General features: G+C 62.1%; 62 protein-coding genes (1 of these 62 cut by a window edge). 24 read left to right on the top strand and 38 right to left on the bottom strand.

The window, feature by feature from the left end:
• Positions 1-486 precede the first annotated feature (486 nt).
• Positions 487-1,392 (bottom strand): hypothetical protein, encoded by a 906-nt coding sequence (locus VFB05_RS12590; protein WP_325012730.1) that lies wholly within the window; start codon positions 1,390-1,392, stop codon positions 487-489.
• Between the two features lie 58 nt (positions 1,393-1,450).
• Positions 1,451-1,894, bottom strand: coding sequence for a DUF2380 domain-containing protein (locus VFB05_RS12585; protein ID WP_325012728.1), 444 nt, complete (start codon positions 1,892-1,894; stop codon positions 1,451-1,453).
• On the opposite strand from VFB05_RS12585, the gene VFB05_RS32155 reads away from it, so the two are divergent.
• Entirely contained in the window at positions 1,884-2,399 is a 516-nt protein-coding gene (locus VFB05_RS32155) for a hypothetical protein (RefSeq protein WP_414643187.1), read from the top strand. The genes VFB05_RS12585 and VFB05_RS32155 overlap by 11 nt on opposite strands.
• Positions 2,400-2,601: 202 nt before the next feature.
• On the top strand, positions 2,602-3,417 hold the full coding sequence (locus tag VFB05_RS12575) for an arylamine N-acetyltransferase (protein WP_325012726.1): 816 nt from the start codon (positions 2,602-2,604) through the stop codon (positions 3,415-3,417).
• A gap of 9 nt (positions 3,418-3,426) precedes the next feature.
• Here VFB05_RS12575 and VFB05_RS12570 read toward each other — a convergent pair whose 3' ends face one another.
• Positions 3,427-3,861, bottom strand: a complete 435-nt coding sequence (locus VFB05_RS12570; RefSeq protein ID WP_325012725.1) for a hypothetical protein — start codon at positions 3,859-3,861, stop codon at positions 3,427-3,429.
• A gap of 156 nt (positions 3,862-4,017) precedes the next feature.
• Here VFB05_RS12570 and VFB05_RS12565 point away from each other — a divergent pair, with 156 nt between their 5' ends.
• Positions 4,018-4,440, top strand: coding sequence for a YeeE/YedE family protein (locus VFB05_RS12565; RefSeq protein ID WP_325012723.1), 423 nt, complete (start codon positions 4,018-4,020; stop codon positions 4,438-4,440).
• 4 nt (positions 4,441-4,444) lie between these two features.
• Complete coding sequence (locus VFB05_RS12560) at positions 4,445-4,912, top strand: DUF6691 family protein (RefSeq protein ID WP_325012721.1); 468 nt, start codon at positions 4,445-4,447, stop codon at positions 4,910-4,912.
• A gap of 6 nt (positions 4,913-4,918) precedes the next feature.
• Here VFB05_RS12560 and VFB05_RS12555 read toward each other — a convergent pair whose 3' ends face one another.
• The gene (locus VFB05_RS12555; RefSeq protein ID WP_325012719.1) at positions 4,919-5,338 is read right to left on the bottom strand and encodes a hypothetical protein; all 420 of its coding nucleotides are present in this window, start codon (positions 5,336-5,338) and stop codon (positions 4,919-4,921) included.
• Between the two features lie 250 nt (positions 5,339-5,588).
• Between VFB05_RS12555 and VFB05_RS12550 the strand changes: the two genes are divergently transcribed.
• Positions 5,589-5,843 carry a hypothetical protein gene (locus VFB05_RS12550; protein ID WP_325012717.1) on the top strand — a complete coding sequence of 85 codons (255 nt, stop codon included), beginning with the start codon at positions 5,589-5,591 and terminating at the stop codon, positions 5,841-5,843.
• A gap of 90 nt (positions 5,844-5,933) precedes the next feature.
• Positions 5,934-6,287, top strand: coding sequence for a hypothetical protein (locus tag VFB05_RS12545; RefSeq protein WP_325012714.1), 354 nt, complete (start codon positions 5,934-5,936; stop codon positions 6,285-6,287).
• Between the two features lie 174 nt (positions 6,288-6,461).
• Here VFB05_RS12545 and VFB05_RS12540 read toward each other — a convergent pair whose 3' ends face one another.
• Positions 6,462-6,950 carry a J domain-containing protein gene (locus VFB05_RS12540; protein WP_325012713.1) on the bottom strand — a complete coding sequence of 163 codons (489 nt, stop codon included), beginning with the start codon at positions 6,948-6,950 and terminating at the stop codon, positions 6,462-6,464.
• Between the two features lie 146 nt (positions 6,951-7,096).
• Here VFB05_RS12540 and VFB05_RS12535 point away from each other — a divergent pair, with 146 nt between their 5' ends.
• Entirely contained in the window at positions 7,097-7,867 is a 771-nt protein-coding gene (locus tag VFB05_RS12535; protein WP_325012711.1) for an SDR family NAD(P)-dependent oxidoreductase, read from the top strand.
• Between the two features lie 7 nt (positions 7,868-7,874).
• On the opposite strand, the gene VFB05_RS12530 is transcribed toward VFB05_RS12535, so the two are convergent.
• Complete coding sequence (locus VFB05_RS12530; RefSeq protein WP_325012709.1) at positions 7,875-8,159, bottom strand: hypothetical protein; 285 nt, start codon at positions 8,157-8,159, stop codon at positions 7,875-7,877.
• A gap of 310 nt (positions 8,160-8,469) precedes the next feature.
• On the opposite strand from VFB05_RS12530, the gene VFB05_RS12525 reads away from it, so the two are divergent.
• Complete coding sequence (locus tag VFB05_RS12525) at positions 8,470-8,940, top strand: collagen-like protein (protein WP_325012707.1); 471 nt, start codon at positions 8,470-8,472, stop codon at positions 8,938-8,940.
• Positions 8,941-9,029: 89 nt separating this feature from the next.
• Here the strand turns inward: VFB05_RS12525 and VFB05_RS12520 are convergent, their stop codons facing one another.
• Complete coding sequence (locus VFB05_RS12520; RefSeq protein WP_325012705.1) at positions 9,030-9,296, bottom strand: DUF2277 domain-containing protein; 267 nt, start codon at positions 9,294-9,296, stop codon at positions 9,030-9,032.
• Between the two features lie 74 nt (positions 9,297-9,370).
• On the opposite strand from VFB05_RS12520, the gene VFB05_RS12515 reads away from it, so the two are divergent.
• Both VFB05_RS12515 and VFB05_RS12510 read left to right on the top strand, forming a co-directional pair.
• Positions 9,371-10,417 carry an alpha/beta fold hydrolase gene (locus tag VFB05_RS12515; protein WP_325012703.1) on the top strand — a complete coding sequence of 349 codons (1,047 nt, stop codon included), beginning with the start codon at positions 9,371-9,373 and terminating at the stop codon, positions 10,415-10,417.
• Positions 10,418-10,459: 42 nt separating this feature from the next.
• Positions 10,460-11,065 (top strand): pyridoxamine 5'-phosphate oxidase family protein, encoded by a 606-nt coding sequence (locus VFB05_RS12510; protein ID WP_325012701.1) that lies wholly within the window; start codon positions 10,460-10,462, stop codon positions 11,063-11,065.
• A 217-nt stretch (positions 11,066-11,282) separates the two neighbouring features.
• Here the strand turns inward: VFB05_RS12510 and bfr are convergent, their stop codons facing one another.
• Positions 11,283-11,771, bottom strand: coding sequence for a bacterioferritin (gene bfr / locus VFB05_RS12505; protein ID WP_325012699.1), 489 nt, complete (start codon positions 11,769-11,771; stop codon positions 11,283-11,285).
• A gap of 143 nt (positions 11,772-11,914) precedes the next feature.
• Positions 11,915-12,181, bottom strand: a complete 267-nt coding sequence (locus VFB05_RS12500) for a (2Fe-2S)-binding protein (RefSeq protein ID WP_325012783.1) — start codon at positions 12,179-12,181, stop codon at positions 11,915-11,917.
• Between the two features lie 416 nt (positions 12,182-12,597).
• Here VFB05_RS12500 and VFB05_RS12495 point away from each other — a divergent pair, with 416 nt between their 5' ends.
• Together VFB05_RS12495 and VFB05_RS12490 are read left to right on the top strand one after the other, a co-directional pair.
• Positions 12,598-12,903 carry a hypothetical protein gene (locus VFB05_RS12495; RefSeq protein ID WP_325012696.1) on the top strand — a complete coding sequence of 102 codons (306 nt, stop codon included), beginning with the start codon at positions 12,598-12,600 and terminating at the stop codon, positions 12,901-12,903.
• A gap of 255 nt (positions 12,904-13,158) precedes the next feature.
• Positions 13,159-13,419, top strand: a complete 261-nt coding sequence (locus tag VFB05_RS12490) for a hypothetical protein (RefSeq protein ID WP_325012694.1) — start codon at positions 13,159-13,161, stop codon at positions 13,417-13,419.
• Positions 13,420-13,541: 122 nt separating this feature from the next.
• Here VFB05_RS12490 and VFB05_RS12485 read toward each other — a convergent pair whose 3' ends face one another.
• Both VFB05_RS12485 and ettA read right to left on the bottom strand, forming a co-directional pair.
• Positions 13,542-14,741, bottom strand: coding sequence for a lytic murein transglycosylase (locus VFB05_RS12485; protein WP_325012692.1), 1,200 nt, complete (start codon positions 14,739-14,741; stop codon positions 13,542-13,544).
• Positions 14,742-14,859: 118 nt separating this feature from the next.
• On the bottom strand, positions 14,860-16,512 hold the full coding sequence (gene ettA / locus VFB05_RS12480) for an energy-dependent translational throttle protein EttA (RefSeq protein WP_325012690.1): 1,653 nt from the start codon (positions 16,510-16,512) through the stop codon (positions 14,860-14,862).
• A 306-nt stretch (positions 16,513-16,818) separates the two neighbouring features.
• Between ettA and VFB05_RS12475 the strand changes: the two genes are divergently transcribed.
• On the top strand, positions 16,819-17,022 hold the full coding sequence (locus VFB05_RS12475; RefSeq protein WP_325012688.1) for a hypothetical protein: 204 nt from the start codon (positions 16,819-16,821) through the stop codon (positions 17,020-17,022).
• A gap of 323 nt (positions 17,023-17,345) precedes the next feature.
• A complete protein-coding gene (locus VFB05_RS12470) occupies positions 17,346-18,305 on the top strand; it encodes a D-2-hydroxyacid dehydrogenase family protein (RefSeq protein WP_325012686.1) in 960 nt (319 codons plus the stop codon).
• A 7-nt stretch (positions 18,306-18,312) separates the two neighbouring features.
• Here VFB05_RS12470 and VFB05_RS12465 read toward each other — a convergent pair whose 3' ends face one another.
• Both VFB05_RS12465 and VFB05_RS12460 read right to left on the bottom strand, forming a co-directional pair.
• Positions 18,313-19,065 (bottom strand): DUF4336 domain-containing protein, encoded by a 753-nt coding sequence (locus VFB05_RS12465; RefSeq protein ID WP_325012684.1) that lies wholly within the window; start codon positions 19,063-19,065, stop codon positions 18,313-18,315.
• Between the two features lie 166 nt (positions 19,066-19,231).
• On the bottom strand, positions 19,232-20,587 hold the full coding sequence (locus tag VFB05_RS12460) for a L,D-transpeptidase (RefSeq protein ID WP_325012682.1): 1,356 nt from the start codon (positions 20,585-20,587) through the stop codon (positions 19,232-19,234).
• Between the two features lie 458 nt (positions 20,588-21,045).
• On the opposite strand from VFB05_RS12460, the gene VFB05_RS12455 reads away from it, so the two are divergent.
• A complete protein-coding gene (locus VFB05_RS12455; protein WP_325012680.1) occupies positions 21,046-21,984 on the top strand; it encodes a hypothetical protein in 939 nt (312 codons plus the stop codon).
• An 8-nt stretch (positions 21,985-21,992) separates the two neighbouring features.
• On the opposite strand, the gene sseA is transcribed toward VFB05_RS12455, so the two are convergent.
• From sseA to VFB05_RS12440, 3 genes are all read right to left on the bottom strand, one after another.
• The gene (gene sseA / locus VFB05_RS12450; protein ID WP_325012678.1) at positions 21,993-22,850 is read right to left on the bottom strand and encodes a 3-mercaptopyruvate sulfurtransferase; all 858 of its coding nucleotides are present in this window, start codon (positions 22,848-22,850) and stop codon (positions 21,993-21,995) included.
• A gap of 121 nt (positions 22,851-22,971) precedes the next feature.
• Positions 22,972-23,385: a rhodanese-like domain-containing protein gene (locus VFB05_RS12445; protein WP_325012676.1), complete on the bottom strand. Its 414-nt coding sequence runs from the start codon at positions 23,383-23,385 to the stop codon at positions 22,972-22,974.
• Between the two features lie 68 nt (positions 23,386-23,453).
• Positions 23,454-24,629 carry a VWA domain-containing protein gene (locus VFB05_RS12440; protein WP_325012779.1) on the bottom strand — a complete coding sequence of 392 codons (1,176 nt, stop codon included), beginning with the start codon at positions 24,627-24,629 and terminating at the stop codon, positions 23,454-23,456.
• 193 nt (positions 24,630-24,822) lie between these two features.
• On the opposite strand from VFB05_RS12440, the gene VFB05_RS12435 reads away from it, so the two are divergent.
• Complete coding sequence (locus VFB05_RS12435) at positions 24,823-25,665, top strand: MoxR family ATPase (RefSeq protein ID WP_325012674.1); 843 nt, start codon at positions 24,823-24,825, stop codon at positions 25,663-25,665.
• 243 nt (positions 25,666-25,908) lie between these two features.
• Positions 25,909-26,085, top strand: coding sequence for a hypothetical protein (locus VFB05_RS12430; protein ID WP_325012672.1), 177 nt, complete (start codon positions 25,909-25,911; stop codon positions 26,083-26,085).
• A gap of 203 nt (positions 26,086-26,288) precedes the next feature.
• On the opposite strand, the gene VFB05_RS12425 is transcribed toward VFB05_RS12430, so the two are convergent.
• The 5 genes from VFB05_RS12425 to VFB05_RS12405 all read right to left on the bottom strand — a co-directional run bounded on the left by VFB05_RS12425 (position 26,289) and on the right by VFB05_RS12405 (position 30,986).
• A complete protein-coding gene (locus tag VFB05_RS12425; protein ID WP_325012670.1) occupies positions 26,289-27,926 on the bottom strand; it encodes a GMC family oxidoreductase in 1,638 nt (545 codons plus the stop codon).
• Between the two features lie 3 nt (positions 27,927-27,929).
• On the bottom strand, positions 27,930-28,523 hold the full coding sequence (locus VFB05_RS12420; protein WP_325012668.1) for a GNAT family protein: 594 nt from the start codon (positions 28,521-28,523) through the stop codon (positions 27,930-27,932).
• A gap of 118 nt (positions 28,524-28,641) precedes the next feature.
• On the bottom strand, positions 28,642-29,568 hold the full coding sequence (locus tag VFB05_RS12415; protein ID WP_325012666.1) for an SMP-30/gluconolactonase/LRE family protein: 927 nt from the start codon (positions 29,566-29,568) through the stop codon (positions 28,642-28,644).
• Positions 29,569-29,676: 108 nt separating this feature from the next.
• Positions 29,677-30,510, bottom strand: a complete 834-nt coding sequence (locus VFB05_RS12410) for an AraC family transcriptional regulator (RefSeq protein ID WP_325012663.1) — start codon at positions 30,508-30,510, stop codon at positions 29,677-29,679.
• A gap of 74 nt (positions 30,511-30,584) precedes the next feature.
• The gene (locus VFB05_RS12405) at positions 30,585-30,986 is read right to left on the bottom strand and encodes a hypothetical protein (protein ID WP_325012661.1); all 402 of its coding nucleotides are present in this window, start codon (positions 30,984-30,986) and stop codon (positions 30,585-30,587) included.
• Positions 30,987-31,130: 144 nt separating this feature from the next.
• On the opposite strand from VFB05_RS12405, the gene VFB05_RS12400 reads away from it, so the two are divergent.
• Positions 31,131-31,340 carry a hypothetical protein gene (locus VFB05_RS12400; RefSeq protein ID WP_325012659.1) on the top strand — a complete coding sequence of 70 codons (210 nt, stop codon included), beginning with the start codon at positions 31,131-31,133 and terminating at the stop codon, positions 31,338-31,340.
• A gap of 389 nt (positions 31,341-31,729) precedes the next feature.
• Here VFB05_RS12400 and VFB05_RS12395 read toward each other — a convergent pair whose 3' ends face one another.
• The gene (locus VFB05_RS12395; protein ID WP_325012657.1) at positions 31,730-32,383 is read right to left on the bottom strand and encodes a glutathione S-transferase family protein; all 654 of its coding nucleotides are present in this window, start codon (positions 32,381-32,383) and stop codon (positions 31,730-31,732) included.
• Positions 32,384-32,530: 147 nt separating this feature from the next.
• On the opposite strand from VFB05_RS12395, the gene VFB05_RS12390 reads away from it, so the two are divergent.
• Positions 32,531-33,754 carry a polyhydroxyalkanoate depolymerase gene (locus VFB05_RS12390; RefSeq protein ID WP_325012655.1) on the top strand — a complete coding sequence of 408 codons (1,224 nt, stop codon included), beginning with the start codon at positions 32,531-32,533 and terminating at the stop codon, positions 33,752-33,754.
• Positions 33,755-33,937: 183 nt separating this feature from the next.
• The gene (locus VFB05_RS12385) at positions 33,938-34,732 is read left to right on the top strand and encodes a substrate-binding domain-containing protein (protein ID WP_325012654.1); all 795 of its coding nucleotides are present in this window, start codon (positions 33,938-33,940) and stop codon (positions 34,730-34,732) included.
• On the opposite strand, the gene VFB05_RS12380 is transcribed toward VFB05_RS12385, so the two are convergent.
• The 4 genes from VFB05_RS12380 to VFB05_RS12365 all read right to left on the bottom strand — a co-directional run bounded on the left by VFB05_RS12380 (position 34,729) and on the right by VFB05_RS12365 (position 38,193).
• Entirely contained in the window at positions 34,729-35,640 is a 912-nt protein-coding gene (locus VFB05_RS12380) for a hypothetical protein (protein WP_325012652.1), read from the bottom strand. The genes VFB05_RS12385 and VFB05_RS12380 overlap by 4 nt on opposite strands.
• Before the next feature lie 39 nt (positions 35,641-35,679).
• A complete protein-coding gene (locus VFB05_RS12375) occupies positions 35,680-36,429 on the bottom strand; it encodes a transporter substrate-binding domain-containing protein (RefSeq protein ID WP_325012777.1) in 750 nt (249 codons plus the stop codon).
• Between the two features lie 151 nt (positions 36,430-36,580).
• Positions 36,581-37,732 (bottom strand): alanine racemase, encoded by a 1,152-nt coding sequence (locus tag VFB05_RS12370; RefSeq protein ID WP_325012650.1) that lies wholly within the window; start codon positions 37,730-37,732, stop codon positions 36,581-36,583.
• A complete protein-coding gene (locus VFB05_RS12365) occupies positions 37,729-38,193 on the bottom strand; it encodes a hypothetical protein (protein WP_325012647.1) in 465 nt (154 codons plus the stop codon). Before VFB05_RS12365 ends, VFB05_RS12370 begins: the two co-directional genes overlap by 4 nt.
• A gap of 95 nt (positions 38,194-38,288) precedes the next feature.
• Here VFB05_RS12365 and VFB05_RS12360 point away from each other — a divergent pair, with 95 nt between their 5' ends.
• Complete coding sequence (locus VFB05_RS12360; protein ID WP_325012645.1) at positions 38,289-39,239, top strand: GlxA family transcriptional regulator; 951 nt, start codon at positions 38,289-38,291, stop codon at positions 39,237-39,239.
• A gap of 113 nt (positions 39,240-39,352) precedes the next feature.
• Here VFB05_RS12360 and VFB05_RS12355 read toward each other — a convergent pair whose 3' ends face one another.
• Positions 39,353-39,766: a cupin domain-containing protein gene (locus VFB05_RS12355; RefSeq protein ID WP_325012643.1), complete on the bottom strand. Its 414-nt coding sequence runs from the start codon at positions 39,764-39,766 to the stop codon at positions 39,353-39,355.
• A 118-nt stretch (positions 39,767-39,884) separates the two neighbouring features.
• Between VFB05_RS12355 and VFB05_RS12350 the strand changes: the two genes are divergently transcribed.
• Positions 39,885-40,754 carry a LysR substrate-binding domain-containing protein gene (locus VFB05_RS12350; protein ID WP_325012641.1) on the top strand — a complete coding sequence of 290 codons (870 nt, stop codon included), beginning with the start codon at positions 39,885-39,887 and terminating at the stop codon, positions 40,752-40,754.
• Between the two features lie 6 nt (positions 40,755-40,760).
• Here VFB05_RS12350 and VFB05_RS12345 read toward each other — a convergent pair whose 3' ends face one another.
• From VFB05_RS12345 to VFB05_RS12335, 3 genes are all read right to left on the bottom strand, one after another.
• Entirely contained in the window at positions 40,761-41,399 is a 639-nt protein-coding gene (locus VFB05_RS12345; protein ID WP_325012639.1) for a DJ-1/PfpI family protein, read from the bottom strand.
• A gap of 6 nt (positions 41,400-41,405) precedes the next feature.
• Complete coding sequence (locus tag VFB05_RS12340; RefSeq protein WP_325012637.1) at positions 41,406-42,713, bottom strand: MFS transporter; 1,308 nt, start codon at positions 42,711-42,713, stop codon at positions 41,406-41,408.
• A gap of 143 nt (positions 42,714-42,856) precedes the next feature.
• A complete protein-coding gene (locus VFB05_RS12335) occupies positions 42,857-44,047 on the bottom strand; it encodes an MFS transporter (protein WP_325012635.1) in 1,191 nt (396 codons plus the stop codon).
• A 63-nt stretch (positions 44,048-44,110) separates the two neighbouring features.
• On the opposite strand from VFB05_RS12335, the gene VFB05_RS12330 reads away from it, so the two are divergent.
• Both VFB05_RS12330 and VFB05_RS12325 read left to right on the top strand, forming a co-directional pair.
• Positions 44,111-44,911 carry a helix-turn-helix transcriptional regulator gene (locus VFB05_RS12330; protein ID WP_325012633.1) on the top strand — a complete coding sequence of 267 codons (801 nt, stop codon included), beginning with the start codon at positions 44,111-44,113 and terminating at the stop codon, positions 44,909-44,911.
• 111 nt (positions 44,912-45,022) lie between these two features.
• Positions 45,023-46,417 (top strand): malonyl-CoA decarboxylase, encoded by a 1,395-nt coding sequence (locus VFB05_RS12325; protein ID WP_325012631.1) that lies wholly within the window; start codon positions 45,023-45,025, stop codon positions 46,415-46,417.
• 232 nt (positions 46,418-46,649) lie between these two features.
• Here the strand turns inward: VFB05_RS12325 and VFB05_RS12320 are convergent, their stop codons facing one another.
• From VFB05_RS12320 to VFB05_RS12285, 8 genes are all read right to left on the bottom strand, one after another.
• Complete coding sequence (locus VFB05_RS12320; protein ID WP_325012629.1) at positions 46,650-47,339, bottom strand: Fe2+-dependent dioxygenase; 690 nt, start codon at positions 47,337-47,339, stop codon at positions 46,650-46,652.
• Between the two features lie 4 nt (positions 47,340-47,343).
• Positions 47,344-49,929 carry a TonB-dependent receptor gene (locus tag VFB05_RS12315; protein WP_325012626.1) on the bottom strand — a complete coding sequence of 862 codons (2,586 nt, stop codon included), beginning with the start codon at positions 49,927-49,929 and terminating at the stop codon, positions 47,344-47,346.
• Between the two features lie 189 nt (positions 49,930-50,118).
• The gene (locus VFB05_RS12310; protein WP_325012624.1) at positions 50,119-50,373 is read right to left on the bottom strand and encodes a hypothetical protein; all 255 of its coding nucleotides are present in this window, start codon (positions 50,371-50,373) and stop codon (positions 50,119-50,121) included.
• 230 nt (positions 50,374-50,603) lie between these two features.
• Positions 50,604-50,861 (bottom strand): DUF3297 family protein, encoded by a 258-nt coding sequence (locus VFB05_RS12305; RefSeq protein ID WP_325012622.1) that lies wholly within the window; start codon positions 50,859-50,861, stop codon positions 50,604-50,606.
• On the bottom strand, positions 50,858-51,334 hold the full coding sequence (locus tag VFB05_RS12300; protein ID WP_325012621.1) for a glutathione peroxidase: 477 nt from the start codon (positions 51,332-51,334) through the stop codon (positions 50,858-50,860). Before VFB05_RS12300 ends, VFB05_RS12305 begins: the two co-directional genes overlap by 4 nt.
• A 4-nt stretch (positions 51,335-51,338) precedes the next feature.
• A complete protein-coding gene (locus VFB05_RS12295; protein ID WP_325012619.1) occupies positions 51,339-52,742 on the bottom strand; it encodes an amidase family protein in 1,404 nt (467 codons plus the stop codon).
• A gap of 26 nt (positions 52,743-52,768) precedes the next feature.
• Entirely contained in the window at positions 52,769-53,302 is a 534-nt protein-coding gene (locus VFB05_RS12290; RefSeq protein WP_325012617.1) for a c-type cytochrome, read from the bottom strand.
• 119 nt (positions 53,303-53,421) lie between these two features.
• Positions 53,422-53,583, bottom strand: partial view of a PQQ-dependent sugar dehydrogenase gene (locus VFB05_RS12285; protein ID WP_325012615.1) — the 3' portion only. 1,086 nt of this gene lie beyond the right edge of the window; 162 of the gene's 1,248 nt are visible here — the last part of the coding sequence; its start codon lies off the right edge, out of view — the gene reads right to left on this strand; the stop codon is at positions 53,422-53,424.

Genomic DNA, 53,583 nt, shown 5'->3' with positions numbered 1-53,583 from the left:
AGGGAGATCACGAAGGAAACCGTTAAAACCATTGCGCAGGGAGTGCCGGAACGTTCCGGTGGACCTGTGGTGGACTTACTCGTGTGCTTTCCTTTTCTGCGCACGAGGCTGCGGGTGCACTGAGGCACCGGCATTCCCTGCGCCCTCTTTTATCCGGGGCGACATGTTCGTGCATCACCCGGGCGCATTCCGTGCCGCGGCAATGCGGGCGTGTGTTGTCATTCCGGGGCGCGACAGCGAACCCGGAATCTCGAGATTCCGGGTCTGGTCCTTCGGACCATCCCGGAATGACTCCAAAACTTGCTGTTTGACATGTGAATCTGAAAGCCCGCGAGACGCGTCGCTATCAACGATTCTCCTCCGGACAAGGCGGAGTGACAGACGTCATGTCCGGGCTTGTGTGCCCGCTGTAGCCCTTGGCGAAGGCGGGACCCGGGCATCCATCAAAACGAAAAGGCCGGATGTAAGCCCGGCTTTTTCATGGTCTCAAACGGCTTCGCCAAACGCGGCCGCAATGACCCTGTAGGCTGGATCATCCTCGGGATACCAGACAGAGGCAATCTGGGCAACGAAGCGATCCGGCTCATTCGGCAATCCTGCGATAGCGACCGCACCGGCCTGCGCCTTCAAGACCTTCGCGAGTGCTTCTCTATCGTAGACATAAAGTGCTCCGCTTTTGATGCAACATGCGTCGGAATCAAATTGTGCCGCGGCGAGACCGCGAGCCCTCGCTTCGTTTGCGACCGCTTCGACAGATAGGGTCGTAAAATTCCTGATTGTATCGAGTGGGAGATAGCCAACGGGCTTCGCGGGACCGACTTCAGCCAGACTACGCAACGACCTGTCACCCTCAAGCGCCGCCAGCTCACGCGCGAGGTTGTCGCGTGCCGTCTTATCAAGAGCGCGTGCAAAAGCGGCATCGGGAAAGATCACCGGCCGTGCCGCGAAGCGCCGGAGCACATCGGACCGGCCCGCGCGATAGGCCGCGTCCGGCACGTGGGCAAATTCCTTGCGGATGGCCGCAGCATAGGCATCGTAGCGCGAGGGCTCCGCGCCCAGGATCGAGAGATCGATCGAGATCAGGATCGCGCCCAGTTTATCGCTGGGTTCGACCTGATGCGTCCTGGTCAAGCGGATGAGCCGGCCGACCTCTCGGGCGATCTTCGCATCAAGATGCTGCTCGGCGAGCTGCGCGCTGAGCTCCTCATTATCCGATCGCCTGGGATCATAGACAACGTCGTGCCACCAGATGGCCGTCTCGAGAACCTCGCGCTCCGCAGCCGACAGGCCATCCACGCGGGCGAGCTGATCAAGACAATCCCTGATATGCGCCAGATTATGATAATGCCGGTTCGGCGCCGCATAGGCGGCGATCAGGTCCTCAGGAGTCATGGGGTTTCCTGCGCGTCACCTGCGGAGGTGAAGTCCCGCCAACCATTCAAGGCCGCCCTCACCTCTTCTCCATCGCCTCCTTGACGGCGTCGCTGACGAAGACGGCGGCGCGGCGGAAGGCCTCGTCGGTATCGCCGCGAAACGTCACGGTGCGCTTGAACAGCAGCTTGTCCGTCTCGAGATCGAGCAACTCGACATCGCCATTCTGTATCAGCGTGCTCATCTTGTGAATGCCGCCATAGACGACGAAGCGCGCGCCGGAGCGGTGGCTTGCGTCGATAAACTTTTGCGGCTGCATGTTGATCGGCGTACAGGGCGGCTCCGCGCACTCGATCGGTATGACCTGAAACTGGCCATCGGCGCTGAGCTTGGCGCGCAGCAATTCGGCGAACTTCGCCACGCGCGCCTCATGCTCCGCCTTCTGGTTCTTCACCTCGCCCGAGGTGTCGATGTAGTCGAAATCGGCCACCGCGACCGTGGGCGGAGCCGCGATGAGCCGCATCGGGCATGACATGGCGGCAAAAGCGCCCGCCGCTGCGATCACCACCGCGGCTCGATTTGTCCTGCGCATCCCTGGTCCTCCCGGCGTGCCCGCCACTTTCGGCGTGGCCACAATAGCGCATCTTCCGACGATCGCCAGCAATCACGCGCTTGCTACTGGCGCGCGCCACCCTTTTGCCGCACCAGAGTCGGTCGGCGCCACCGAATGGCGCCTGGGGACCCATCATCCAAGGAGTGACTTCATGCGTCGCGTTACCGCTTTCTGTGCTGCTGCCGCTTTCGTCCTTTCTGCGGCCGCCATCGCCCGCCCGATGCCGCAGCAGTCCGGCTACTACGTGATCCGCTGGGACAACACCGGCGTCTGCCAGATCTGGAACACGGATTTGCAGGAGAAGCCGGTCAAGTTCCTGTCCGACTACAAGGTCGTCAGCAAGCCGGTGCCGACGTTTACCGAGGCCGCCGCGATCCAGGAAAACATGCGGATGAGCCGTCACTGCACGCTGTGAGCGGCTGTATCAGGGACAGGCCTCATGGTGAGGAGCGTAGCGTCTCGAACCATGAGGCTGCCGTCATCCTTCGAGACGTATCGCGGTCCGCGATGCTCCTCAGGATGAGGCAAAGTGGAATACGAAGGCCCGGCGATTGCCCGGCCTTCTGGTTTTGATGCCGTCCTCATGGTAGTAGCGCCAGCACACAGGGCCGCCCATCATGGATAGCGAATTTCGGCTGCAAAACTATCTGGCGCGGATCGGATACAGCGGTCCGCTGAAAGCCGATCTCGCAACGCTGCAGGCGCTGCAACGCGCCCATCTCGATGCGATCCCGTTCGAGGCACTTGATCCCCTGCTGCGCCGCCCGGTCAAACTCGACCTCGCCTCGATTCAGGCCAAGCTCGTGGATGGAGGCCGCGGCGGATATTGCTATGAGCATAACCTGCTGCTCCGGGCCGCACTTGCCGCGATCGGCTTTGAGGTCACCGGGCTTGCCGGGCGGGTCCGCTGGATGTCGCCGCCCGACAGCCCGCTCGGGGCGAAGACGCACATGTTGCTGAAGGTCGATCTCGCCGACGGCGCTTATCTCGCCGACGCCGGCTTCGGCGCCTGCCTGCTCGATGCGCCGTTGCAGATGAAGACTGACATCGAGCAATCCACCGCGATGGGGACGTACCGGCTCACGCAATCCAACGGCCTGCTCTGGCTGAATGCAAAGCGGCAGGGCGGCTGGCGCACGCTGTATGTGTTCGACCTGCAGCCGCAGCTGCAGTCCGACTACGAACTCGGCAACTGGTTCACGTCGACCAACCCGAACATCCCGCTCACCACCCGCCTGATCATGGAGCGGCTCTCGGGGGAGCGGCGTTATCGGCTGGTCGATCGCACGCTGTCGACGGAAGCGCGCGACGGCGAGGTGACGGCTGAGCGCACGCTGCAAAACGCCGATCAGCTGGGCGAGGTGTTGCGTGACACCTTTGGGATCACGCCGCCGGTAACGCCCGCCGAAATCTTCGAGCGCGCCGGCGGCTAGATCCAGCTTCTAGTGCAGCGAGATCGCCAAGCCGCTCAGATCGGCATTCGCCATCAAGCCGACCTGGGTCCCTGCGAGTTCGAGCACGACGCCCCTTGCATTGGTGAGCGCGATGCCGCGCACGCCGCCGCCGACCACAATGCCCGCGCCGCCCGCCGCATAGACGCCGGCGATATCCTGCGGCCGCCAGATGTTGTGAACGCGGCCACGCAGCACGGCGCGCGATCCTCCGAACACCAGGCCGTAGTCGATGCCGCCGATCCCGAGCGAATAGCGACGTCCGTGGAAGTCCAGCACACCGCCGCCGCCGTTGCCGCCGATGATCCATCCGCCCTTGTAGATCGTGAGCTGCACGTAGCCTTCGTCGGCGCCTGCGGAGGCCGAAAGGCCCACGAAGGCAACGAGCGCAAGGACGATGACGCGGAAGGCGGATGACAATTTCATAGGTTCCCCCGGGGTTGGCGCTTTTTCAAAGCTGTCGAATCTCAAGCGGGGCGGACTTTAGCCGATCGAACAAGCCGAGAAAAAGGCATTGGCGCCAACCAAACCAGCTCCTATCGTGGCAATTCGGGAGCCGCAGGCCCACGGGAGAGTCAGAAAATGCATCATTTTACACCCCTGAGCGGACTGATCGGCGGCGCGTTGATCGGGCTTGCCTCCGCGCTGTTGATGTTATCGGCCGGACGCCTGGCTGGCGTTTCCGGCATGCTCGGCGGATCATTGACCGCAAACAGCGACCGCGGCTGGCGGCTTGCCTTCATCGCCGGGCTGATCGCGGCGGCGCTGATCGGCCCGCTGTTCGGCACGCCGGGCGCCGCGCGGCTGTCGTCGTCAAATCTGGTGCTCTACGCCGCCGCGGGGCTTCTGGTCGGGTTCGGCAGCCGGATGGGCAATGGCTGCACGTCGGGCCACGGCGTCTGCGGCTTCGCGCGCATCTCAACCCGCTCGATCGTGGCGACGCTGGTGTTCATGGGCGTCGCGTTCATCACGGTCGCGGTCGTTCGCCACGGTGTTGGAGGCTGATATCATGGCGCTCATCCTCGCGAGTTTTGGTTGCGGTCTTGTCTTCGGACTGGGACTTTTGATCTCCGGCATGACCGAACCGGAAAAAGTGCTCGGCTTCCTCGACGTCTTCGGCGCGTGGGACGCCACGCTGGCCTTTGTGATGGCGGGCGCGGTCGCCGTTACCAGCATAGGCTTTGTGCTGGCGCGGCGTCGGAATGCGCCGCTGTTGGCGCAGCGCTTTGCCTGGCCCTCGCGCAGCGATGTCGATGCGCCGCTTGTGATCGGTTCGGCGCTGTTTGGCGTCGGCTGGGGTCTTGTCGGCATCTGTCCGGGTCCGGCGCTGGTCAATCTCGAAGGCCTGAGCGCGCCGATCGTCGCTTTCGTCGCGGCAATGGTTGTCGGCATGTTCGGCTTTGAAGCATGGCAGCGACGGAGTGTCGCGAGCGATGGCGCTCAAACCGTTGCCGTCGCTACGCCATCGGACGGGTGACAGCCCTTACGCCTTCTCTGCCGCTTCCAGGCGGTTGAATTCGGCCTTGACCAGTTCGTGGAAGACGTCCTTGTCGAGCACACCGGATTTGCGGAAGGGCGCAGCCGCCAGCGCATTGACGACGGCGTCGTGAATTTCGAGGCCGCCCTCGGAGTGCTTGACCATGCCCCACTTGATCAGCTTCCTGTCGCTGACGACTTCGGTGAAATGCTTGAGGCGGACGCTCAGGCTTTGAAACTCCGCTGCGTCGGGAAATTCGCGCTGCACGGCGCGCAAGCCGCGGAGGCTGTCCGGTCTATCGGCCGGGCTTGAGGCGTCTGCGCCGTCGTCCGCCGGCTTTTCAACAAGCGCCATCTGGTAAACGCCGAGCGCCTGATGCAGCCGCTCCGGCTTGACCGGATTAACCTTCTCTTCGCTGGCACTCATCAACATGACCTCGCTTCTGCCCGCCCCATGCGCCAGCGGAAGCCGCTTGTGCGCCAACGGAAGAAGGTTTGCAACCTCGACGACATCATTTTGAAACCGTTTTGAAATCCTTCCGGATTGAACCGGTTCCATGGCTCGCGACACTCATGACCATTCGGGCCGATCCCTTAAGGTCCGGAAGACACACCCCCGCGAAAGACCTCCATTAGCAGGTCCAGCGGATCACCAACGATTACTTTAGGAGATAACTGTGCATCACATCCGAACCCTTGCCGCTGCCGCTGTCGTCGCTGCCACCGCGTTCGTCGCGACGAGCCCGGCGCAAGCCGCGCCCTACCACGTGATCAAGTACGCCGACACCGGCTTCTGCCAGGTCTGGGACAACGGCATCCCGACCACGCCGTGGCCGGTGCACTACACCGTCATGACCCATCGCCAGGCGACCTTCGAGCGCGCTGTCGCGGTCAAGGGCTGGCTGCTGCACAAGGGCTACTGCGCTCTGTAATACCGAATCGATCGGCGGAACGGTGGGCACGGAAGCGCGTTGATGCTTCGTGCCCATCTTCGCGTCTTCAGGGGCCTTCGGGAGTACTTGATGCTGCATCAATTCTCCGCAACCGACATCACCTTCATCGGCGAACAGGATGGCGCGCATGAGCGGCGGCTGAAGGAAGCCATCACCGTGCTGCTCGATCTCAATGCCGGCGTGGCGCGTGCCTATCTTGCGCGCGTGCGTTACGATGACGGCACCACCGGCGGCGTCCTGCTCGGTCTTTTGACACGCGACAGACAAGAGAACGGCACGCTCGCGCTTCAGATGGACCGCGCCTTTGGCGCCCTGTTCAACACCGAGGCGCATCTCGACGTCGTCTTCCTCGACGACGCGGGCGACGCCAGGATCGGCAAGAGCTGCCCGCCCTTCTACAGCTATACCGCGCGCTATCACTGACGTGGACCAGCTCGCCTGGTGTGGCGGTTCAGAAGTCCGCATCATTGGTGCGCAGGGTTCGCCATGCGGACTTCTGAACCAAAGCCACACTGGATCAACAGGTTTCTAGTGTCCCTTCGATTCCGAAGTTCGAAACGTGGCTCCGATAATGCGACGAACTTCGGAATCGGGACACTAGCGGCGCGGCGCACGCCGCTCCCTCATCAGGGCATCATGCGCCGCCGTGATCCGCAGGAACGCTTCCTCGCTGCCGCCGGCATCCGGATGAGCGCGCTTGGCGAGCAGCTTGTAGGCGCGATGAATTTCACTCTCGGAGAGGCGACAGCCGAACGGCAATCCCAGAAGCTCGCGGGAACGCTCTTCTATCGTCAACATTTTGGGCAAGGCTTGTCGCCGCCCGAATTGCGGGGTGGTGAGCGCAACCAGCACCTCGTGCATGACGCCGAGCCGCCGCCGCGCGGCAACGCAGGTTGCGTGATCGGCGCCGGCCTGTGCGGCAGACCGCAGAATAGGCAGCGCCTGGGAAGCGGCCTGACGCAGCGCTTCGTCCTCGCTGAGCGTTGCGATGCGGTGTGCAAGCTCCACCGCATCACCATAGTCAGGCGCATGCGCCGACCAGATGCGGTCGAGCTCGAGCTTCCATTGCGTGATGCGTTGATCCATGGCGAACCACCCGCGCAATTAAGCACTACATAAAGATAAAATTTTCCGTTGCGGTTGCCGCCAATTTGAGCCGAATTGTCGAGAAAGCGCTGTGGCGATTGCGACAGAGTTGTTAAGCTCTCGCGAAAAATCGAGTGGAGGAAACGATGCCTGGACTTCTCGAAAACCATATCGCCGTCGTCACGGGAGCAGCCTCCGGCATCGGCCTCGCCATCGCGTCAGGTTACGCCAAAGAAGGCGCGCAGGTCGTCCTCCTCGATATCAATGCGCAGGCGGCGGAGGAAGCTGCGGAAGATATTCGTCGCTCGGGTGGCCGGGCTTCCAGTTACCGGCTCGACGTCACGAAGCGCGACGACTGCGTTGATATCGCGAAGCTCGTCGGCGAACAGGTCGGGCAGGTCTCGATCCTCGTCAACAATGCCGGCATCAATCGCCGCAACGCCTTTGCCGGCGAGGCTTCGGCCGTCATCAAGGACTGGGAAGACATCATCTCGATCAATCTCAACGGCGTGTTCAACGTGACGCATGCCTTCCTCGAGCCCCTGCGCGCTAGCAAAGGGCGCATCGTCAACATCGCGTCCATCCAGTCGTTCGTGCATGTGCGCACGCCGAACTCACCGGCCTACACCACCTCCAAGCATGGCGTGCTAGGCTTCACCCGCGCGCTTGCTGCCGAACTCGGCAAGTACGGCGTGCGCGTTAATGCGATCGGCCCGGGCCTGATCGAGACTCCGCTCAATGCCGCCGTGCGCGCCAACAATCCGGAGCTGGTAAAGATCTTCATGGATCACACGCCGCTCGGGCGCGCAGGCAAGCCGAAGGACATCGTCGGGCCCGCGATCTTTCTCGCCTCCGACCTGTCGTCCTACGTGACGGGATCGATCGTGATGGCGGACGGCGGCTATCGCGCGATCTGATGCAGCGCTACTTTTCGATGAAGCGCGCCTTCAGCCGGTCCTTCGCGCTGATCTGAACCTGCCGCAAGTGATCGGCCCAGACGCCGCACATCAAGATCAGCGCGATCAGCGCCACGCTGCCCGATATCAGTTCGAGCGCGCGCAACACCATGGCAGTCAAGACCGCCCACAGCGGCTGCGGCAGATCGGCGAATGCGACCGGCACCACGTCGGCAACGAATGTGTGCTCGGCGCCAAATGCCACGGCGAACACCGCAGCGAACAGCCAAAATACCTTCCAGCCCTCGTTCATCGTTATGCCTCGCATTGCCACCCTTGGCTCATGCTAGACCGAGCGAGGTTTACGATTGATGTTGATCAATCCCCTGTACAATTGCTGGTGTCGTTGATGGTCTGCTAAGAGTTAGAGTTAACCTGGTGGAGTGGATTTGACATTCGCTTCCCGTCCGGCCGCGAATTGGCTAGCGAATGTCAAATCCTAAACTCCACCAGAAACATATATTTGCCGGTGGTCTTACGATTCTAACATTCGCAAAAGTGCCCGCTGAGAAGGGATGCGAATGTTAGAATCAGACCACTGGAGATCACCAGGAGAAACCTCAGTGGCGAATAGTTTGATCGGGCGTCAGGGACCGCCCGGCCCGCAGGGACATCCTGGCCGGCCTGGGCCGGAAGGTCCGCGCGGCAAGGAGGGCAAGCCGGGAAGACCGGGCGCGCAAGGCAAGCGCGGCGATCCTGGCCCGCAGGGCAAGGCGGGCGTGCAAGGTGAGAAAGGACCGCGCGGTGAGCCTGGGCCGGCCGGTCAACTACCTTCCATCGAACAGGTACTGCCATGGCTGCACCAACTGTTCGACGCCTATGAGGATTACAAGCGTCAGCGCGAGCGCGAGGCGATCGAAACGGCAGACCGTGAAGCGATGACGCTCGCTGCGCTTGCCGAACAGGATCATGACGAGGTCCTGTTCGACGAAGGCGACGACGAGGACCATGACAAGAAACGGAAGAAAAAAGACAAGAAGGACAAGAAGGATAAAAAGGACAAGAAGCACAAACGGAAGAAAGACAAGAAATAGCTGCTTCGGGCGCGGCGCGTCTTTCCGCACCTTGCCAAAGCAAAGAACCAGCCGACATTGACATACCAGGCCATGGCGAGCCCTTGTCGCTATCCGAAGCGGAGCCGCGAGCGCTCTTTCGCCTTCTCGGCTTCCACCGCCCGATCGCGCGCCGGCGCATGCGTGTGCAGCGAGGTCAGCAGGCGGTGCGCGGCTGCTGAAACGTCCTCGATCGCACGGTTGAAGGCGGCTTCATTGGCAGCCGACGGCTTGTTGAAGCCGGACAGCTTGCGCACGAACTGCAAGGCGGAGGCGTGGATTTCGTCGTCGGTCGCCGGCGGCTCAAAGTTGAACAGCGTCTTGATGTTTCGGCACATTTTGATCTCCATCGAACTCCGCCTAGAATAGTGGCCTTCGCTCGGCCCGCAAATTCAAAAAAGGCATATTTCCGATGCGTCAGCTCCGCGCCTTCCTGCTCTCAGCGATTTTTTCGGCCTTATCGGGAACGGCCGCCCTCGCCGCCGACTATCCGCCACCAAAACAAGGCGACTTCGTCGCGCATGATTTCAAGTTTCACGGCGGCGAAGTGATGGCCGAGCTGAAGCTGCACTACACGACGGTCGGCGAGCCGACCGGCCAGCCGGTGCTGGTGCTGCATGGCTCCGGCGGTTCCGCCGCAAGCATGCTGACTTCGGGCTTTGCCGGCGAATTGTTCGGCGCGGGCGCTCCGCTCGACGCCGCGAAATACTACATCATCATTCCCGACGGCATCGGCCACGGCAAATCGTCCAAGCCGTCGGACGGCATGAAGACCGCCTTCCCGAAATACGACTATGACGACATGGTCGAGGCGCAATACCGCCTCGTCAAGGAAGGCCTCGGCATCAAACATTTGCGGCTTGTGATCGGCAATTCCATGGGCGGTATGCACACCTGGCTGTGGGCGGAAAAATATCCTGGCATGATGGACGTTGCCGTGCCGATGGCCTCGCAGCCCACGGCGATGGCGGCGCGCAACTGGATCCTGCGACGGATGATGCTCGAAACCATTCGCAACGACCCCGATTACAACAACGGCAACTATGCGAGCCAGCCGCGCCTGATGAAATATGCGATCGCAGCCTATGGTTTCGCGAGCTCCGGCGGCACGCTCGCCTATCAGGACGAGGCGCCAACGGCCGCGAAGGCCGATCACATGGTCGACGAGCGGCTGGCGGCGGGGGTCGCAACAGACGCCAACGACTTCATCTACCAATGGGAGGCCTCGCACGATTACGATGCGTCGGGCGGACTTTCACGGATCGAAGCCAAGCTGCTTGCGATCAACGCAGCCGACGACGAGCGCAATCCGCCGGAGACCGGCGTGACGCTTGAGGCGATCAAACAGCTCAAGCACGGCAAGCTCTATCTGATCCCCGCGTCATCGGAGACGCGCGGCCACGGCACCACGGCGAGCGCGAAGTTCTACAAGGAGCAGATCGAAGAATTGCTGCGCTAGGTATGGGCTGCTAATCTGGCGCAAAGCGACGGGAGAACAGCCTTGACCGACATCACATCGGAAGACCTCGCCACGATCTATGCCAAGCCGACCGCGCGGGTGATCGCAAAAGCGCGGCCGGAGATCGACAGTCACGCGCGAAAATTCATCGAGACGTCGCCGTTCTGCGTGCTGGCGACATCGGGCACCGACGGCAGCGTCGATGCTTCCCCGCGCGGCGGCCATCCCGGCTTTATCCATGTCGACGGCCCCAACCGGCTGCTAATGCCCGATCGCCCCGGCAACAACCGCATCGACAGCTTCAAGAACATCGTCGAAGGAACCGGCCTGCTGCAGCTGATCTTTTTCGTGCCCGGCCTCGACGAGACGCTGCGCGTTGGCGGCAAAGGCGCAGTCACGACCGACCCCGCCTTGCTTGCGGCGATGGAAGAATTCGGCAAGCTGCCGCGCGCCGTGCTGCGCATCGAGGTAGCCGAAGCCTACTTCCACTGCGGCAAGGCGCTGATGCGCTCAAAACTGTGGTCGAAAGACACGCAGGTCGAGCGCGCAACGTTCCCGTCGATCAGCCAGATCATCCACGAGCAGACGAGCCTGGGCGAACCGGAAACTCAGGCCGCGGTCGAGGCGCGCTACAAGACGCAGTTGTGATTATCAATGTCGTCCCGGCGAAGGCCGGGACCCATACGCGCGCGCGGAAGCCATCATCGTCATTGTGAGGAGCCCGCGACAAGATTGCGAAGCAATTTTGCGCTGGAGCGACGAAGCAATCCAGAATCTTCGCTTGCGGAACGACTGGATTGCGGAGCCTGTCATCGGGCGCGCATTCGCGCGACCCGTTGGCTTGCGCTCGCAATGACGGAAAGCGCTAGTGCTCCCCGCCCTCGAGCCCGCCGACATGCTTCTGGGTGTAGAGTTCGAGCCCGATCCGGCCGATCAGGTCGATCTGGGTTTCGAGGAAGTCGATGTGGTGTTCCTCGTCCTTCATCAGCTGCTCGAACAGGTCGCGCGAGACGTAATCCTTCACGGCGTGACAATGGGTTGCGGCTTCCTGATAAAGCGCCCTCGCGCTGATCTCGGCGGCGAGATCGCAATCGATGACTTCCTTGACATTCTGGCCGATCCGAAGCGGATCGAGCACCTGCATGTTCGGAAAGCCGTCGAGGAAGATGATGCGATCGATGAGCTTGTCGGCGTGTTCCATCTCCTCGATGGATTCCTTGCGCCAGGTCTTGGCCATATCCAACAGGCCCCAATTGCCCAGCAGCCGGTAATGCAGCCAGTACTGGTTGATGGCCGTGAGTTCGTGGCGCAAACCCTTGTTGAGATAGTCGATGACCTTGGCGTCGCCTTGCATGGTGCCTCTCTGTAAGGCCGGTTAGCGGCCCGTCCGGTTCATGCTGTAGCGCATCATCCGCCAAAGTTTAAGCGGTTTGGCGGAGCGAGAATCGCGCGGGCAGCTTCCGCAGAAACGGCGAGGCCGCGATCGGTTCCGAAAACTCAGCCGACGGCTGCGAGGGAGAGGTCGGTATCGGCGTGTTGGTGATGCGCCGCATGGCTGTGCGGACAGCCAGCGCAGCACGCCTTGGCGCAGGCGCCCAGCGCTTCGTCGATAATGGACTTGATCGTGCGCGCGCAGCGGCCGCACTCGGCGCTGCATCCGAGGCAGCCGTAGAGTTGCTTGGCGTTGCGGGGAAGGTCTTGCGCTTCCTCGACGGCACTGCGGACGTCGTGGTCGCTCAACACATTGCAGGAACAGACGATCATTAAAGCGGGAGGCTCTTCAAGTGATGCGGTGATGCTCGGCATTTACGTATTGAAGGACGCCGGCGGATGCAAAGGCAAAACAAGAGTTTTGTAGCAATTCCAAACTGATAGGCGGCTTACACTGGAATGAATCTAAACAGGCGCATTGCGCCGGATCAAACAGCCCTGGTCAAAGGCCACGCCCTCAGTCACCAACCCCGCCGCCTCCACCATCGCCTCCCAAATTTGGTCTTTCCCAACCGGATATCCCGCACATCGCCAAGCCACGATTGTGCACTGCACAATACTTGCCGAACATGCTGAATTCAGCCGGTATTATGACGACGCCGTTCATTGATCATTCAAGTGAAATGTGGAACTTCTTGCGGACGGACCGCTTTATGCGCAGTCTCGTGTTCAATCAGAAAGGTGATGCCATGAGAAAAACACTGGTGGCACTGGCCACTGTCGCCACCTTGGCCTTCTCGGCTGCAAGCCCCGCCCATGCGCAACGCGCCCTTGGCGCGGCCATTGCCGGCGGCCTGATCGGCGGCGCCATCGTCGGCGGCGCGATTGCCGCGAGCCCGTACGGCTATGGCCCTGGCCCCTATTATTACGGCCCCGGCCCCTATTACGGTGGTCCGGCCTATGTCGCCGCCGACCCTTATGGATGCTACTGGCAGCGCCAGCGCTTCTGGGATGGCTACGCTTGGCGTATCCGCCGCGTGCAGGTTTGCGACTGAGAACCGTTCATCTTGATTAAATCAGGCGAGATGGCCCCCCATCTCGCCTGATTTCCGTAGCGCCACGGGCAATGTTGGCCCGAAAAAACCGTTTTCTGGGCGAATGTCCTGAAGCCGTTCACTGCGGCTTGAACGTTGTGCGCTTCGTTGGCGACAGAGTACATTGCAGGCTCGGCGTGCGAATCGGACCAACCCCCTTGCTTCCTTAATCCCCCTGGCGCTTACGAGCGCCGCATCTCCAGGAGAGTCTCGAACATGAAGAAGTCATTTGCTGCGCTGCTTGCGGTTGCGACAGTCGCCGGCGCGCTCAGCACGACCCCGGCCAACGCCCAGCGCGCACTTGGTGCTGCGATTGCCGGCGGCATCATCGGCGGAGCAATCGTCGGCGGCGCAATCGCGAGCCAGCAGCCGGCTCCGGTCTATGTCGCGCCCGGCCCGTATCCCTGCCGCTGGGTGCGTGAGCGTTATTGGGACGGTTACGACTGGCGCTTCCGCCGCGTGCAGTACTGCGACTGATTTTACGCGCAGTTCGATCTTCGAAAGCCCGGCCTCGCGGCCGGGTTTTTGTTTGGGCGAGAGGAGTTGTTTTATTTGCACCGTTCGCCAACGGCCTCGCTGACGCTCGGCCTGCTCGGGTGCTAGCGCGCCTGCTCGACCGAACGCAACACGGCCTCGCTCGGCCAGCAATCGACTTTCAGCCCCGCCTTTTTCTGATAGGCGCCGACGGCGGAACGCGTGAGCATGCCGGCCTTGCCGTCGATCTTGTCGGCATAAAGACCGATGCGCGTGAGCTGGCGTTGCATCGCCTCGACATCCCTGGTGCGGAGCTGCGTCGACGCCGACCACGGCGTCGCGAAAGGAAGCGGGCTCGCCATGCGATCGGCAAGATGGCCGACGAACAGCACATAGAGATCGGAGAAATTGTACTCCTTGATCACGAAGTAGTTCTTCGTCGTCAGAAATGACGGCCCATAAATTCCTTCCGGCTGTAGCAGCGAGGCTTCTTCCGCCTGCTCGGTCGCGCTCAATTTGAGCCCGCGCACCGGCACAAAACCTTCGCGCAACCATTCGCCGATCGGCTTCGTCACTTCCGGCACGCCGGTCGTGCAGTCGACATTGGCGGGCGGTGTCACCTCGTAGGCCCAGCGCACGCCGCGCCGCCATCCCTTGTTGACGAGCTGTTCAGCAGCGGATGCGAGCGCATCCGGCACCGAGTGCCAGATGTCCTTCTTGCCATCGCCGTCGAAGTCGACCGCATGCTGGTAAAATTCCGACGGGAGGAATTGCGTGAGCCCGGTCGCGCCCGCCCATGAGGCGCGCAAGTCCTTTCGCGTCACCTCGCCGTCGTTAATCAGCTTCAACGCCAGAATGAACTCGTTGCGGTAAGTATCCTTGCGCCGACCGACATAGGCCTGCGTCGCCAGCACGCGCACGCCGTCATAAGGCAGCGTATAGCGGCCGAAGTCGGTTTCGCGGCCCCAGATCGCGAGCATCACGGCTGCGGGCACGCCGAACTGTTTTTCGATGCCGTCGAGAGAGGCGCGATATTTCGCCATCAGCTTTTGGCCCTCAGACGCCAGCCGCGCGATCGACGCTTCCTTGATGTAATCGGCCGGCACCTGCACGAACTCTGCCTGCGACGGTGCGCCGGTTGCCGGGCGTCCCGGCAGGATCAGGTCGGGCAACTTGTAGTCAGGCTCGAGGCCTGCGGTCTCGCGGTCGAAAGTGGCGCGAGACACGCCGTGCGCCTTCGCCTCCGGCCACAATGAGGCGACGAACTGCGTGAAGGCGGGATCGGGCGCGGCGTGGGCGGGGGCAGCAATAGCCAAAAATGCCATTGCGAGCGAAGCGAAGCAATCCAGTCGGACTCGAGGCCAAAGCCTGGATTGCTTCGTCGCTCCAGCGCAAAATTGCTTCGCAATTTTGTCGCGGGCTCCTCGCAATGACGCCAATCCCCTATCTCGTCAGCTTCTTGTACTTCACCCGGTGCGGAATGACGGAGTCCTGACCGAGCCGGCGCATCTTGTCCTTCTCATAGTCCTGGAAGTTGCCCTCGAACCATTCGACATGGCTGTCGCCCTCGAAGGCAAGCATGTGGGTGGCGATGCGGTCGAGGAACCAGCGATCGTGGCTGATGATGACGGCGCAGCCGGCGAAATCCTCCAGCGCCTCTTCGAGCGCACGCAGGGTGTCGACGTCGAGATCGTTGGTGGGTTCGTCGAGCAAGAGCACGTTGGCGCCCGACTTCAGCATTTTGGCGAGGTGCACACGGTTGCGTTCACCGCCTGACAGCGCGCCCACTTTCTTCTGCTGGTCGGCGCCCTTGAAGTTGAACGAGGAGCAATAGCCGCGCGAATTGACCTCGCGCTTGCCAAGCAGGATCAATTCGTTGCCGCCGGAAATTTCCTCCCACACGGTTTTCTTGCCGTCGAGATCGTCGCGCGACTGGTCGACATAACCGAGATGCACGCTCTCGCCGATTGTGATCGTCCCGGAATCCGGCTTTTCCTGCCCGGTGATCATGCGAAACAGCGTGGTCTTGCCGGCGCCGTTCGGACCGATCACACCGACAATGCCGCCCGGCGGCAGCTTGAAGCTAAGGTTGTCGATCAGGACGCGATCGCCATAGGCTTTGCTGAGCCCCTCGAAATCGATCACGTTCTGACCGAGCCGCTCGGCGACGGGAATCGTGATCTGCGCGGTCGTTGTCTGCTTCTCGCTCGCCTGCTTCAGCAGCTCCTCATAGCGCTGATAACGCGCCTTCGACTTGGCCTGTCGTGCCTTCGGAGATGCCGCGATCCATTCCTGCTCGCGCGCGAGCGTGCGCTGATGCGCCGCCTCCTCGCGGCTCTCCTGCTCGAGCCGCTTTTGTTTCTGGCCCAACCATGACGAGTAGTTGCCCTCGTAGGGGATACCGCGGCCGCGATCGAGTTCGAGAATCCAGCCCGTGACGTTGTCGAGGAAGTAGCGATCGTGGGTGACGATCAGGATTGCGCCGGGATAGTTGCGCAAATGGCCTTCGAGCCAGGACACCGATTCCGCATCGAGATGGTTGGTCGGTTCGTCCAGCAGCAGCAATTCCGGCTGGTCGAGCAGCAGGCGGCAGAGCGCGACGCGGCGGCGCTCACCGCCGGAGAGCTTCGTCACATCCGCATCGTCGGGCGGACAGCGCAGAGCGTCCATCGCCTGATCGACCTTGCTGTCGAGGTCCCAGAGGCCGGCGGCCTCGATCTCGTCCTGCAGCTTTGTCATCTCGTCAGCGGTCTCGTCGGAATAGTTGACCGCCAGCTCGTTATAGCGGTCGAGGATCGCCTTCTGCTTGGCGACGCCCATCATCACGTTCTCGCGGACGGTCTTGGTCTCGTCGAGGTGCGGCTCCTGTTCGAGGTAGCCGACGCGGGCACCCTCGGCGACCCAGGCCTCGCCGGTATAGTCCTTGTCGAGGCCGGCCATGATCTTGAGCAGGGTCGATTTGCCCGAACCGTTGACGCCGAGCACGCCGATCTTGGCGTCGGGGTAGAACGACAAATGGATGTTATCCAGCACCTTGCGGTTGGGCGGATAGGTCTTGGATAACCCTTGCATGAAATAGACGAACTGGCGCGCCATCGACGTCCCTGGGATCAAGAGATTTTTAAGGATGAAAGCTAGCGGCTCATGTAGCCGCGCGGGCCCCAAAGGGCAACCAGATCAGCGGTACTGCGCCTCGAATCCGAGGTTCGCCGCCTTTTTCCGCACTCCTGGAAAGGAGTTCTGAACCCTACGCCCGCCCAGTTTTCCCTCTGTTCACCAGTAGGAACACGGATCTCTACAATTGAAACCTTCTTTTAATAAGTTGCGGCCGAAACTCGAACCCGACGCCGAAAAGGGGCGTCCAACGTGTCAGAAGACGCCGGAAAAAAGACAGGATTCGTCATGGCGATCATCGATATGGCTTCCCTCCCCTCCCCCGCGGACCGCCGTGACGGGCACAGCCAGCTCTTCGCCGGGATCCGGGCCTTCTTCGGCGCGTTCTTCGCCAAGGCGTTCGACCCCTACCGCCCCGAGTTGCACTATATGCGCGGACCGGGCCCGGCCTGCCGCGCCAAGCAGGCGGCGGCTCTTCACGGTCATAACTGACCCCGCTTTGATGCCCCCCGTCGGGCTCTCCGACATAGGTCCACTCATATTTTTGATGACCAGTGGAGTGGATTTGACATTCGCTCAGCGCCTTGCCGCGAGTCCGAAAGCGAATGTCAAATCCGAAACTCCACTGGAAACCATATATGCTTAAGGCCCTTTGATTCTAACATTCGCAAAAGTGACCGCTGCGAAGGGGTGCGAATGTTAGAATTGGGCCATAAGGCGCTTGCCTGAAAAAGCGCGCCGCGCAACCATGCGCCCCTTCTGAAGGCGGCGTGGACGAAGCGCCGTCGTCGCCCTCACGATGAACGGACCCCTCCATGACGCGGCTGCGCTGTGCAATTCTCGACGACTATGTCGATATCTCCCAAAAGGTCGCGGACTGGTCCAGGGTCGAGGACCGCGTCGATGTGACCGTCTTCCAGAAGCCGTTCGCCTCAGCCGAGGCCGTGGTCAGCGCACTTGAGAATTTCGAGATCATCCTGGCGATGCGCGAGCGCACGGCATTTCCGCGTGCCGTGCTCGAACGCCTTCCCAAGTTGAAGCTCCTGATCACCTCGGGCATGCGCAACAATTCGATCGACATGGCGGCCGTCAAGGATCGCGGCATCGTGCTGTGCGGCACGCATTGGCCGAAGGATCCCACCGCACCGCTGACCATGGGGCTGATCCTGGAACTGACCCGCAATATCGGCCGCGAGAGTGCGCGCATGCATGCCGGCGAGTTCTGGCAGAAGCACATCGGTATCGAGATCGAGGGCAAGACCCTTGGCGTCATTGGTCTCGGCAAACTCGGCGCCAAGGTGTCGGGGCTTGCGAAAGCCTTCGGGATGAACGTGATCGCCTGGAGCCCGAATCTGACGGCAGAGCGCTGCAAGGAAGTTGGCGTGACCTACGCCACCAAGGAGGAACTGTTCTCGACCGCCGACATCATCACGATCCATGTGGTGTTGAGCGACCGCTCGCGCGGTCTCGTCGGGGCGGCCGATCTCGCGCGCATGAAGCCGACGAGCTTCATCGTCAACACCGCGCGCGGGCCGATTATCGACGAGATGGCACTGTTGGAAACGCTAAAAGCCCGCAAGATCGCAGGCGCTGCGGTCGACGTGTTCTCGGTCGAACCGCTGCCGGTCGACCATCCCTTCCGCAAGCTCGACAACCTCGTGCTGACGCCGCATCTCGGCTACGCCACGCAGGAAACCTTCGTCGCGCACTACAACCAGATGGTCGAAGGCGTCGATGGCTGGCTCAAGGGCGAGCCGGTGCGAAAGCTGGCGTAGTCTGCGTCTACGCGTCGAGAATCCATCGAAACGCCCGCTGCAACTCGGCCCGGCCGTTGGCGTCGTACCAGCGACCGTGGGCGAGAATGATCCGTTCCGGATTCCATTCCATCATGCGCTCGATGGCGGCCTTCAGCTCGCGCCTGCGCGTCAAGAAACTCAAGCGCATGTCGCGCGGCATGGCGCCATCGGGGTCGCGAACGCCGCCGACGCGCGTCCAGAACCGCATCGCAAGGGTTTCAAGCTTTTCGGTCTCGAAATTTTCGATTAAATCGGTCAGCACAAGGGTGCGGGAAGGCCGATGAAAGAACTCGACTTCGGTCATGTAGCCGCCTGAAACTGGAAGAGTCTCGATCCAATCGTCCCAGGGATAGCCGCCGTCCCGCTCAAGCGGCAGCCACGCGAAGTCGAGACGCGTCCCGGCTTGCCGCTCGATTTTCGGCGCGAGATAGATTGCAGCGTCCGGATAGGCGGCGTGCCATTCCCAGATCCACCAGTAATGCAGCCGATTGGGCCCGACGATCCATCTCGGCGTGCCGATCTTTTCAATCGCGTCCGCGAGCGTCGGCACCAGAGGTGTCGGGGAATGAACAAGGAGATCGTCGGCTGAAAGTCGCAAGATCGTCGCCCGTGTCGAAAACGGGAACTTGAACCAGCCCCGACCAAACCGGATCAATGGGCCGTCGATGATCCAGACATCTTCGGCAACTTCCTTGAGCGTGTTGAGCGGCGGGTAGGTCAAATTGTGTTCGGGGTGCATGCGACTGGCCTCGATACCTCAACGTCGAAGGCCGCGAGGTGTTTGCGGCACCTTGGAAAAATCAGCGCCAGCCGAACGATGCACGACGGTCAGGCCGCGTCCGACGGCAACAAAAAAGCGCGCCGTTCGGCGCGCTCTTTCGTAACTCTCTCGATATCAGTTGGCTTTAGCGCACTGTCACCGGTGGTGGCAGCGGCGGAACCGAGGTGGCGGGCGCAATTCCGGGGACGCTCGGCGGCGGCGCCACCTGGCCCGGCCCCATGTTTGATCCGGTCATCGGCAACGGTGCCGCGGACGCCGTCGTGGTGGTTCCCGACGGCGGGTTGCCGGGCCAGACCACGACGCGGGTGCCGACCTTGACGCGGTCGAACAGGTCCGAGACGTCCTCGTTCAGCATGCCGATACAGCCCGAGGACACGAACTTGCCGATCGTCGACGGCTGGTTGGTACCGTGAATACGGTAGACGGTGCTGCCGAGATACATCGCGCGCGCGCCGAGCGGATTGCCAGGGCCGCCGGCCATGAAGCGCGGCAGATAAGGCTGGCGATCGATCATCTCCGGCGGCGGATGCCAATCCGGCCATTCGGCCTTGCGGGTGATCTTCTGCACGCCGGTCCAGGTGAAACCGTCGCGGCCAACACGGACGCCGTAACGGATGGCGCGGTTATTTCCGAGCACATAATAGAGGTAGGTGTGGGGCGTATCGACGATGATCGTGCCCGCCGGCTCCTTGGTGGGGAAATTGACTTCCTGCCGACGCAGGTTCGGCGGCAAATTGGCCGGCGCCGATTCCGGCTGCTCTTCCGGCGGCAGCAGACTGACCGACCTGTTGTCCGGAGCACCTGGGGGTACGGCGCCCTGCGGCGGCTGCACGGTGCCAGTCACATTATTTCCAACGGCGCCGGGCGGCCGGGCCTGGTCGTCGCCAGCGGGTGGCGCGCCGTAAGGCTGCGGCGCACCGGCGGGCCGGTCGGCATAAATCACCGCCGGCGCTGCGGGCTGGCCATAGCGCGGATCATCGGGCGACATCACGGGACCGGAATAGTTTCCGGGCGGCGGCATCGGACGGCCGTAACGAGGGTCGTCCGGCGACATCACGGGGCCGGAGTAATTGGTCGGCGGTGGACCGGCGGGGCGGCCATAGCGCGGATCATCCGGCGACATCACCGGGCCCGAGTAGGCCGGCGCCATGCCGGGGGCATGGCCATAGCGGGGATCGTCGGGCGAGGTGATCGGCCTGTCGTCCGGATAGACGGGACGGCGCGCATAGCGCGGGTCGTTCGGCGACGGCACTGCGCCGGGCGGCGAAAGCCCTCTTGGCCCTTCGTCATCATCCAGCGAGTCGAAATCCTGCGGACGCGCGCGATAGTCGGTTGGATAAGGCGGATAGGGCTGCGGCGAAGGCGAATAGACACCCCCCGGCGGGTAGCCCTGCGCGGATGCAAGCGAGGTCCCCACAGTTTCCGCCGCCAGAACGGCCGAAACCGCGGCACAAATCGTCAGAATGCGATTGCTCATCATTGCTCTTGTATAGCCCCAAGGCGCCACCGGATCGTTAACGGCAGATGACCGAAGATCGCGGCGCATTCAAGACTAAATACCCCGTATTGCTGCCGGATACGACCCCTTCAAGACACTGATTTTGGGCCGTTTTGGCCGTTCATCGTGGAACCATTTCGCACTCATGAAGATGAACGGACGGGCCTTGCTTCCGGGAAGACCTGCGGCAACGAAGTGACAGCGCGCAAGCTGATTGCAAACGCGAACCAGATTTAACGAGCGTCGCGAATCCGTTGCGCTATTGTTGATCGAGCGTGATTCGTCGCTACCAGCGCGCGGCAAATCTGCTTCACCAGTGGCCTAAATTTCCAACGCCCGCATCCGGCGGGCGGTTTTGCGAATCAAGGATCGTTGGCAAAGTCTGACTTTAGTGGCCACCGCGTTCCCGTCCGCCCCGCTTTCGCAAGATTACGCGCGCCATGCTCCCCGGTTTTCGTTTCCTGTTCGCAGCCATCATGCTGTCCCTGTCGCTCCTCATTTTCGGGTTGGGCGCAGCTGCGCTGTTTCGCGCCGCCCACGAATCCTTCGCCAGCAACTCAACCTGGCGCGCGACGCCCGACGTCCCGTTTGCCCAGCGCCCCGAGACGACGCTGCCTGTTCTGGCGACCCTGCGCGTCGAGCGGATGACCGAGAAGGCGCCTGACACCGCCAAGGTCGCCGTCGCGCCCGCCGAGCCGGCGCCGGCGATCTCCGAACCCATGACCAGCGATCAGGTCGCGGCTTTGCAGCCGGCGGAAGCGCCAGTGACGGAGATCGCAAAGCCAGTGACCGCCAAGGAAGAGATCGCCAAGCCTGCCGACACGCCCGCACCTGCGCCGGTTGCGGAAAATCCGCCGGCACCTGAGGTGGCGCCCGCCGCGCCAGCCGCCGCAGACGTGGCCACATCCAGTGAGACAAAGACGGCGGCGCTCGCAGCTTCCGACGCCGCAATGGTCAGGAGCGAGCCGGCCCCGGCTCAGGCCGAGCCAATTGCTGCTGCGCCGACCGCGCCTGCGCCTGACAAGGCCGAGCCCGTCACTTCGGCAGCGGAGGCTTCACCACCGGCGACGACAACCCCGGCTGCGACGACCGAAACCAGCGACGCCATGACGAAAATCGCAACCCTCGGGGGCCCGCCGGTTGAGATCACAGACACTGAATCGGTTCCCGAAGCGCGGCTGGTGAAGCTGCCGCGCGCCAGGCCCGATGAAAGCGTGATCAAGAAACGTCAGCAGGCGCGCCGCGCGCTGCATCGGCGCAGGCTCGCCGCTGCCCGCGCGCGGCTTCTGGCCCAGCAACAGTTGCAGGCCAACCCGTTCACACAGCAGACGTTCGCGCAGCAACCGCAGCAGAGCTTCGCAACGTCTGCGCCGCGGTAATAATTCGATTACGCGGGCCCGGTCGCGATCGCCGGACCGTCGGCCTTGCCCCACTCCGACCACGAGCCGTCATAGAGCGCGGTGTTTTCGACACCGAGCCGATAGAGCGCGAGCGTCAGCACCGCCGCCGAGACGCCCGACCCGCAACTCGTCACGATCGGCTTTGCGGTATCGACGCCGGCGCCGGCAAAGGCCTTTTTCAGATCATCAAGCGGCTTCATGGTGCCGGTCGCTGCATCGAACAGGTTGTTGTAGGGCAAATTGAGAGCGCCGGGGATGTGGCCCGAACGGATGCCGGGGCGCGGCTCGGGCGCACGGCCTTCGAAGCGCTCGGTGGCGCGGGCATCGATCACCTGCTCGGCGCGGCTGGCGACATTGGCAATCATCTGCTCGATCGAACGGACGCGCCTAGCGTCATAGCTCGCCTTGAACGTGGCGGGCTTCGCCGTCACCTCGCCGCTCTCGACGGGACGCCCCTCAGCGCGCCACTTCTTCAGGCCGCCATTGAGAATGCGGACGTCGCGATGGCCGTAGGACAAAAACATCCACCACACGCGAGGTGCGGCAACCCAGCCACCGGAGTCATAGATCACCAGCGTATCGGCGTTGGAAACGCCGAGGGCGCCGACATCGCGGCCGAACTGTTCGGCGCTCGGAAACATGTGCGGCAACGGATCGGAATGATCGGACACCGCATCGACATCGAAATAGACCGCGCCCGGAATGTGAGCGGCGAGATAGTCGTCCTTTGGCAGTGGCAGGATGCCCGGCAGCTTGAAGGTCGCGTCGAGCAGTTTGACGTTGGCGTCTTTCAGATGATCTGCCAGCCATTCGGTGGAGACGAGCGGGTCTTTGGTGGTGGTCATTCGCTATTCCTTGTCATTCCGGGGCGCGCGGCGCGAGCCCGGAATCTATCGCGCCTCAGTGTTGTTGGATCAATGGATTCCAGGTTCACGACTTCGTCGCGCCCCGGAATGACGGAGAGAGTCAGCCCTTCTTCTTCGGTTCCCATTTTTCGGTCGGGCCGCCGGCCTCGCGCCAGGCGGCATAACCGCCGGCGATATGCGCGACCGGCTTCAAGCCCATGTCCTGCGCTGTCTTGGCCGCAAGGGCCGAACGCAGGCCGCCTGCGCAGTAGAAGATGAATTTCTTGTCCTGCTGAAAGACCGGCTTGGCATAGGGACTTTGCGGATCGATCCAGAACTCCAGCATGCCGCGCGTGCATGCGAACGAGCCGGGGACCCTGCCGTCGCGCTCGAGCTCGCGCGGATCTCTGATATCCACGATCACGACGTCATCGCTCTGCGCAGCCTTGATGGCATCAGCGGCGCTCATGGTTTCGATCTCGGCATTGGCCTCGTCGACGAGGGACTTGATCCCGCGATGAATGGTCTGGGGCATGGCAGTCCTCGTCTCCATATCTCCGCACAACGGGTCAGCTCTCTCTCCCTTTGGGAGAGGTGAAGAATTCACCGCACCAGTTCCTTCATCGCATTCTCCAGACCCTCGATCGTGATCGGATACATGCGGTTGGCAAAGATGCGTTTGATGATGGTGGTCGATTCCGAATAATCCCAATGCTTCTGCGCGACCGGATTGAGCCACACCGCGTGCGGATAGGTGCGCGTGATGCGCTCGAGCCAGACCGCGCCGGCCTCCTCGTTGACATGCTCGACCGAGCCGCCGGGCACCATGACCTCGTAAGGGCTCATCGAGGCGTCGCCGACGAACACGACCTTGTAGTCGTGCGGATACTTGTGCAGCACGTCCCAGGTCGGCGTGCGATCGGTGAAGCGACGGCGGTTCTCCTTCCACACGCCTTCATAGAGGCAGTTGTGGAAGTAGAAATATTCCATGTGCTTGAATTCGCTCTTCGCCGCCGAGAACAATTCCTCGACCTGCTCGATATGGGAATCCATCGATCCGCCGATGTCGAAGAACACGAGCACCTTGACCGCGTTGCGCCGCTCGGGCCGCATATGAACGTCAAGATAACCGTGATTGGCGGTCTCTTTGATCGTGGTGTCGAGATCGAGCTCGTCCGGCGCGCCGGTGCGGGCAAACTTGCGCAGGCGACGCAGCGCGATCTTGATGTTGCGGATGCCGAGCTCGACATTGCCGTCGAGATCCCTGAACTCGCGGCGGTCCCACACCTTCACCGCGCGGAAATTGCGGTTCTTCTCCTGGCCGATGCGGATGCCTTCTGGGTTATAGCCATGCGCACCGAATGGCGACGTACCCGCGGTGCCGATCCACTTGTTGCCGCCCTGGTGGCGGCCTTTCTGTTCTTCGAGGCGCTTGCGAAGCGTCTCCATGAGCTTGTCCCAGCCCATCGCCTCGATCTGCTGCTTCTCTTCTTCGGTGAGATATTTTTCCGCGAGCTTCTTCAGCCATTCCTCGGGGATGTCAGCCTTGTTCATCGCATCGAGCAGGCTTTCCAGTCCCTTGAACACCGTGCCGAACACGCGGTCGAACTTGTCGAGGTTGCGCTCGTCCTTCACTAGCGCAGCGCGGGAGAGATAATAGAAATTCTCCACCGACTGCTCCGCGAGGTCGGCGTCGATCGCCTCCATCAGCGTCAGGTATTCGCGCAAGGTCACCGGCACCTGCGCCTCGCGCAGCGATGTGAAGAATTGCAGGAACATGACCCTGACATTGCCCCGTTGGCCGTATCCGTCAAGGGTATCTGGCACGGATCAGGGCGGCATTAAGAGCTGGCAGCGGCCTAGACCTGCTGGCTTTTTCCACTACATTGCAGGAAGTGACCGCCCAAGGGCGGTCGTTTCGTGTTCGAAGCACCCGCTGAAACACTGTTTAAAACAAGGCACGTCATTTTCCATGAAATTTACCGGCACCAAGGACTACGTCGCGACCGAGGACCTCAAGGTCGCGGTCAATGCCTCGATCGTGCTCGAGCGGCCGCTTCTGATCAAAGGCGAGCCCGGCACCGGCAAGACGGTGCTGGCGGAAGAAGTCGCGAAGGCGATCAAGGCCCCGCTCCTGACCTGGCACATCAAGTCCACCACCAAGGCGCAGCAAGGCCTCTACGAGTACGATGCGGTGTCGCGCCTGCGCGACAGCCAGCTCGGCGACGAGCGCGTGTCCGATATCAAGAACTACATCAAGCGCGGCAAGCTGTGGGACGCCTTTACCAGTGAGCAGCGTCCGGTGCTGCTGATCGACGAGATCGACAAGGCCGACATCGAATTTCCCAACGACCTGTTGCTCGAACTCGACCGCATGGAATTCCATGTCTACGAGACCGGCGAGACCATCAAGGCGAAGCTGCGCCCGATCGTGATGATCACGTCCAACAACGAGAAGGAATTGCCGGACGCGTTCTTGCGCCGCTGTTTCTTCCACTACATCAAGTTTCCCGACGCCGACACCATGGGCCGCATCGTCGACGTCCATTTCCCGAACATCAAGAAGCGGCTCGTCGAAGAAGCGCTGCGCATCTTCTTCGAGGTGCGCGAGGTGCCCGGCCTGAAGAAGAAGCCTTCGACCTCCGAGCTGCTCGACTGGCTCAAACTTCTGCTCAACGAGGACATCACCCCGGAGATGCTGCGGGAGCGCGATCCACGCAAGCTGATCCCGCCGCTGCACGGCGCGCTCCTCAAGAACGAGCAGGACGTGCATCTGTTCGAACGGCTGGCGTTTTTGAGCCGGCGCGAAGTCTAGCGCGAACTGCCGCCACACCGTCATTGCGAGCGCAAGCGAAGCAATCCAGAGCAGGCTGGATTGCTTCGTCGCTCCAGCGCAAAACTGCTCTGCAATTTGTCGCGGGCTCCTCGCAATGACGAAATCTGGCTAAGCCGCTTTGAACCGAAATGCGGCTTGAGGCGACCAAATGACAGCGGCTTTCACACCCGGGCGGACCGTCATCCCTGCGGACGCCGGGAGACCCGAATAGAGGCTGGAATCATGCTCGACTGGATTCTTGGACCTGTCTGCATTGTCCTTCTCGTGGGCTTCATCTTCTATGGCTTTCGCCAGGCCTTCGCAGTCACGCCGGACCGAGACAAGAGTGGCTTCGGGCCGACGACGGACGACAAATGGCTCGCCTCTGGCCGCGGATCAGAGGACGGGCATACGTTCTAAAGCGGGGTATCCGTAGGATGGGCTTCGCAAGAAGCTCAAATCTGGCCGCGGATCACGGGACGGACATACTGACGTCTCTAAACCGTCATTGCGAGCGATAGCGAAGCAATCCAGTCTTTGCAGGACCTGGATTGCTTCGTCGCTTCAGCGCAAAATTGCTTCGCAATTTTGTCGCGAGTTCCTCGCAATGACGCGGGCGCCGGCTATCCTTGCAGCCGCACCGCCTCCAGCGGCGTCTTGCCGCGAACGAGATCGCTCGCCTTGTCGGCGATCATCTGCGTCGATGCGTTGAGGTTGGCCGAAATCATTCGCGGCATGATCGAGGCATCGATCACGCGCAGACTTTCGAGGCCATGCACGCGCAACTGATCGTCGACCACGGCCCATGAGGCGTCCGCCGGGCCCATGCGGCAGGTGCAGCCGGGATGAAACGTCGTGGTGCCACGCTTGGTCGCAGCCTGCAGAAATTCCTCGTCGGTCTGCACGTCAGGCCCGGGAAAATCCTCGTAGTCGTAATACGGCTTGAGCGGATCGGATTTCAGAAGCCGCCGCGCCAGCTTCATGCCGGCGACAACGATGCGGCGATCAAGCTCGGCGGTGAGATAGTTGGTCTGGATGATCGGCGCCGCAAACGGGTCGGCGGAGCGGACGCGGACATAGCCGCGGCTCTCGGGGCGCTGCTGCCACGAGGTTACCGTCATGCCCGGCAGATCCTCGAGCGTGCCCTGCACGCCTTCCTTGTAGCTCGCCGGCGTGAACGTCAGTTGCAGGTCGGAGCTTTCGGTGGTCTCGCCGGAATGCCAGAAGCAATAGACCATGGTCGGCGACAACGACAGCAGACCGCGCCGCGTCGCGGCCCATTTGATGGCTTCGCCGACGAGGCTAAGCCCGCGCCGGCGTTCGTTGATGGTCTTGATGTTCTTGACGCGCGCAACCGAGCGCGGTGCGTAGTGGTCCTGCAATCCTTCGCCGACGCCTGGCAGCGCGTGGCGCACCGCGATGCCGTGCGACTGCAACAATTCCGGCGAACCGATACCGGAGAGTTGCAGAAGCTGCGGCGAGTTGTAGGCGCCGCCGGAGAGGATGACCTCTTTTGCTGCGCGCACTTCGTGCAAGCTGCCGTTGCGGCCGCCACGGCGATACCGCACGCCGACCGCGCGCTTGCCTTCGAATACGATTTCGGTGACGTGCGCATGCGTGCGCACATCGATATTGCCGCGCTTGAGCGCCGGATGCAGAAAGGCCGTGGCGGCGCTGACGCGCAAGCCGTTCTTGATGGTGCGCTGCGCGTAGGAGACGCCTTCCTGGATCGCGCCGTTGTAATCAGGATTGCGCGGAATGCCGAGCGAGATCGCGCCTTCCATGAAGGCCTCGCACAGCGGGTCCTTCCAGTCCATGGTGGTGACGGTGAGATTGCCGTCGCGGCCGCGATAGGTGTCGTCGCCGGGCCCGATACGCGTTTCCAGCCGCTTGAAATAGGGCAGCACGTCGGAATAGCCCCAGCCGCGATTGCCGAGCTGCGCCCAGGTGTTGAAGTCCTGGCGCTGGCCACGGTTATAGATGTGACCGTTGATCGAGGACGAGCCGCCGAGCGTCTTGCCGCGCGGCGCGTAGATGCTGCGTCCGCCGGTCCATGGCCCCACCTCCTGCTGATAGGCCCAGTTGACGCTGCGCATGTGGAACGTCTTGATGAAGCCCGCCGGCAGATGGATGTATGGATGCCAGTCGCGCGGCCCTGCCTCGAGCATGCAGATTTTCGTTGCGGCGTCCTCACTCAGCCGGTTGGCCAGCACGCAACCGGCCGATCCCGCACCGATGATCACATAGTCGAACGTATCCATTTTTTATCTTGGTTTCTCGTTCAGTTGAAACGTGAGATGCGTCTTCGCGGTCGGCCATTCCGAGGCGATGATGGAAAACACCACCGTGTCGCGCAGCGTACCGTTCGGCCCGACCTGATGGTTGCGCAAGATGCCGTCCTGCTTGGCGCCGAGGCGCTCGATGCCGCGCCGGCTCTGCTGGTTGAAGAAATGCGTGCGGAATTCGACCGCGATGCAGTCGAGGTTTTCGAACGCGTGGGTCAGCAAGAGCAGCTTGCACTGGGTGTTGAGCGCGGTGCGCTGCACTCGCTTGGCATACCAGGTGGAACCGATCTCGACGCGCCGGTTCGTCGCATCGATGTTCATATAGGTCGACATGCCGGCGATCTGGCCGTCGGCATCGAACACGGTGAACGGCAGCATCGAGCCCTTTTGCTGCAAGCCAAGCCTGCGATCGATTTCCTTCGCCATGTCTTCTGGCTTCGGAATCGCCGTGTACCAGAGCTTGAAGAGTTCGCCGTCCTTCACGGCTTCGGTCAGGCCGGCAAGGTGGGCGTGCGACAGCGGTTCAAGCCGCGCATGCGGACCACTGAGCGTTACCGGTTCAGGCCAGGGCATTTAAAGTCTCCTCTTTATCCTTGTCATTCCGGAGCGATGCGACAGCATCGAATCCGGAATCTCGAGATCCCGGGTTCGCTCGCAAAGAAGCTCGCGCCCCGGGATGACGGCGGCGCCGTCACTTGTTCAAAAAATTCAACGGCATGCCCGGCCGCGGCCAGTCCGTCGCCACGAGTTCGCCCTTGCCGGACAGCGTGATGTAGGCCGTCTTCAGCTCGCTCCCGCCAAAGGCAATGTTGGTGGTGACGCGATCGCCGGTCGGCACCTGTTCGACGAGCTTGCCATCCGGCGCGATCACCGAGATACAGCCCGAGATCAGGGTGGCGACGCAAACATTGCCGCTCGCTTCCACCGCAAGCGAGTCGAACATCTGGTAGCCGCCGAGCCCCGCGATCGGCTTGCCGCGTTCGCCGCGATAGATCACCTCGCGTGGCTTCACGACGCCCGGCTCCGCAATTTCATAGGCCCACAGCCGCGCGGTCGGCGTTTCCGCGATGTAGACGGTCTTCTCGTCGGGCGAGAGCCCGATGCCGTTGGCCGGCAAGATGCCATGCACGCCCTCGACGATCTCCTTCGTGCCGGGCTTGAGGTAATAGAACGCGCCGACATCCATCTCGCGCGCACGGCGCTTGCCGAGATCGGAGAACCACAGGCCGCCATGCTTGTCGAAGACAAGATCGTTCGGGCCCCGCAGCGCATGCTCGCCGCACTTGGTGACGACGGTCTCAACCTTGCCGCTCTGCAGATCGACGCGCTGGATCGAGCCGCCGAGATAGTCGTCCGGTTGAGCTCCCGGCATGATCGTCTTGCCGGTTGGAATCCAGGAAAAGCCGCCATTGTTGCAGATGTAGATCTTGCCGTCGGGGCCGAGCGCGGCGCCGTTCGGCCCACCCTCGATTTGCGCGACCACTTCCTTGCGCCCGTCGGGATGGACCCGCGTCAGTCTTCGCGCACGGATTTCGACCAGCACGACGGAGCCGTCCGGCATCGCCACGGGGCCTTCTGGAAATTCCAGACCCGTAGCGAGCACGCGAAGTTCGGCCATCAATTCCCTCCCGTTTTTCTTGGCAACGTTAGGGAAAGCAGCCAGCGCTTGCAAGCAGCCGCAGCGCCGCACGATGCAGAGCAGGCCTGACGGGAAATATCTGTCGATTTATCCCTGGATCGGGACCCAGATTTCAAAACCGCCATTGCCGGTGGCGGGATCGAAATTCTCGTCGTATCGCTCGAAATTCGGCGCGTCGGCAACCTTCAGGCCCGATGCCGGCAGCCAGTGGTTCCAGATCGTGTTGACGGTGCGCCTGATAGTCGAGATATGCTCGCGGTCGGTGAACACGGCAAAACGCTGTTCGGGAATCCGCACCCGAAAGAACGGCCGCGGCAGATCCGAGAAGTCGGAGACCGCGACGCCCGCGATATAGTCGAAATTGCCGGCATCGTCGCCATTGCAGCACACGCCATAGGCGACCTTGCCGAGACGGTGTGGAATATCGTCGACCACCTGGTGAAAGCGCTGCCACTGGCCGGGAATGCCGGCGCCGTTGTCGTGATTGTAGCGCTCGCCGATGCCGGCGATCAGCAGCGGCTTTGCGATTTCGAAACGCGGCTTCGCGAGATCTTTGATAAATGACGAATCCATCTGGATCGGCTCCTGAAGCTTGAGGTCGTCGATGCATGCAAGACTGCGAACTGTCTCGGGCGTGAGCCCGAAATGGTCGCGGAACGCACGCGTGAACGCTTCGTGGGAGCCGTAATCCGCGTCCAGCGCGACGTTGAGAATATCCGGCGCGCCGGCCGCGAGGATGCGCGCCGCCTCGGACAGACGGCGCGCGCGCACATAGCGCATCACCGAAAAACCCGTGGCAGCGGCAAATGCGCGAACCATGTGAAAGCGCGACACGCCGGCCACGCCGGAGATGTCGTCCAGCGTCAGCTCGCCGGCCAAATGGCTCTCGATGAACCAGAGCGCTTTCTGGGCGGGATTCATTTGACCAACGGACTCCACTCGAAGCGGCGCTATCATGCGCGCTTGCCATGCGCCGCATTTGATCGTGGTTGCGCTTACTTCCCGCCCTCTTTGACCGCGTCTTTTGCGGGCGCATCTTTTGCAGTTGCATCCTTCGGCGTCGACGCATCCTTTAACGTCGACGTATCGCCCTTCTTCGCGTTGTCCGGCGCCTTGGCTTGCGCTGCCTTGAGGTCGTCGACGGCCTTCTGCAACGTCACAACGTTCGTCTTCAACGCGTCGATCTGCGCCCTTGCGGCGTCGAGTTTTTGTTGATGATCCAGCGCCAGCTTGGCGATGGTCTTCTGCAGGAACTCGACATTGCTTTGCAGACAGCTGGTTCGCCGCTCCATCGTCTTTTCCGCGGTGCAGATTTCGATGCCGGGAACATCCTGCGCAAAGGCGGTGCCTGCGCCGAGCACAAATAGGAAAAAGGCGCAACCACACCGGGGAATCATCGAACCCTCATTTCCGTTTATGTCCTGCGTCATGTCGCGCGGTAAACTTGTTGCGAGTGGTCCTTTCGCCTGTGGATGCTACCATACTGCCACCCCAATCGCGCATTGAGCTTGCCCACGAAGGCGACGAACACGGGACTCAAAATGGCAACACGCGAGAAACGGCTGGCCCAATTCGATGGCGAAGGAGCGCCGCCGCCGGATTTGCCGGTCCAGGTGTTGTGCGAGGACCAGAGCGGCACCTATGAACTGCCGTTCGCCTGCCGCTTTGTCGATGGCATGTGGCACAATCACGAATCCGGCGGCGCACTGGAAGCCAACGTGGTCGCCTGGCGGCTCGTGCGGCGAAGCTGATATCACCCGCATAAGCCGGCAGTTGTATCAAATTGCGACGTGAAAACGCATCTGCGTTAACGGTCGGAACGCGGACGGAACGAATCGCGCCCGAATCAGCCGAATCACTGTGTACGCCGATGTTCACGGCTAGATATCGTCTAAACGTGACACGAGCCCACTAGATCGTGCGACGGCAGATCGATGCAGGTCGGTTTTAGCTTCCGAAGAAGTTAATTTGGACTGGATTGCTTCGCGGAGCCTGTCATCGGGCGCGCATTCGCGCGACCCGTTGGCTCGCAATGACGGTAGAGAGTACGTCATTGCGACGAGCCCGCGACAAAATTGCGAAGCAATTTTGCGCTGGAGCGACGAAGCAATCCAGAACATCGCGCCGAAAGGATCGAAACCTAATAGTCCACCTCGAGCTCTTCGATATCGGTGGGCTCCGCCCTGGCTGCCTCGATCCACTCCTGCATTTCCGGCATCGCCATGATGACGTCGGCATATTGCTTCAGGCGCGGCTCGAGCTTGACGTCATAGGTCGCAAAGCGGGTCACGACCGGCGCATACATCGCATCCGCCATGGTGCGCATCCCGAACAGGAATGGGCCGCCCGACTTTTCGAGGCAGTCGCGCCAGATGGTGCAGACCCGATCGATGTCTGCCTGCGCGCGCGACCAGATCTTGAAGTTCGGAAAATGCCCCTTGAGATTGACCGGCAGCGACGCCCGCAGCGTCGTAAAGCCGGAATGGATTTCGCCGCAGATCGAGCGGCAATGCGCGCGCTCGATTCGGTCATTCGGCAACAGGGCGGCATCCGGCCTGATCTCGTTGAGATACTCTGCGATCGCGAGCGTGTCCCAGACCGTCGCGCCCTCGTGGCGCAGGCACGGCACCAGGATGGTCGGCGACAGCAGGAGGATTTCGGCCCTTGCCGAAGGGTCGTCCGGCGCGGTCGTGATCTCCTCGAATTCCAGCCCCGAAAATCGTGTCAGCAACCAGCCGCGCAGCGACCAGGACGAGTAGTTCTTGCTGCTGATGGTGAGTGTCGCCTTTGCCATTGGACCTTCCCTCGGGACCTTTCCTCGCCGGGTTCCCTCTACCCTAACTCCAGTTTTCAACAGCAAGTGACGTGCCAGTTTTTTGGGCTATTTGACTCCGCGCTGGCTTCAATATTGCATGGCAACATGGGCTGGGGGGCCCTCTGAATGACTTCCATGCTGTACCAAGCGTATCAGAACCATGTGGACCTGACGGCCCCATGGCGGAACGGGGCCGGGCACGCGCTGAAATATCTCAATTTGCTGCCGCAGGGCATTTCGGAAAAGTTCTTCCGGCGCCTCGCGGCTGCGCTCGAACTGATCACCCGCACCTCCCTCACCTATACCCGTCCGGCCTACGGCATCGACAGGGCGATGGTAGGCAATCAGGAATACGGGGTGACGGAGGAAGTCGCCTTCGCGACGCCATTCGGGTCGCTGCTGCACTTCAAGAAAGAGAACGCGCCCGAGCAGCCGCGCCTGCTCCTGGTGGCGCCGATGTCGGGCCACTTCGCGACGCTGCTGCGCGCCACCGTACAGACGCTGCTGCAGGACCACGACGTCTACATCACCGACTGGCACAATCCGCGCGACATTCCGCTGCGCCATGGCCGCTTCGGCCTCGACGACTACACTGAACACCTCATCACGTTTCTCGGTCACCTTGGACCGCGCGCGCACATGGTGGCGATCTGCCAGCCGTCCGTGTCGGCGCTGGCGGCGGCCGCGATCATGTGCGAAGACGATCACCCGGCGCGGCCGGCGACGCTGACCTTGATGGCGGGGCCGATCGACACGCGCATTCAGCCGACGCGCGTGAACGAATTCGCCAAGAGCAAGCCGCTGAAATGGTTCGAGAGCAACCTGATCAATTACGTACCCGTGCAGTGCAAGGGCGCGCTCCGGCAGGTCTATCCCGGCTTCGTACAGCTCACTGCCTTCGTGTCGATGAATCTCGAACGCCATATCAAGCAGCACATGGATCTCGCCAATCATCTGGCGAGGGGCGAGACGGAAAAGGCCGAAACCATCAAGACATTCTATGACGAATATTTCGCTGTCATGGACTTGCCGGCCGAGTTCTATCTCGAAACCGTCCGCGACGTGTTTCAGGATCATCTGTTGCCGCAGGGCAAGATGAGCTATCGCGGCCGCCCCGTGAATCCCGCTGCCATCAAGAAGATGGGCCTGATGACGGTCGAGGGCGAAAAGGACGACATCTGCTCGGTCGGCCAGACGCTCGCGGCGCAAGAGCTCTGCACCGGCGTGCGCGCCTATCGCCGGGTGCATCACCTGCAGGCCGGCGTCGGGCATTACGGCGTGTTCAGCGGCCGGCGCTGGAACAACGAGATCTATCCGCTCTTGCGCGATTTCGTGCACGTCAATTCGTAGGCCACGAAACCTCTTTCTCATCGTCATTGCGAGGAGCAACGCGACGAAGCAATCCAGTCTTTAGAAGGCTGGATTGCTTCGCTTCGCTCGCAATGACGGAAAGACCAGCGTTTTGGCGTTTGACCTGAGCGATCGGCTTGTCGTAATCCTCGGCAAAATAAGGCTGTCCGGGAGGATTTTCTCATGCGTTTCTCATCGTCAAATTTTCGCAATGTCGGAATTGGCATCGCGCTGACCCTTTGGCTGGCTGGGGCGGCGCAGGCGGCCGAGGTGCATGTGATGATCTCGGGCGGACTGTCCGCGGCCTATAACGCGCTGGTGCCGGAGTTCGAGAAGGCGACCGGCAACAAGGTGGTCACGGCCTACGGCCCGTCGATGGGCACGACAGTCAATGCGATCCCGGTGCGGCTCGGCCGTGGCGAGCCCGCCGACGTTCTGATTTTGGTCGGCTATGCGCTCGACGACCTGATCAAGAATGGCAACGCGGTCGCCGGCAGCAAGGTCGATCTCGTCAATTCCAAGATCGGCGTCGCGGTCAAGGCAGGCGCACCAAAGCCGGATATTTCGACGGCCGACGCGGTGAAGCGCGCGCTGCTTGCGGCGAAGTCGGTGGCCTATTCGGACAGCGCCAGCGGCGTCTATGTCTCGACCGAGATGTTCAACAAGCTCGGCATCGCGGACGACATGAAAGACAAGGCGAAGAAGATTCCGGCAACACCCGTCGCCGAGATCGTCGCCAAGGGCGAAGCCGAACTCGGCCTTCAGCAGATCAGCGAATTGAAAGCAGTCTCGGGCGTCGACATCGTCGGCCCGCTGCCGGACAGCTTGCAGAAGATCACGGTGTTTTCCGCCGGCATCGCCACCGGCTCAAAGGAGCCTGAAGCGGGCAAGGCACTGATCAAGTTCCTGGGCTCGCCGGCCGCGCGCGACACGATCGTCAAGAGCGGCCTTGAGCCGATCGAAGGCGGCGCCAATTAAGGGCCTGCGGGCAAGAAACTGGTCCCGCCTGTTTCCGGCGTGGTGCCCGTCCTCGCTTGAGACGCGGTCCAAAAGCTCGCAGCGAGGCGACCGAAGAAGCCCGGGCGGTTCTCGCCGATGTCTTCCCGCCCTGCCTTGTCGTCCTCGATGACCTTGGCTTGCGCCTCAACGACCTTGATCAAGAACTGCAAGCCAGCAAGCATATGTTGCCATCCGAAGCGGCCTCGTACCATCGAGTGCCCCAGGAATGGCCCCGCGGCGAGGTCACCAGCCTCAAACCCGCGCTCCAGCAGCGACATCGCTTCGCTCCGCTTCCGTGGCCAGTCTCCGGATTTCCAATAGCTCAAGGCCAAATAGTACATTGCCGGAGCAAAGCCACGATCGACGCCCGTTCGGAACACATCTATGGCCTTCTCGAACCGGTTTGACCTTAGATAAAGCTGACCAAGCCAAATCAGGGCATAGTCTGATCCAGCTTCATAGGCGCGAGAATACCACGCCTCCGCTTGCACTAAGTCTCGATCAGTACCCTCGGCCGTCTCAAACAATCTTCCGATTGTAGCCATGGACCATACCGAACCACTTTCCGCCAGCGCCAGAAACTGCCTGAACGACTCCGCAGAGTCGGTCTTTAGGAGGTCATAGGCATCATTTATCCGCTGGAGGTCTGGGTCTTGCTTTGCGAGAGCTTGATTATTCGAAAGCGCTTCCAGCCACTCGAAGTACTTCCGGTCGAGAATAGCGGCTCGTTCCTCGCAAATTTTACAGAAGATACATTTCACCGGGCCGCCTCCGCAGGATTGCGCACTCGCAAACATTACGATTGCTGGTGGGTTACCACAACCAAAAATTGAGACAGGTTCCGAACCAACGGCAGCGATGATTGACCGTTGATTATCGCGATACATAAAATCCGCTGAGTTTCGGCGCGGCCAAAATGCTCAGCCTCACTTCGCCCTGAGCGGCGTGTCCTTCAGCCCGTTATTGTCGAACGCCTTGCGCAACAGGCCATTGGTCTTAGCATCCGCCATGAACTTGCTGGCATAGTCGAGCGACAGCGGATGGTTGAGCGGCACGGCGACCGCCGTCACCGTCTGCTTGAACGTCTCATCCAGCACGCGCGAGCCCGGAAGCTTTTTGGCGAGCGCATTGAGCTGATCGCGCGACAGCGCGAAGGCATCGATCTTGCCGTCTTTGAGCAGGTTGAAGATCTCGTCGAAGGTCTGATAGCCCGTGACCTTGGCGTTCTTCAAATGCGCCATGGCGCCGCGCATCGTGGTGGTGTCGTTGACGGCCGCGACATTGACGCCCGCCTGATCGAGGCTCGCGAAATCCTTGATGGGCGAGCCGGCCTTGACGATGTAGGTCGCCTCGGAAACCTCGTAGATCGGACCGAACGCGATCTTCTTGGCGCGCTCGGGATCCTCGGGAAGGAAGCTGACGTCCCACGCGCCCGTGGCGGCGGCATCCGTGATCTTCCCCGAATTCGGATAGGCGACATATTCGACGGCAACGCCGAGTTGATCGGCAAGCGCCTTGCCGAGATCGACCGGCACGCCGGCATAACCGTTTTCAGTCTTGGTCGACCAATAGGCGCCGCCTGCCGGACTGATCCCGATTGCGACCCGCAGCTTGCCGGTCGGCGCGATTTCGTCTTTCAACGGATCGGCATTGGCTGAGCCACTCACCAAGATCATCACTCCGAAAACAACACCGCCAAAGCACGGCAGAAAACCATGACGCATCACCCGCTCCCGCTGGCCCGTCATTGATGCTGGGCCTTGAATACCCATTATGGCCGATCGATGCGGGCCGCAATACGTATTCCGGATGAGAGCTCCGCCCGGATTACTGCGATCGACGGGCTGCCTCGATGTCAACGATGTCGACGAGCGTATCGCCACGAACGAAATGATAGACGGAATAGCGATCGACGGTCGGATCACAATGAGGAGGGATCAGCTCGAACCGCTCGCCAAGGGCGATGCGGTTTGAGCCCGCGGGGCGCATAAAGCCGCCGTGCTCGTCACCGTAGTAGAAATAGCTGCCGGCGCCGAAGCGCGGATCTGTGACACGAGGGATCGGGCCGTCCGTCGCAAACGCCTTCAGGCCGGCATCGACAGTGACCCATTTCTCCGCGTTGACGCTGACCACGCGGGCCTGGACGAAAAGGCTCTGCTGGAACGCGCCGTCATCATCTTTGCCGAGCGCGTCGCGATACTGGTTGTCCATGAAAATATACGAGCCGGGCTGGACTTCGTTCAGCACTTTCAGCGATGCGTCGGCCGTAAATGTTCCCGTGCCGCCGCCGGTGACGAGCGGCACGCGATGCCCGGCCTCGCGCAGTTCTCGGACGACGGCGCTCAGCCGCGTCATGCCGGCCGCAACCGCATCGCGTCGCTCGCTTTCGCCCGCGATGTGCTGCCACATTCCTCCATAACCCTGCACGCCAGCCAGGCGAAGCGATGGACTGGCAGCAATGATGCCAGCCAGCGCCAGGGCTGCCGCCGGCGTCGCGACACCGGTGCGCGCCATCGCAACGTCGACGTCGATCAGCACGGAAAGCTTCACACCCGCGTCGGCGGTAGCCCGCGCCAAACTCTCGACCTGCTGCTCGTGATCGACCACGAGCGTCAGATCGGGATCTATCCCTGCGAGCGCGACGGCGCGTGCGGTCGTGTCGTCACCGACGACAGGCGACGTCACGACCAGCTTGCGCACGCCTGCTGCTGCGAGCGCTTCGGCCTCGCCGAGCTTGGCGCAGCAGATGCCAACGGCGCCGGCCGCGATTTGCCGGCGAGCGATCGCAGCCGATTTGTGGGTTTTCGCGTGCGGCCTGAGCGCGACGCCGGCGGCTTCGGCGCGCTGCCTCATGCGCGCAAGGTTGGCCTCCAACGCGTCGAGATCAACGACAAGCGCGGGGGTCGGCAGCTGATAGCGCGATCCCGGACGACCGATCAGCGCCCTGGCTTGCCGTGCAGCGGCCGAATCGTCAGTCATTGCTGACCTCCCTCGATCATACCGACCAGATGTTCGAATCTTGACGTTGCGACGTTCTCCGGCAAGCGAAGGATCTTGCCATTCTGCGCCCACTGTCCTTCCGGCACTTCAATAATGACGGCGGATGTGAACACGGAACGGCTCTTCTCCTTGCCGAGCGCGATCTCGACGGCCTCATGGAGCGCCTGAGCGAATTTCGCTTTTCTCGCGCCGTCAAGCACACCGGCTGGAGCCTGGTAGTCGATGAATACGCCTCCAGCTCGCGCTTCGGCAGGTTCGCTGTTCGAATAGAAATGGCCAGGCGGCAGTTCCTGCAACAGCACCAGTCCGCGCGCACGGGACGCGGGTAGGTCAGGCACGGATTCGGCGACGAAGGCCGCCTCCGTCAGTGCCTTGACGAATTTTTGCTTGGCGGCTGCATCGAAGACACCCGACGTCAGCGTAACAGACAGAAGCGGCATGGAAAATCTCCCAGGGTTGTCGATGGGTCGATCTTGCAAAACGACCGGGGAGAGTTACAGTGGCAAATTAGACATTTATCATGCTGGATTTGCCAATGATGAGAGTCGACGTGCTAGCCCTAGAAGGTTCGAGCCCGGCGGCGCTCGGCGTCACCTTCGACGTCCTGGACGCCGTCAACAGACTGGCCGGCGAGCCAGTGTTCGAGTGGCGCACGCTCGTCACCGACGGCTCGGTCGCGAAGCTGCGCGGCGGCGTCAGTGCACCGGCCCGGCCGTTGTCCAAAGCCAAACCGCGCGATCTCGTGATCGTCCTTGGCATCGGTGCTTGCGATGACGCCGCCGTCGAGGAGAGAATCGCAGCGCCCGACGCCCTCGTCGCGGCCAGGTGGTTGCACTCAGCCTGGCGACGCGGCGCGACGGTTGCGGCGTCATGCACCGGCGTGTTTCTGCTCGGTCGGGCCGGGCTGCTGGATGGCCGCCGCTGCACCACTACGTGGTGGCTGACATCAAAACTGAAGTCGCTGTTTCCGGAAAGTCTTTCCGATACCGACTCCATGCTGACCGACGACACCCGCGTCTGGACCGCCGGAGCATCCTTTGCGCATATCGATCTTATGTTTGGATTGGTTGCGCGTTTCGCCGGCCCGGCGCTCGCCGAGGATGCCGCGCGCTACACCGTCGTCGATCAGCGTGCCTCACAGGCACGATATGTCATGCCGGGATTTCTCGCCGCCCAAGACCCGATTGCGCGGGAGGTCGAGGCTTATGTGCGCCGGCGCCTGGCGAAGCCATTTACGCTGCAAGACCTGGCGCAGCAGACAGGAACGACAACGCGTACCCTCAATCGGCGCCTCGCGCTCGCGACCGGACTGTCGCCGATGCGGTTCGCGCAGAAAATTCGCGTCGATGCCGCGCTCCACTTGTTGCAAACCACGCGGTTGTCGCTGGAAATCGTGGCCGAGCGGGTCGGCTTCGAGGATAGCTCGGCGCTGTATCGCCTGATCCGTCGCCACACCGGAAGGTCGCCGAGCTTGTTTCGGGCTTAGCTGGAGAGGCTGCACCACCATGCCTGACATGAAAATTCGGTGAGTTGCTGCCGCAGGCAGCGAGAGCGGCAACCGCGGCGCTATTGCGTGCGCCGCGGGAGCCAGGCGGCGGCCTATTTCGTATTCAGCATCTCGATCAACGGGCGATCCTTGGCATCGGTGAGATAGAAGGCGATCAGCTCCGCAGGCTCGGTGCTGGATGCATTGTCGAAGCGCTCGCTGACGACGCCGGCGGGCTCAAAGAACGCGTCGCCGGTCTTGATGATCTTCTCGGGCTGTCCCTCGCTCTTGAAGACAAAGCTGCCCGCGGTCACGACACCGGCAACCGAGATCGGGTGCCGATGAAGTCCGGTCGTTTGCCGCGGGGCAAACCGGACGCGCGCACCGCGGACCAGTTTGATGGCCGGATTGGCCGACGGGATCGCCTCCTCCAGCACCGGAACACGCTGCAAGGGAGGAAAGTCCTCGGCGATAGCTGCCGCCGAAATCATCGATAACGCCGCGACGGCTGCCCACGTCGTTTTCATCTCTTGTCTCCTGTTTCATCTACACGAAGTTTTGCCCCGGGCGGTTCTTTTCGTGAGTCCATCGTCCCGGGTAAAGTGAGTACTCCTGAAGCCGTCACTTGAGCCAAACGGAGGTCACATGCAGACGCTGGATCTGGCTGTCTTGCGAACCCTGATCGCTGTGGTCGAAAGCGGCAGTTTCGCAGCCGCCGCCCGCAGGATCGGACGCTCGGAATCGGCGGTCAGCCTGCAGCTGAAGCGGCTCGAGGAGCAGATCGGCGAAGCGGTTTTCGTGCGCAACGGAAAGCAAATGACGTTGACCGGCGCGGGCGCGCGGCTGGTGGGCTATGCGCGGCGCCTGCTCGATCTGAACGACGAGGCGCTGGCGGTGTCGGAAAAATCGATTGACGGGACGGTCACGCTCGGCGTCCCTCACGACGTCGCCGAAACGTGGCTGCCGGCCGTCATCTGCGGATTTCGGCGCAGCCACCCGTCCGCAACGCTCAAGGTGATTGAAGGAAGAAGCGCCATCCTGCAGAGCCGGCTTGCCGATGGCCAGATCGACCTCGCCGTCGTGCTTACCGCGACCAGGCCCGCAAATGCGCTGTGGTCTGCCAATCTCCCCATGGTGTGGATCGGCCGGAGCGACTTCCATCTGAAGAAGAACGAACCGCTCCAGCTGGCTGCGTTTGATCCGCCGTGCTTCTTTCGTGCCGCCGCCATCGCCTCGCTCGAAGGCGCTGATATCGGTTGGTCGATCGGCCATGCCAGCAATACGCTTCCCGATCTCTGGAGCGCAGTGAGCCTCGGTCTCGGCGTGGCGGTCCGAACGCCGGCTGCGGTGCCACCGGGTCTCACCGTACTGGACGGCCGGCGCGGCCTTCCCGACCTGCCGCCTCTCCATGTTTCGCTTTGCGGTCCGCCGGTCGAATTCAAGAAACCCGCCGTCGATTGCCTGAGAGTCATTCTGGAAGAGTGTCTCGCCGTCTCCATCCACGCAGCGGCGTGAGCACCGCTAAGGCAAACGGCTCGCGGAAAGCACCGGTGCAAACGCCTCGCGGTTGGCGCGCCAGGCGCGGCTATATTCCATGATGCGCGCAGTCTCGCTGGCGACGCGTTCCCCGAGCATCTGGCTCAGCAGATGCAGCGTGGTGTCGATGCAGAGCGTCACGCCACCGCCGGTCACCACCCCGTCCGGCCGCTCGACCAACATGGCCTCACGCACGTCGATTGTAAGACAGGTCTCGCGCATCACCGCGATCGGCGGTGTTTCCGGCGGCACGACCTCGATCTTGGTCGTCGCGGGTCCGCCGTCGAGCACGCCGCTGGCGGCGAGGATCATGGCGCCGGTGCAGACCGAGGCGATGCGTGACGACGCATGGACGCGGCGGACATAATCCAGCGTGGCCGGCGCTTTCGCCTGCGCGGTCCAGCCCGGACCGCCGGTGACGATAACGATATCGCAAGCGGGCGCATCATCGATGCCGAAATCGGCCGTCACGTTCAGCCCGTTTGCGAGCGCGACGGGCCCGGCGCGAGGAGCGATCGTGCAGATCGAAATGCTAGGTGCGATCCGCCTCGCCATCGACAGCACGCCAAAGGTCGCAAGATCGATCGGTTCGACGCCGTCATAGATGAAGATGCCGAACCTCACGACCGGTCAGTCCTTGAGCGGCTTGCCGCGGGTCTCGTGCGCCGCCAGCGCCGCGGCGAGCGTGATCAGGCCCAGCACGATCATCATGATCGAAACGCCGCCGGTGCCGCCGAAATACCCGACCATCGCGGTCGCAATGATCGGCGCAAAGCCGCCGCCGATCGCGGCCGACGCCTGGAAGCCGAACGACGCGCCGCTGTAGCGCACGCGCGCGCCGAACAGTTCGGGGAAGTAGCAGGACTCCGGTCCGAACATCATGCCATGCCCGAAATTCATCGCGATCGTCACCGCCGTGAAAATGAGAACCGTGCCCTTGCTGTCGATCAACCAGAATAGCGGAAACGCAAAGGCGATGGTGAACAATGCGCCCCAGATGTAGAGCGGACGCCGGCCGAACCTGTCGGACAGCCAACCGAACAGCGGCAGCGTGATGAGCTCAAGCAGCGCGGCGTAGAGCACGGCATCGAGCATCATCGACTTCGGCAGGCCGAGCTTGCCGGTGGCATAGCCGACGATGAAGACCGAAAGCATGTAGACCCAGGAGACTTCCGAAAGCTTCAGTCCGACCGCAATCAGGAAGGTCCTGGTGTTCTTGCCGACAACTTCACCGACCGGATTGTCGGACAGGGCCTCGCGCTGCTTCAGGCGCTCGAACACCGGCGTTTCCGGCACGCGGGTGCGCACGAAGACGCCGACGCCGAGCAGGACGATGCTGGCCAGGAACGGAATGCGCCACCCATAGCTGGCAAAGTCTGCATCCGGCAGCTTGGCGACCAGGGAGAACACGAACGTCGCCAGCACGAGACCGATGGGAAAGCCGACCTGCACGAAGCTGGTATAGAAACCGCGCCTGTCGGCGGGCGCGTGCTCCAGCACCATCAGCGAAGCCCCGCCCCATTCGCCGCCAAGACCGACGCCCTGGACGATGCGTAGCAGCATCAGAAGGATCGGTGCGAACACGCCGATCCTCTCATAGGTCGGCAACAGTCCGATGCAGAAGGTGCTCAGCCCCATGATGAAGAGCGTCAACACCAGCATGGATTTGCGCCCGAGACGATCGCCGAAATGGCCGAACAGCGCGCCGCCGAGCGGCCGCGCCAGAAAGCCGACCGCGTAAGTGCCGAGCGCGGCGAGCGTGCTCGCCAAAGGATCGAAGGTCGGGAAAAAGGCCTTGTTGAAGACGAGTGTCGCGGCCGTGGCGTAGATCAGGAAATCGTACCATTCGATGATGGTGCCGAAACAGCTCGCGAACACGATCGCGTTCATCTTCGAGCGTTCGGCGCCCGCGATCGGCGCTGTGGTTGCAATCGTCATTGGGCCTCCGCTCTAGTGGGGCGAGTTCCCCGTCAAAACGCGACACACGGGGCGTCGGCTAGAATGAATGCAAGCAACATGCCGGGCCGGAAGGCCCGGTTTGGGACGGCCGGCTCCGCGAATCGGCCCCTTGAGGCCTGAGTTTAGCTGGACTGGGGGGCCGGGTTACGGATTTCCACCGGAAGAATGAGGGCGGCCGCGATCGTGAGCAGGCACAGGCCGGCGAAGGCGTGCAGCATGGTGGCAAAGCCGCCCTGCTGATAGAGCCAGGCGACGAGGCCGACCGAGACACCCGCTGCGGTAAAGCCGACGAAATAACGCACGGCATAGGCGCGCGAGCGCCATTCCTCGCTGGTGTACTTTCCGACCATGGCGTCGTTGACCGTCACCTGGCCGAACGCGCCCATCACGATGCCGATGGCGGCGATGATCAGCGGCAGGTTGGAGAGTTCAGCCGCGACATACATGAACGGCGCCAGCACGAACGACAGCGGCAGTGCAACCGCTTTCAGCGTGTAGCGGTCGAGCAATTGGCCGATGGTGTATTGCGTCATCGCACCGAACACGTAGACGCCGGCCGCAATCACGCCGAGCAGCGCCGGGCTCTGGGTGAGACCGCTCAAACGCTCGGCAAACAGCTTCGGCAGCGCCACCGTCACCGCGTTGAAGGTGGTCGAGATCGCGATCACCACGATCAAGAGCGCCAGGATGACGCGCCACATGTCCTCCTTGGCGACGCGCGCCTGCGCCGCTGCTTGTTTGGTACCCTTGCGATCCTCGTGCTTCACCACCGTTGCAAAGAAAAGCCCGATCAGGATGGTGACGCTGCCGGGCAGGATGAAGGCCCAGCGCCAGCCGAGATATTGGCCGATGACGCCGGTGACCAGCGCCGACGACGCAACTCCGAGATTACCGAACACGCCGTTGATGCCCATCTCGCGCCCGAGCGCCTCGGCGTAGGAAACGATCATGGCCGTGCCGACGGGATGATAGATCGAGGCGAACAGGCCGATCGACAGCAGCGCCGCGCCCAGTTGAATTGGTGTGTTGACGAAGCCGACCGAGATCATCGAGGCGCCGATGCCGATGAAGAAAATTACCATCATGTGGCGGCGGCTCCAGCGGTCCCCCAGCCAGCCGGTCACGAGCGAGCCTGCGCCGAACGCGACAAAGCCGGGCGTGGCGTAAGGCAGCAGTTCGGAATAGGCCATGCCCAGCGCCGGCCCCATGATGATGACGGCGGCCGCAAAGATCAGCATCGAATAATGGTCGATGAAATGCGCGGCGTTAACGAAGCCGATCACCCGGCTCGGGCTGTTCGCCTGTCCGTTCATTGGGCCGAATCCCCTCTTTTCTTAAAGTAAGATATAGCTATTTGCCCTGACGGGATGCCGCCAATGAATATCGTCGAGAAGCCAATTGCGATGGTCGCGGGCCGCCGGATTTCGACCGGCGACGGCATTCACCTGCTGGCCAACGAATACCCCAGGGGCACCCGGCTCGACCCCCATATGCATCGTGAGGCGCAACTGGTTTATGCGGCACGCGGCACCATGCAGGTTACGACTCCAAAAGGACGCTGGCTGGTGCCGCCGGATCGCGCGGTGTGGGTGCCGCCGGGTCTGGCGCATTCCATCGATGTGCTCGCCGATATCGAAATACGCACGCTGTATTTCGATCTGGCGTGGCTCAAGCGTGAGCAACAGAGCCCTGACCTGACCCACGAATTCGTCGTGCGCGTCTCGCGGCTATTGCACGAGACGATCCTTGCCCTGTTCGACGGCCGCAATGATGCCGACCGCACCACGCTGTTGATCCGGCTGGCCATGCTCGAATTGCACCAGGCCGAGGACTCCACGACCTTCATTCCGCTGCCACAGGAACCCCGTTGCCGCCGCGCGGCGAGCATCGTGCTCGAGGATCCTACCGCGCTGCATGAAATCGAGACGCTTGCACGGCAGGTCGGCACCTCGGCACGCACGCTGTCGCGGCTGTTCGCGTCCGAAACGCAATTGAGCTTCAAGAGCTGGTGCCAGCGGGCGCGGATCGCCGCGGCCATCGAGCGGCTGTCAACCGATACCAATGTCTCGATCAAGCAGGTCGCGGGCGAATTGGGCTATGCCAGCCTCCCTGCATTTTCGCATGCCTTCAGGCAGGTTACCGGCCGGACGCCGACCGAATTTGTCCAAAAAGATTAATTGCCGTTTTTCGTAACTGGCATGACAAATTGTTGTGCTTGATTGGCGCGCACTTCGGCTTAAATCAATGTAAGATTCACCCGCACTCAAGACAGATACGATCGGTCAACGATGGCCAACGCCTTCTTCAGCGACCTGCTTGCAACCATTTCGGAGCGCGGACGCACCCTGCTCCACCGCGGCAAGCCGGACGACGGCAAGGAGGACGCCGGAGGCCTGATTGCGCTCTGCGAGGCGGTATTGTCCGGCCGCGGCGAGGCGTCCGGCACCGCGATGGCCAGCGAAGTTCTGGATCGCTATCACGATCTCGACGCCACCGAGCAGCTTGCCTTCTTCCAGGCGCTGGCGCGCAATTTTGGCCCCGATCGGGACAAGGTCAACAAGGCCATCGAAGCCTGGATGGCCGAGCCCGGTGACGGCAATGGCGGCGCGCTGCACTTTGCTTCCGAGCCGCGGCGGCAGGAATTGATCCGGCGGCTGAACCGTGCACCCGGCGGCACCGCCGACCTGGTCGCCATGCGCGCCGACCTGCTCAGCCTCATGAACGGCGACAAGAACGGCAACGGCGATGAGACCAGCGCCAGGGACCTCGCCGCGCTCGACCGCGACGTCGTGCATCTTTTGGCCTCATGGTTCAACAGAGGGTTTCTCGTGCTGCGCCGGATCGATTGGTCGACCCCCGCCAACATTCTGGAAAAGATCATCCGCTATGAGGCGGTACACGAAATCCGCGGCTGGAACGATCTGCGCCGCCGCATCGATCCGGTTGACCGGCGCTGCTACGCGTTCTTTCATCCCGCCCTCGTCGACGAGCCGCTGATTTTCGTTGAGGTGGCGCTGACGGAGGATATCCCCCATGCGATCGCGCCTCTGCTCGCGGAAGACCGTGAGCCGGTCGCTGTCGAACGTGCACGCACCGCCGTGTTCTACTCGATCTCCAACACCCAGCGCGGCCTCGGCGGAATTTCCTTCGGCAATTTCCTGATCAAGCAGGTGGTCGAGGAGTTGCGCCGCGAATTGCCGAAGCTTGAAAATTTCGTGACGCTGTCGCCTGTGCCGGGCTTCACGAAATGGCTGAAAACGACGGCCTACCTTCCCGTCACCGAGGACGAGCGACCCGTCCTGAAACATCTCGACGAGCCCGATTGGTGGCGCAATCCCGAGTTGGAAGGTCAGCTACGTCCTATCGTCGAGACGCTCGCCGCGTATTATTTCCTGAAAGCACGCACGGCCAAGGGGCGACTGATCGATTCGGTGGCGCGTTTCCACCTCGGCAACGGTGCGCGGCTGGAACGGATCAACTGGCTCGGCGACGTCTCGCCCAAGGGTCTGCGCGAGTCCGCCGGCGTCATGGTCAACTATCTCTATCGCCTCGACGACATCGAGAAGAACCACGAAGCCTATGCCAACGACGGCACCATCGTTGCGTCGAGCGCCGTGAAGAAGCTGCTCAAGGCCGAAGGCCGCCGGCTGCTCGACATCGTCGCCTTGCAGAAGCAGGCGTAGCGGCCGATGACCGTTGCTCTGGTCCTTCCCCCGCGCAGCGTGGGGAGGGTGGCCGGCCGAAGGCCGGTCGGGTGGGAGCTTGGCAGTCGCTGGTAATGCATCTTCCATCGCATGGAGAGTGGAGCCTTCGCAACAACGCGAGATGCCGCTCGGATACCCCCACCCCGGCGCTACGCGCCGACCCTCCCCGCAAGGGGGAGGGATAAGAAGCGCCGGCATTCCTGATAAAAGATCAAACCTCAGCCCAGACACGGATAAGGTTGTGATAGACGCCGGTCAGGCGGACGACTTCCGGATCGTCGCGCCCGAGCCGCTCGACCAGCGCCTGGATCGCGTTATCAAGATCGAAAATCAAGCTCCGCGCATGGGCGTCGCGGATCATGCTTTGCAGCCAGAAGAACGACGCGACGCGCGCACCCCGCGTCACCGGCGTCACCATATGCAGGCTCGACGCCGGATAGACCACGAGGTCGCCGGCCGGCAGCTTGACCTCGTGCGAACCGTAGAGGTCTTCGACGACCAGCTCGCCGCCGTCATATTCATCGGGCTCCGACAGAAACAGCGTCACCGACAAATCGGTGCGGATACGCAACCCCGTGAGGCGATCGCCGCGCACGGCGTTGTCGACATGGATGCCGAAATGATGCCCGTCCGCGGCCCGGTAGCGATTGAACAGCGGCGGAAAGATCTGCAGCGGGATCGCCGCCGAGATGAAGCGCGGATTGGACGCCAGCGCCGAGACGATGCGGTTGCCGAGCTCGCGCGCGATCTCGCTGTCCGGCGGCAACTGCTCGTTGCTCTTGACCATCGCCGACTGCGCGCCGGCAGTCGAGCGGCCGTCTTCCCAGGCGCTTTCGTCCATGAGGCGGCGGAACTCCGCCACCTCATTCTTGCTCAACACGTTCTCGACGCAGCTCAGCATCGGCTCAGTACCGCGCCGAGAGCACGAGATAGGCGGCGCGTCCCGGCGCTTCCAATACGAACGGCGTGCCGCTTTGATAGAGCGCGTCGTAATAGAGCTTGTTGGTGATGTTGTTGACGTAGAGCTTGAGCTTCCAGTTCTTGTCGATCTTGGCTTCGACAAAGGCGTCATAACGCCAGTAGCTCGGGATCGAGGTGCCTTCGTTGGCGGCGAGCAGCGTGCCGCCATAGACCTTTGAGCGATAGACGGCCTGCCCGCCGATCTCCCACATGTCGTCAAGCTGGTACTTATTGAGCAGGCTGAACGATTGATGCGCGACGTTGGCGAGCGGCAGTCCGACGTCGGTCGTGTACAGAAACGGCTGCGGCATGTTCGCCGTCGGCACGTTCGACTTCGTCACCGCAGATTGCATCAGCACGAGACCGCCGAACACGCTCCACTTGTCCGTGATCTTGCCGCCGACGCCGAGATCAATGCCGCGCACGTAATAGGCTGAACCCGCGATGATGCAGGAAATGCTCCCTGTCGTCCCCGCCGGATACGGACATGAGGCCGTCTGGTTCGCGGTCGAGGAGACGTTGAACGCTTCGCGGGCGTTGTCCTTGGTGGTCTGGAACAGCGCTGCGGTCAGTAACAGATGGCGGTTGAATAATTCCCATTTGGTGCCGATTTCGGCCGCCTTGTTCTTCTCCGGTCCGAAGATCTGGTTCGGATTGCCCGACACTACCGGCGCCAGGCCGCCATAGGCGGTGCTGGTGCCGTCGAATTCCGAGCCGACCGGATCGGACGAGGTCGCATAGGCCGCATAGACGCTGCCATTCGGCAACGGCTTGATCGTCACGCCGACATTGAAGTTGGGCAGGCCGAATTCAGCCTCCTGCGTGCCGAAAGTCGAGACGCCGCTGAGCGCGCCCCAGCCCGACGTGTTGATGCGGTAATCGTCATAGCGGACGCCGCCATTGAGGATCAGGACGTCGTTGTAGTTGATCGAGTCGAGCGCATAGACGCTTGACGTGTCGATCCGGACCTTGGTCGGCATTCCCATCAGCGCCGGCGTCGTGCTGAACGGCGTGTCGGTGAACTGCGGATTGTAAATGCTGACCCCGCTCAACGACCCGCTGCCCGTGAACGGGTTGCCGGTAACCGTCTCCGAACTGAGGCCCGTATATTTGTCGATCGAGGTTCGTTCCTGGGAAACTTCGACGCCGTCGAGCAACGTATGCCTGAAACCGCCGGCGTCGAACTTGTAGGTGGCCTCGGTCTGGTTGGCGAGCACTTGCGTCGGCTGGTAACGGCTTTGCGGGTTGGCGGTGACCGTCGCGTTCGTCGGCGGGCTGGTCGCGATCGGCGTTTCCGCCAGCGTGCCGACGTAACTGTTGAGCGACTGCGAGGCGCGCATCTTGTCACTGATGACAAGATCGGGCGTGACGTGGACTTCAGTGTTGACCGTGCCGATGTCCTGCTGGACGTGGAAAAAGTCGCGATAGACCAGGCCGTAGAAATTATTGCGGTTGACGCCAATGTCCGGGTATGGCGCGCCCGCGGTCGAGGTGAACTGCTGGCTGCTCGATCCGTTCGAACCGGGCCGGTAATACGGCACGCCGAAATCGGGAATGCCGTGCAGGTCGGTGTGAATGTAGTCTGTGGTGACCTTGATCGCATCGGTCGGCGTCCACTTGGTGGCGACAAACGCGCCATCGCGGTCATCGGTGGTGTTGTTGCGGCCGGCCACGTCGGCATCCTGGAACATGCCGCCGGCGCGCATGGCAAAGGTCGGACTGATCATCTGATTGATGTCGAGCTGAATCCGCCTGGTCTGGTCGGTGCCGAACGTCGTATCCATGTTGTAGAAGCTCTTGTCGGTCTGCGCCTCCTTGGTGACGATGTTGATGGCGCCGCCGGTGGTGCCGCGGCCGGCAAAGGACGACGCCGGGCCGCGCAGGATTTCGATCTGCTCGGTGAAGAAATTCTCGCGCACGCTGACGCCGGAGTCGCGCACGCCGTCGATGAAGACGTCGTTGCGGGCATCGAAGCCGCGGATGAAGAAGCGGTCGCCGAAGGCGTTGCCGCCCTCGCCGCTGCCGAGCGTGACGCCGGCCGTGCTCAGGATCGCCTGCTTGAGCGTGGTCGCGTTCTTGTCCTCGATGATGTCCTTGGTCAGCACCGTCACCGTCTTCGGCGTGTTGAGCAACGGCTCGGGAAACTTGCCCGACGCCTGGAGACGGTCACCCTTGTAGGGCGCGGCCGGATCCGCATAACGATCGCGATCCGCCGCGAGCGCCGGAGCAGCGGCCGCCGGCGCGGGCTTGGCCTGTTGTTGCTGGCGCCTCGCGGCACGGCGCAGCGCGTTGCGGGCCCTCACCTGATCTGGCGTTGGCGCGGTCGCCGCTGGCTTTTGCCGCGCGACCGGCGCATCGACCGAGACCGGAGGCAAGCTCGTCTGCTGCGCTTCGGCGCCCGAGAATGATGCAACGGCGACAAGCCCCGCCACGGCCGAAACCTTGCCGCTGGAGTGACCGTTCAGCCTTTCGCCGTTGAAATTGATTGCCGCATTCGCGCGCAGCGAACGCGGTGCTCTCACCGTGCCCATCAGAGTGCCCCATCATTCTTTTTGGCTCATGCCTTCCTTGCAAGAGCGATGACGGTTGCTATCGACCGGCAAATTCGCGGTCAACACGAGGTGGCTTTGAATATTCCTAGATCAAATCGATTCTAATTTTGAATTTGAAATCGCTCTAAGAGTCTTTCCGAGCGCTGGCAGGAAAGAACCATCCACGCGTTATTCGGCGTGCGCTTCATCCGTACTCGGCGGCTTCATCAGCGAGAACAATTCGTCGACGCTCTGCTTTGCAATCTCGCGCGCCCGCTCGGAATTTTGCGTGCCCGCAATATTGATGCCCTGCACGACCGCTCGCATCTCATCGCGAAATTCGGTCAAAAACTGCAAAGGGTCCCGGGAATTATTGGCAACGCGCGCAATCAGCCCGGCAATCAGAAGCTGGCAGGCAATCATGCGTCCGTTCAGTTCGTCCATCGCTTGCGCCAATCCCGATTCCGCACGACCTATCGCGTGCGCCGGTCGCCTTACCATCGCGGGACGATTGCGCTATCGCGGAGTGGGTTTTGTTTGAGAGATTCTAAGAACCAGTGTTCGTCATGGCCGGGTTTATCCCGGCCATCCACGTCTGGCTTCGTCAAAGCAAGTCGTGGATGCCCGGGTCAAGCCCGGGCATGACGGCGCCGCGGTCGTCCACAGAACGCCTATCACTTCTTGTCCCGGAAATACGGTTCGACCGGACCATGCACCTTGATGGTCAGGGGATTGCCGTAGCGGTCTTTGGCGTTGCCGGCGGTGATGCGAATCCAGCCCTCGCTGACGCAATATTCCTCGACGTTGTTCTTCTCGATGCCCTTGAAACGAATGCCGACGTCGCGCGCCAGAACAGCCTCGTTGTAATAGGGGCTCTCGGGATCGACGCAGAGCCGGTCGGGCAATTGATCGGTTTCGTTGTTCTCGTTCACAGCAATGCCTCGATTTCCCTAGTGAGCGACCCTGGCGTCGTGGTCGGCGGGTAGCGCCCGATCACCTTGCCCGAACGGTCAACCAGGAATTTGGTGAAATTCCATTTGATCGCCGAACCGAGCAGCCCGGTTTTTTCACGCCGAAGGTATTGATACAGCGGATGGGCGTTATCGCCGTTGACCTCGATCTTGTCGAACATCGGAAAGCTGACCGCATAGTTCGACGTGCAAAATTCGCCGATCTCCGCAGCGCTGCCCGGCTCCTGCCGGCCGAACTGGTTGCAGGGAAAGCCGAGCACGGAAAAGCCGCGCGCGCCATATTGCTGCTGCAGCGCTTCGAGGCCTTTGTATTGCGGGGTGAAGCCGCAAGCACTCGCGGTGTTGACGATCAGAAGCACCTTGCCCTCGAACCGCTTGATCGGGGTGTCTTCGCCGGCAAGCGACTTGGCGGAAAAATCGTAGATCGAAGTCATCTCTTCAACCCTTATAAGGATCGACCGGCGAAGACGGCACCCCGCCAGCCTCGATCGCCTCGCCCGCGAGCAGGCAGAGATCCTCGCGGTAGCGGCCGGCGACGACATGAACGCCAACCGGCACGCGGCCGACCAGGGAGGTGGTCACCGTCAGGCCCGGCAGGCCCATGAAGGGGATCGCGATCTGCGGCAGTTGCGCGTGCCAGACACGGGCGAAAGACACATCGTCCTTGGTGTCGAGTTCGTCCGGGAACGGCAATTCGCCGGACACCGGCATCACGAGCACCGGATATTTTTCCAAAAACAGCGACCAGTCGCGGACCAGCGTTGCACGGCGCGTCAGAATTTTCGACAGCGTCAGATGATCGAACGGATAGACCTTCGACCGGTTACCGCGCAGACAAGCGAGCGCGCCTGGATCGCCCTCGCGCTCGGCTGCCGCGAGCTGTCCTTCATAATTGTCGCCGAGCCAGAGTTTGGTCTGATGTTCGGCCGCTTCCTTCAGCGGCGGCAGCGAGGTGACTTCTTCGACCGTCCACCCCGCGCGTTCGAGCCGCCTGGCGGCATCGACCACCGCGGCCTTCACCTCAGGCACAGGATCGAGCCCGTCGGGATTGACGCACACCGCCGCGCGCTTGGGCGTCCTTGGACCTTCGAGCGGCGCCGGCACATACCAGGGATCGCGCACATCCGGCGCCGACATCGCCGCGAGCGAAATCCGCAAATCACCAATGGTGCGTGCGAGCGGTCCCGAGACCGCCGCGATCTGCGGGCCAATGGTGCGCTCGGGCAACGCGGCATTGTAGGCGGGAATGCGCCCCGTTGTGGTGCGCAGGCCGTGCACGCCATTGGCATAAGCGGGGTAACGGATGGAGCCCGCGATATCGGTGCCGTGCGCGATATGGCCGATGCCGGCTGCGACCGCAGCACCCGCGCCGCCGGACGAGCCGCCTGGCGTGATCGAGGGATCGCGCGGATTTTTGGTGTTGCCGTGGACGAGATTGGTAGTGAACCAGCGATAGCAGAACGCCGGACAATTGGTGCGCCCGAGCATGACGGCCCCGGCCTTGCGCAGATTGTCGACAACCGGGCTGTTGTCCTGCGCAATGAGATCGCGCTGCATCCTCAGGCCATTGGTATTGACGTAACCGGCCTGGTCGATATTGCCCTTGATCGTCACCGGGACGCCCGCGAGCAGGCCCGGGTCCTGACCACGCGCGATCGCCGCATCGACCTCGGCCGCCTGCGACAGCACGTCATCCGGGCGATGGTCGACCACCGCATTGATCGCGGGGTTGACGGCATCAAGCCGCTCGAGCGCCGACGTCGCGGCCTCCCTGGCTGAAATCTGCTTCGACCTGATCAGGCCGGCCAGTTCTTCGGCCGGCAGGCGCCAGAGTTCTTTCATGTTCAGCCCCTTTGTCGGCCTTTGTATCAGCGAAGGTGCGAGATGTAATAGGCAAGATCCGGGATCTGGTCCTTCGTGACCTCGCCCATCACATCCGCCATGGTGCCATCATAGCCGTGCCGGGTGTTGTCCTTGTACTCACCGAGCGTCTTGTTGAGATAATCCTCGCGCTGGTTGGCAAGGCGCGGCACGTTCTCCTTGCCCGAGAAATCGGCGTTGTGGCAGGAATTGCAGCGGTGTTGCTGCGCCAGCGCCTGCCCCTTCTGCATGCGCGCGGCATCGCCAGCTTCCGCCGGCGGCTGCGGCTTCGGCAGTTTCGAGACAAAGTCGGAAAATTTCTGCAAGTCGTCGTCGGTGAACGATTTCACCATGTCGTTCATCGGCTCGAAGGTGCGCAGCTTTTCGCGAAACATGAAAAGCTGGATCAGCGCATACGGCGCCTGCTGGCCGCCGAGCGAGGGCGTGTTTTCCATCTCGGATTGGCCGTGTTCGCCGTGACAGGCAAAACACTGCACCGCCCGTTGCTCAATCGTTTCCGCCGCGTTGACTGAGCCGGCCATTGAAGCAAACGCCAGCGTTGCGATTATTCTTGTTATTGTTCGCATCGATGAATCACCCGTTCCCCAAAAAGAAAATCGGGGGCGAACCGTCCGGTCGCCCCCGATTGCGATCCTAGCTTTTATTGGTTGGCAACCTTTTGCTTGCCGTAGCTCAGACGGTAGACCGCGCCATTCCAGTCATCGGAAATGAGCATCGAACCGTCCTTCATCATCATCACGTCGACCGGACGTCCGACATACTTGTTGTCCTGAAGGAAGCCGGTGACGATCGGCTCGATGTT

The sequence above is a fragment of the Bradyrhizobium sp. genome, assembly GCF_035652035.1.
Lineage (GTDB): Bacteria > Pseudomonadota > Alphaproteobacteria > Rhizobiales > Xanthobacteraceae > Bradyrhizobium.
Note: the sequence above shows the minus strand (reverse complement) of the source record. Positions and strands in the feature narration are given on the sequence as shown.

What these genes read in the sequence shown, in the direction of transcription:
- VFB05_RS12590 (WP_325012730.1), bottom strand. Translation starts at nt 1,392, where the DNA reads ATGACTCCTGAGGACCTGATCGCCGCCTATGCGGCGCCGAACCGGCAT.
- VFB05_RS32155 (WP_414643187.1), top strand. Translation starts at nt 1,884, where the DNA reads ATGAGCCGCATCGGGCATGACATGGCGGCAAAAGCGCCCGCCGCTGCG.
- VFB05_RS12585 (WP_325012728.1), bottom strand. Translation starts at nt 1,894, where the DNA reads ATGCGGCTCATCGCGGCTCCGCCCACGGTCGCGGTGGCCGATTTCGAC.
- VFB05_RS12575 (WP_325012726.1), top strand. Translation starts at nt 2,602, where the DNA reads ATGGATAGCGAATTTCGGCTGCAAAACTATCTGGCGCGGATCGGATAC.
- VFB05_RS12570 (WP_325012725.1), bottom strand. Translation starts at nt 3,861, where the DNA reads ATGAAATTGTCATCCGCCTTCCGCGTCATCGTCCTTGCGCTCGTTGCC.
- VFB05_RS12565 (WP_325012723.1), top strand. Translation starts at nt 4,018, where the DNA reads ATGCATCATTTTACACCCCTGAGCGGACTGATCGGCGGCGCGTTGATC.
- VFB05_RS12560 (WP_325012721.1), top strand. Translation starts at nt 4,445, where the DNA reads ATGGCGCTCATCCTCGCGAGTTTTGGTTGCGGTCTTGTCTTCGGACTG.
- VFB05_RS12555 (WP_325012719.1), bottom strand. Translation starts at nt 5,338, where the DNA reads ATGAGTGCCAGCGAAGAGAAGGTTAATCCGGTCAAGCCGGAGCGGCTG.
- VFB05_RS12545 (WP_325012714.1), top strand. Translation starts at nt 5,934, where the DNA reads ATGCTGCATCAATTCTCCGCAACCGACATCACCTTCATCGGCGAACAG.
- VFB05_RS12540 (WP_325012713.1), bottom strand. Translation starts at nt 6,950, where the DNA reads ATGGATCAACGCATCACGCAATGGAAGCTCGAGCTCGACCGCATCTGG.
- VFB05_RS12535 (WP_325012711.1), top strand. Translation starts at nt 7,097, where the DNA reads ATGCCTGGACTTCTCGAAAACCATATCGCCGTCGTCACGGGAGCAGCC.
- VFB05_RS12530 (WP_325012709.1), bottom strand. Translation starts at nt 8,159, where the DNA reads ATGAACGAGGGCTGGAAGGTATTTTGGCTGTTCGCTGCGGTGTTCGCC.
- VFB05_RS12520 (WP_325012705.1), bottom strand. Translation starts at nt 9,296, where the DNA reads ATGTGCCGAAACATCAAGACGCTGTTCAACTTTGAGCCGCCGGCGACC.
- VFB05_RS12515 (WP_325012703.1), top strand. Translation starts at nt 9,371, where the DNA reads ATGCGTCAGCTCCGCGCCTTCCTGCTCTCAGCGATTTTTTCGGCCTTA.
- bfr (WP_325012699.1), bottom strand. Translation starts at nt 11,771, where the DNA reads ATGCAAGGCGACGCCAAGGTCATCGACTATCTCAACAAGGGTTTGCGC.
- VFB05_RS12500 (WP_325012783.1), bottom strand. Translation starts at nt 12,181, where the DNA reads ATGATCGTCTGTTCCTGCAATGTGTTGAGCGACCACGACGTCCGCAGT.
- VFB05_RS12495 (WP_325012696.1), top strand. Translation starts at nt 12,598, where the DNA reads ATGAGAAAAACACTGGTGGCACTGGCCACTGTCGCCACCTTGGCCTTC.
- VFB05_RS12490 (WP_325012694.1), top strand. Translation starts at nt 13,159, where the DNA reads ATGAAGAAGTCATTTGCTGCGCTGCTTGCGGTTGCGACAGTCGCCGGC.
- VFB05_RS12485 (WP_325012692.1), bottom strand. Translation starts at nt 14,741, where the DNA reads ATGGCATTTTTGGCTATTGCTGCCCCCGCCCACGCCGCGCCCGATCCC.
- ettA (WP_325012690.1), bottom strand. Translation starts at nt 16,512, where the DNA reads ATGGCGCGCCAGTTCGTCTATTTCATGCAAGGGTTATCCAAGACCTAT.
- VFB05_RS12475 (WP_325012688.1), top strand. Translation starts at nt 16,819, where the DNA reads ATGGCGATCATCGATATGGCTTCCCTCCCCTCCCCCGCGGACCGCCGT.
- VFB05_RS12470 (WP_325012686.1), top strand. Translation starts at nt 17,346, where the DNA reads ATGACGCGGCTGCGCTGTGCAATTCTCGACGACTATGTCGATATCTCC.
- VFB05_RS12465 (WP_325012684.1), bottom strand. Translation starts at nt 19,065, where the DNA reads ATGCACCCCGAACACAATTTGACCTACCCGCCGCTCAACACGCTCAAG.
- VFB05_RS12460 (WP_325012682.1), bottom strand. Translation starts at nt 20,587, where the DNA reads ATGATGAGCAATCGCATTCTGACGATTTGTGCCGCGGTTTCGGCCGTT.
- VFB05_RS12455 (WP_325012680.1), top strand. Translation starts at nt 21,046, where the DNA reads ATGCTCCCCGGTTTTCGTTTCCTGTTCGCAGCCATCATGCTGTCCCTG.
- sseA (WP_325012678.1), bottom strand. Translation starts at nt 22,850, where the DNA reads ATGACCACCACCAAAGACCCGCTCGTCTCCACCGAATGGCTGGCAGAT.
- VFB05_RS12445 (WP_325012676.1), bottom strand. Translation starts at nt 23,385, where the DNA reads ATGCCCCAGACCATTCATCGCGGGATCAAGTCCCTCGTCGACGAGGCC.
- VFB05_RS12440 (WP_325012779.1), bottom strand. Translation starts at nt 24,629, where the DNA reads ATGTTCCTGCAATTCTTCACATCGCTGCGCGAGGCGCAGGTGCCGGTG.
- VFB05_RS12435 (WP_325012674.1), top strand. Translation starts at nt 24,823, where the DNA reads ATGAAATTTACCGGCACCAAGGACTACGTCGCGACCGAGGACCTCAAG.
- VFB05_RS12430 (WP_325012672.1), top strand. Translation starts at nt 25,909, where the DNA reads ATGCTCGACTGGATTCTTGGACCTGTCTGCATTGTCCTTCTCGTGGGC.
- VFB05_RS12425 (WP_325012670.1), bottom strand. Translation starts at nt 27,926, where the DNA reads ATGGATACGTTCGACTATGTGATCATCGGTGCGGGATCGGCCGGTTGC.
- VFB05_RS12420 (WP_325012668.1), bottom strand. Translation starts at nt 28,523, where the DNA reads ATGCCCTGGCCTGAACCGGTAACGCTCAGTGGTCCGCATGCGCGGCTT.
- VFB05_RS12415 (WP_325012666.1), bottom strand. Translation starts at nt 29,568, where the DNA reads ATGGCCGAACTTCGCGTGCTCGCTACGGGTCTGGAATTTCCAGAAGGC.
- VFB05_RS12410 (WP_325012663.1), bottom strand. Translation starts at nt 30,510, where the DNA reads ATGAATCCCGCCCAGAAAGCGCTCTGGTTCATCGAGAGCCATTTGGCC.
- VFB05_RS12405 (WP_325012661.1), bottom strand. Translation starts at nt 30,986, where the DNA reads ATGATTCCCCGGTGTGGTTGCGCCTTTTTCCTATTTGTGCTCGGCGCA.
- VFB05_RS12400 (WP_325012659.1), top strand. Translation starts at nt 31,131, where the DNA reads ATGGCAACACGCGAGAAACGGCTGGCCCAATTCGATGGCGAAGGAGCG.
- VFB05_RS12395 (WP_325012657.1), bottom strand. Translation starts at nt 32,383, where the DNA reads ATGGCAAAGGCGACACTCACCATCAGCAGCAAGAACTACTCGTCCTGG.
- VFB05_RS12390 (WP_325012655.1), top strand. Translation starts at nt 32,531, where the DNA reads ATGACTTCCATGCTGTACCAAGCGTATCAGAACCATGTGGACCTGACG.
- VFB05_RS12385 (WP_325012654.1), top strand. Translation starts at nt 33,938, where the DNA reads ATGCGTTTCTCATCGTCAAATTTTCGCAATGTCGGAATTGGCATCGCG.
- VFB05_RS12380 (WP_325012652.1), bottom strand. Translation starts at nt 35,640, where the DNA reads ATGTATCGCGATAATCAACGGTCAATCATCGCTGCCGTTGGTTCGGAA.
- VFB05_RS12375 (WP_325012777.1), bottom strand. Translation starts at nt 36,429, where the DNA reads ATGATCTTGGTGAGTGGCTCAGCCAATGCCGATCCGTTGAAAGACGAA.
- VFB05_RS12370 (WP_325012650.1), bottom strand. Translation starts at nt 37,732, where the DNA reads ATGACTGACGATTCGGCCGCTGCACGGCAAGCCAGGGCGCTGATCGGT.
- VFB05_RS12365 (WP_325012647.1), bottom strand. Translation starts at nt 38,193, where the DNA reads ATGCCGCTTCTGTCTGTTACGCTGACGTCGGGTGTCTTCGATGCAGCC.
- VFB05_RS12360 (WP_325012645.1), top strand. Translation starts at nt 38,289, where the DNA reads ATGATGAGAGTCGACGTGCTAGCCCTAGAAGGTTCGAGCCCGGCGGCG.
- VFB05_RS12355 (WP_325012643.1), bottom strand. Translation starts at nt 39,766, where the DNA reads ATGAAAACGACGTGGGCAGCCGTCGCGGCGTTATCGATGATTTCGGCG.
- VFB05_RS12350 (WP_325012641.1), top strand. Translation starts at nt 39,885, where the DNA reads ATGCAGACGCTGGATCTGGCTGTCTTGCGAACCCTGATCGCTGTGGTC.
- VFB05_RS12340 (WP_325012637.1), bottom strand. Translation starts at nt 42,713, where the DNA reads ATGACGATTGCAACCACAGCGCCGATCGCGGGCGCCGAACGCTCGAAG.
- VFB05_RS12335 (WP_325012635.1), bottom strand. Translation starts at nt 44,047, where the DNA reads ATGAACGGACAGGCGAACAGCCCGAGCCGGGTGATCGGCTTCGTTAAC.
- VFB05_RS12330 (WP_325012633.1), top strand. Translation starts at nt 44,111, where the DNA reads ATGAATATCGTCGAGAAGCCAATTGCGATGGTCGCGGGCCGCCGGATT.
- VFB05_RS12325 (WP_325012631.1), top strand. Translation starts at nt 45,023, where the DNA reads ATGGCCAACGCCTTCTTCAGCGACCTGCTTGCAACCATTTCGGAGCGC.
- VFB05_RS12320 (WP_325012629.1), bottom strand. Translation starts at nt 47,339, where the DNA reads ATGCTGAGCTGCGTCGAGAACGTGTTGAGCAAGAATGAGGTGGCGGAG.
- VFB05_RS12315 (WP_325012626.1), bottom strand. Translation starts at nt 49,929, where the DNA reads ATGGGCACGGTGAGAGCACCGCGTTCGCTGCGCGCGAATGCGGCAATC.
- VFB05_RS12310 (WP_325012624.1), bottom strand. Translation starts at nt 50,373, where the DNA reads ATGGACGAACTGAACGGACGCATGATTGCCTGCCAGCTTCTGATTGCC.
- VFB05_RS12300 (WP_325012621.1), bottom strand. Translation starts at nt 51,334, where the DNA reads ATGACTTCGATCTACGATTTTTCCGCCAAGTCGCTTGCCGGCGAAGAC.
- VFB05_RS12295 (WP_325012619.1), bottom strand. Translation starts at nt 52,742, where the DNA reads ATGAAAGAACTCTGGCGCCTGCCGGCCGAAGAACTGGCCGGCCTGATC.
- VFB05_RS12290 (WP_325012617.1), bottom strand. Translation starts at nt 53,302, where the DNA reads ATGGCCGGCTCAGTCAACGCGGCGGAAACGATTGAGCAACGGGCGGTG.